This window comes from Neiella holothuriorum (assembly GCF_019457915.1).
Taxonomy (GTDB): domain Bacteria; phylum Pseudomonadota; class Gammaproteobacteria; order Enterobacterales; family Neiellaceae; genus Neiella; species Neiella holothuriorum.
The window spans coordinates 1-57,671 of record NZ_JAHZSS010000004.1 but is presented as its reverse complement, the minus strand read 5'-3'; the positions used below and the strand labels follow the sequence as shown (position 1 = coordinate 57,671).

Here is a 57,671-nt window from a genome sequence, read left to right as displayed (position 1 = left end):
GGGGCGCATGGTTGAGCAAATGGCTCAAGGCGAGCTGCTGAGTTTGGCGGAAGCCAACGTCATGGATATTGATGAAACTGCGTTTCGGCAAGGAATTGTGCGTGCTAAACGTTATGGAGAAATGACCATTCCTGATGATTTGCGCTATGTGCAAAGCGTTAAATCCGGTGGTAAAGAATCTGATGAGCTAGTGCTGCAAGATATTGCCGCTGAAGTCATCGATTTGACCGAAGACGGGCTGGCGATTATGGGCTCTGGCTCCACGGTTGCTGCGGTCATGGCGCAAATGGATCTGACTAATTCGTTACTGGGTGTTGATGTGATAGCACAGGGCGAACTGATGGCGAGTGATCAAACCGCCAATCAATTGTTAACCCACGTGCAGTTAGCGCAAGACGAGGGCACGCCATGTAAGCTCGTGATCACTGTTATTGGTGGGCAAGGGCATGTGTTTGGCCGTGGCAACCAGCAATTATCACCGGCTTTAATTCGAACCCTTGGTGTTGAAAATATCATCGTGGTGGCCACTAAAAATAAGTTGCAGTCGTTACAGGGGCGGCCGTTGATCGCAGATACTGGCGATGCCGAACTCGATCAAATGCTTAGTGGTTATATTCGCGTGGTTACCGGCTATCGCGACTACGTCATGTACCCGCTGGCTAGTCCTAGCTAGTTAGTGCTTTAACGTGCCACTGGCGGTATTAAATACCGCATTTACTGATCGAACAGAGGTTTATTTTTCTTCAGGCGGCGCCAAACAAAACGTGCTGGATTAATTGCATCAAGGATTGGTTGGGGGAGGCATTGGGCTTCACCACAAATGTAATCGGTGACAACTGCCGCGGCTAACGGAGCCGAGCAAATGCCACGGGCGCCAAGTCCCGAGATCACAAACAAGCCTTGTTGCAGCGGCATGCTTGCTAAAACGCTGGTTTGCGCCATGCCTTCGATTTGCTGCCAAGCTGGCACTGGCCCAACAACAGGAAAGTGATCGCGCAACACCGCTCTGAACCCAACGCGCCCTTCAGTAGGCGTTGTTTGCCAGTCATTCACCAACTCTGAGTCCGGCATCGCCTGCGCCAAACGCTGTAAATTGGTTTGGTGATCATCATCGTGAAGATCTTCGCTTTTGTCTTCTCGCGAGAACGTCGCCCCTAAACAATGGCTAGCAGAATCATCGGTAGTCATTGGGGTAAGGTAACCCGTATGGCAGAGCACAGTTTTTAGTTGCTGCGATGCCTCAGTCGCAGGGACATGACTGACTTGACCTCGCACCGCACTGATAGGGAGGTGACGTGTTTGTTCAAATTGACCACTGTGTATGCCGGCGGCTACCACCACTTGCGCGGCTGATAGGGTTTCTGGGCCTGTTAGTTGCCAGTTGTCATCAGCTTGGGTGAGCGCTTTGACGGTAAAATTTAGCCGCACATCGTGGCCATGTTCGGTAAGCCACTGGCCGATAAATTGGCATATATCACCGGGACAAAACCAAGCTCCATCTGGGTAGTAAAGCGCCTCATGGGGCAGCGTTACGCCGCTTAATGCAGAGGCTTGTTGGGCCGAGACTAACTCAACTAAGGTGGTTGGATAGCCAATGCTAGCGATCTCTTGATGCTTTTTAGCAAGGGCTTCGTTACTGCTTAAATGGAGCAGGCCGCACCATTGATGGCGAATTGATGGCGCGAGTTCGCTGAGTTGGCGGTAAAAGGGCAAGGCCTGACGAAACCCTTGCCAATAGAATTGTGACAATTCACTGGGTTTAGGCGTCAACAGCGGGTAAAGCGCACCTTGGCGGTTACCACTGGCCGCAGCCGCCAACTGCTCATCTGCGCAGAGCAAGGTAATTTGCTTGCCACGTTGAGCAAGTTGCCAAGCCGTCAGGCAAGCTGCAATCCCCCCTCCAATAATGGCCACGGAGCTCGCTTCGGTTGAACTGTCAGTGCGGTATTGAGTTGATTGTGGCAAGGCTGTTTTGGTGGCAATCGTCATGTCGCGTTTATTGCCATAGCCAGCCTGCTTACTGACTTCAAATCCGGCTTCTGCTAAACCGCGGCGGACTAATCCGGCGGCGGTAAAGGTCGCCACGGTGGCATGCGGGCGTGATAAACGAAACATTTGATCAAACAGCGATTGCTGCCACATCTGGGGGTTTTTACTGGGGGCAAAGCCATCTAAGAACCAAGCATCTACATTTCCCTGATTGTGATGGCTAAGCGTTGGCATGATGTCATTCACATCACCTAACCATAAATCGAGTACTACCCGCCCGCCGGCAAAGCTCATTCGATGGCAACCAGCGCTGAGTTGCTGCGGGTAGGCATTGCGAAGTTGGCTGGCGTAATGACTTAAGTTGGCAAAACGTTGATGTGCATCTTGCAAGTCATTTGTTGTGATCGGGAACTTCTCAAAGGAAATAAAATGTAGTTGTTTACTCCCGGTTGCTAAATTTTGACTAAGGTAATCATCGAATGCTTGCCAGCATGCGAGGAAGTTCAGGCCCGTACCAAAGCCTGTTTCTGCCACCGTAAATGAGTAACAGCTGTTCGCTCGCCAGCGTTTGGTTAGTTTGTTACCCGCAATAAATACATACTGGCTCTCGGCTTGGCCATCGTCGTTAGAAAAATAGACGTCGTCAAAATCGTCCGCAATAGGCGTGCCGTGGGCGTTGAAGTGCAGGTTGGCAGAGCTGATTTGATGGCTAGAACTCATATAGGCGTGGCATGCTTTCCAATGTGACGCTACTATAACCGACAAATTAGCGTACACGTGTAACTTTATTGTAAGCAAAGCAGACCAGTATAGGGGGGCGATGCGATTACAATTCGCACGTTTCGTACCGTTTAGGTTTCATACTGCAACAGGATTTATCAATGAAAAGAGCCGTTATCACCGGTTTGGGCGTTGTTTCGAGTCTAGGCAACAATGCTGAAGAAGTATTGGCCTCATTGCGTGCTGGCAAATCTGGTATTCGCGCTTCTGAGCAATTTAAAGAAATGGGCCTGCGTAGCCAAGTTTGGGGTGATTGCCAAATCAACACCAAAGAACACGTTGACCGGCGCGCCTTGCGCTTTATGGGCGACGCGGCTGCTTATGCTTATATCGCAATGAATCAAGCCATTGAAGATGCTGGCCTAAGCGATGATCAAGTGTCTAACGATCGCACCGGTCTGGTTGCGGGTTCTGGTGGCGCAAGTTCAGAGAATCAAGTTTTAGCCGCTGATATTCTTCGCGAAAAAGGCGTTAAGCGTGTTGGACCCTACATGGTGCCACGCACCATGGGCAGCACCACTTCGGCTTGTTTAGCTACGCCATTTAAGATTAAAGGCGTGAATTACTCCATGAGTTCTGCCTGTGCGACGTCTGCACACTGTATTGGCCATGCTTGGGAGCTGATCCAGTTGGGCAAACAAGACGTGGTATTTGCTGGTGGTGGTGAAGAGTGTCATTGGTCGTTGGCTATGCAGTTTGATGCCATGGGTGCACTCTCAACTAAATATAACGATACCCCAGATAAAGCTTCTCGTACCTATGATGCCGATCGCGATGGTTTTGTGATTTCTGGCGGTGGCGGCATGGTCGTGGTTGAAGAGCTTGAGCATGCTTTGGCTCGTGGCGCTAAAATTTATGCCGAAATTGTTGGCTATGGTGCGACTTCTGATGGTTACGACATGGTCGCACCATCTGGTGAAGGCGCTATTCGTTGTATGAAGCAGGCTATGAGTACCATTGAAGGTGATGTTGATTACCTCAACACTCACGGTACTTCAACGCCAGTGGGTGACGTTAAGGAACTCGAGGCCATTCAACAAGTGTTTGGTGGTAACTCACCGATGATTAGCGCAACTAAAGCCATGTCTGGTCACGCGCTGGGTGCGGCTGGTGTGCACGAAGCTATTTATTCGTTACTGATGGTTGAACACGGCTTTGTTGCGCCATCTATTAACGTTGAAAATCTCGACGAAGCAGCCGAAGGGTTGAATATTGTTACCAAGCCAACCGATGCCGAGTTGACACAAGTGATGTCAAACAGCTTTGGTTTTGGCGGCACCAACGCTACCTTGGTTTTCAAAAAATACAGTTAGCGGCTTGCCGACGCTTGATAAAAACCGGCCGAATGGCCGGTTTTTTTTACGTTGAAAACGGCCAGGCTAGCGCATATGCCAAACGGCATTGTTACGCTAGAAAAGTAATGACGATCTGCAACATGGCACAAGTGGACAGGTAAGCTAAAAAAGCATACATTCCCGCTCTGCCCGAATTCCCGAGAATGGATGGAAAACCATGCATATCTTAGCCGATGAAAATATGCCGTATGTGGAAGCGCTTTTTGGTCCTCATGGCAAGGTAACGCGCGTTGCCGGTCGTGACATTAGTGCTGATATGTTGGTTGACGTGGATGTACTGCTTGTTCGCTCTGTGACGAAAGTTGACAGCAAGTTGCTGGCAAAAGCCAACAAGCTTCACTTTGTTGGTACTGCAACGATTGGTACCGATCATGTTGATGAGCAATTGTTGGCTGAGCGTGGCATTACCTTTACCAATGCTCCAGGCTGTAACGCTTATGCGGTTTGTGATTACGTGCTCAGCTCACTCTTGCTGGTGGCCGAGCGGCGACAATTGCGCCTCAAAGGCTTGACCATGGGCGTGATTGGAATTGGCAATATTGGCAAGCGATTACTGCCGCGGCTTGAAGCGCTTGGATTAAACGTGCTCGTTTGTGATCCGCCGCGGGCCGAGGCTGAATCGAGCTTTGAATCAACGGCTTTAGCATCGCTCATTGCGCAGTCCGATATCGTAACGTTGCATGTGCCATTGCTCATGACTGGGCGTCATAAAACCCATCACCTGATTGGCGCCGCCGAATTGGCGCAACTCAAGCCAGAAGCCATTATTATTAATGCTTGCCGTGGCGAAGTGATCGATAACCAAGCCCTGAAGCAACATTTGGCAACGCACTCTGAACATTCAGTGGTGTTGGATGTGTGGGAAAATGAACCCCAGCCAGATCCTCAGCTGATGGCATTGGTAGATATCGCCACGCCTCACATTGCTGGCTATTCTCAAGAAGGCAAAGCGTTTGGCACGAGCATTGTTTATGACCACTGGGCAGCATTGCACGGTTTTGCAAAAGCTGATGTGCAAGCGTTGCTCCCAACGCCCGAGTTAGCGGCCATGACTGTTGCAGGCAAGCCGACCCAAGGATTGTTAAAACAGTTGGTCCACGCGGTGTATGACGTGCGCAATGATGATGAACGCATGCGCGCGGTGAGTCAGCAAACGGGTTATTTTGATCGGCTGCGTAAAAGCTATCCGTTGCGCCGAGAGTTGCTGAGCACCCAAATTAATATGTCTGCTGGAATGCCCGCCGATAATGCCACTACGTTGGCTCGGTTAGGTTTTCAGTGTTCCGATTTATAGCGATAGACAGAGCGGAGAAAACAAAGCATGTCAGCTAAATATAATGTGGCCGTATTAGGTGCCACGGGTGTGGTCGGTAAGACCATGCTCGAAATTCTTGCTGAGCGCGAATTTCCAATCGATCAAGTATTTGCATTAGCCAGTGCGCGCAGTGCCGGCGATACAGTGCTGTTTGGTAATAAGCAGCTCGAAGTGTTGGATGCCGACGAATTTGACTGGTCGCAAGTCCAAATCGCTTTCTTTAGCGCAGGTGGTTCGGTGTCTGCGAAGTATGCGCCGTTGGCCGCCGATGAAGGCTGTGTGGTGATCGACAATACGTCTGAATTTCGCTACGAGCCCGATATTCCGCTGGTTATTCCTGAAGTTAATCCACACGACCTGGCGAACTTCCGCAACCGTAATATCATTGCCAACCCGAATTGTTCAACCATTCAAATGTTGGTCGCTCTGGCCCCTATTCACAAAACGGTTGGTATCAGCCGAATCAACGTTTCCACCTACCAGTCGGTATCGGGTACCGGCAAAGAAGCGATTGAAGAGCTAGCAAGCCAAGCCGGACAAATGGTGAATGGGATGCCAGCCGATGCCAAGGTTTACCCCAAAACCATTGCGTTTAACGTACTGCCGCACATCGATGCGTTTCAGGACAATGGCTACACCAAAGAAGAAATGAAGATGGTGTGGGAGACACAAAAAATCCTTGGTGACGAAAGCGTGTTGGTGAACCCTACCGCGGTACGAGTGCCAGTGATGTTTGGTCATGCTGAAGCGGTTCACCTTGAAACACGTGATCAAATTGACGCAGAAGGCGTCAAGTCTCTGCTGCGAGAAGCTGAAGGCATTATTTTGTTTGAAGATGACAATGACTACCCAACGCAACTCGAAGAGGGCAGTGGCAGCGATGATGTTTATGTGGGCCGAGTGCGCAACGATATCAGTCATCCACACGGTGTGAACCTTTGGGTTGTGGCCGATAACGTTCGTAAGGGCGCAGCACTTAACAGTGTGCAAATTGCCGAAGTGCTCATTCGTGATTACCTGTAAGGCCAGTCAATAACTTGACTGATCTAAAAAAGCCAGCAATCTGCTGGCTTTTTTAGTGCTCGGCGATTTACCATTAATTCTATGGATTGTTACAACTTGCGACACTTGTAGTGGCGTTGGAATGCGAATTGCTTATTATGTTGGGATAAACCGACTCTCTCGCAATTTGTGCCCATATTCCGGCGCAGAAAAGTAAAGGAATGGAATATGTCTCGAACCCCTAGCTCTAGGCTTGCCGCAATTTGCCGTTCGCTGGCTTCAGCCTTGCTGGTCGCAATGGTAGCAATTCCTACTGCCAGTCATGCCAATGAGCCCGGGTATGTCAGTATTGTTGGCCCTGATGGTAAGCCCGTCAGGCAAGAGCAGGCAGTGCCGCAACGATACGGACCGGTAGCGAACGCCGACACCTTGTGGCGCGTTGCGAGTGAAACTCGACCCGATGGCTCCATCTCCATCTATCAAATGATGTATGCGATTTACATGAAAAATCCGCATGCATTTGAACATGGCAACATCCATCGTCTTGGCCGTGGTAGCTTCTTACTGATCCCAACGTTTGCTGAAGCAAGCCAATATACCAACCGGCAAGCCGTTGCCCAATTGCGTAGCGATGAGCAATTACTTGCCGCTAAAACGCCGGTTGAAAAGCCGCAACCTAGTCAGCAACCGCAACCTAGTCAGCAACCGCAGCCAGTAGCTGCAGAGCCTGCCCAACCGGCTTCGCAGCCTTCCGAACAAATAACGCAAAAGCCGTCTGAGCCCGAACAAACCGCAGTAGCGGCGCCTGAACAGTCTTCGCCAGCAACAACACCAGCCGCAGAGCCTGCTCAGGCCGCACCGGAAATGTCAGCGCGTGAACGTCGTTTGTATGACGTGCAAATGCGCCAGCTTAAAGAAGACTTGGCTAACTCTATCGGTAGCCTTGAAACCCTAATTGGCCAAAATCAACAGTTGTCGCAGCGCGTCGAAGACTTGTCCTCGACCATCGTTGATTTAGAGCAACAACTAGTACAAGAGCGCGCTGAGGCCGAACAATCGCGCGAACAGTTGAGCAAGCAAACTGAACTGACGAATAGCAAGGTCGACAATTTGCTTGAAAGCCCAGTGGGCGCTTCAAGTGTTTGGTTGTGGGCTCTTTCTGCAGGGCTAGCGGTTGTGTTTGGTTTAATTGGCTGGCTGTTGCTGCGCCATAGAAAACATGCTGATACCGCCGAGACCAACGATCAGCTGGTACCTATGGTGCCAGAGCAGACGGCTACCGATAACGTTGATGATGTTGATTTAGCGGGCGATATTGCCGATGCACCAACGGCAGAGCCGGAAGAAGATGTGTTACTCGATCTTGGCCTGGATGATTCCGGCGACGCCGAACAAGATCAACCGATTGAAGACATGGTCGATTTGTCGCTCGATGACAGTGATGATGACCTCATTGAATCTATTAACTTGGATGATGACGAGGACGATGCTCTCGCCATCGATGATGCGCCGGCCCAAACTCCTTCTCTTGATGATGCAGTGCCAGAAATGGCAGATATCCAAGAACTCGATCTGGACTTAGCCGGTGATAGCGGAGAGCTGACCCAAGATGCGCTTGACGCATTGGCGGCGATGGATGATCTGGCAGATACCGAATCGACCACTGAGGACGAGTCGCTAGAGCAAGCCTTTGATGCCATCGGCACACCTGAACCAGAAGAAGCGGCGGCCGATCCAGATGATATTATGGATGAGTTTGCTGCAGCCGTTGCCGAACAAACGGCCGCTGAACAAGCTGGTATGTCGCTTGCCGATGATCCAGTAAGTGACCAAGCCGATGACCAAGTCATTGATGATTTAGCGACAGAGTTTGATGCTGAACTAGCGGCGGCTGACACTCCTGCAGAGCCAGAGCCAGAGCCAGAGCCAGAGCCAGAGCCAGAGCCAGAGCCAGAGCCAGAGCCAGAGCCAGAGCCAGAGATTCCTCAACAAGTTCAAGACGAGTTAGACGAACCTGAAGCCGAAGAGCTCATCGATATTGACAGTTTGCTGGCAGAAGCAGGTGCTGAACAACCACTTGCCAATGACGACGTCGACGATGGCGATATTGATATTGAAAGCTTGATCAGCGAAACCCAAGCGCAAGTACCTGATGTTGAGCCTGAAGCCGATCCACAAGCCGTTATTGATGAGCTGGCCGCAGCGGTTGAGCAAACAACTGCTCCGGATGCAGCTGACGCACCCGATGAGATTTCATTGGATGAGCTGGAACAAGAATTCAGCCTCGATAGTGTTGCCGACGACTTGTTGGATGGTGAAACCTCTGAGGTTGGCGAGATTAGTGCCGCTGAAGAGTTAAGTGAATTACCGACCGATGAAGAAGTTGATTTTGACTCCGAGCTAGCAGCCATTGCTACGCAGCTGCCAGAAGAGCCAGCAGCACAGGCTGATTCCGGCGAAGATGATTATCTCGATATTGATCAACTGCTGGCAGAAGCCGATGGGGCACCTGCTGCCGATGATGACATCATGTTGGTTGGCGATCTAGATGATGGCGTTGAGCTGGAAGAAGAAGATAGTGTTGCCGCGAAGTTAGATTTGGCGCGAGCCTACATCGAAATTGGTGACAAAGAAGTGGCCAAGCAATTACTAGAAGAGATTGTTACATCAGGCGATACCGGCCAGCAGTCTGAAGCCAGTGAATTGCTAGAGCGGCTCAGCTAAATAAGCCATAGCCTTCAATAATTAGCCCGCTATAATAGCGGGCTTTGTTGTTTTTAGAGACGAATAGAGCTGGTACTTATGCGAATTGCATTAGGTGTTGAATATCAAGGAACTCGCTATTTTGGCTGGCAGCGGCAACGCGAGGTTGACAGCGTGCAGGCGCAGCTTGAACAAGCGCTGTCAAAAATTGCTTGCGAGGGGATTGCCGTTCAGTGTGCTGGCAGAACCGATGCTGGCGTTCACGGTACCGGCCAAGTCGTTCATTTTGACTGTGACAAACCACGCGATCTGCAAGCTTGGACCTTAGGTGTCAATGCTCAATTACCCGATGATATTGCGGTTCGATGGGCGCACCCCGTGGCGGATGACTTCCATGCTCGCTTTACCGCAACAGCTCGTCGCTACCGTTACTTAATTATTAATCAACGTGTTCGCCCTGGCATTTTGCGGTTTGGCGTCACCCATCATTATCATCCGTTGGATGCTGAAGCGATGCATCAAGCGGCTCAATGCCTGCTTGGTGAACGTGATTTTTCTAGTTTCCGAGCGGCTCAATGTCAGTCCAACTCGCCGTTTCGCAATGTGCACCATGTGGTTGTTAAGCGATTTGGCGACTACCTTGTAGTAGATATCAAAGCAAATGCATTCGTTCATCATATGGTGCGCAATATTGTTGGCTCATTGCTGAAGGTCGGCGAAGGGGAACGTGATGCAGCTTGGTTGCAACAGGTTCTTGAAGCAAAAGATCGAACAGTCGCCGCTGCAACCGCCAAGCCTGATGGCCTGTATTTAGTTGATGTGACCTATGGTGACGAGCACGGTTTACCAAAGCCGGCAATGGGGCCACTGTTTTTACCGGATGACTTAGGCTGAACAACCTATTGTCCCCATTAGAAAAAAGGTCATAGGGATAATTTGCGTTGATAGTTGAACAAAATTTACTCATTGGCGTCTAATCGGGGCAGAGGGTAAGACCAGTAAACGATGAACAATGTCGGCAGTTATGGTTTAATGTGCCGGTTTTATTGACGATTTTTAGTCGCGTTGCACTGTGCCGCAGGGCTACTCGACAACAGCTGGGCCAAAATACATGAGCTGGATTGAAAAGATTCTTCCAAAGAACAAAGTTGACGCCTCGTTGCGTCGCAACATCCCTGAAGGTGTTTGGGGAAAATGTAACGGTTGCGAGCAGGTTATTTATCGCGCCGAGCTAGAACGCAACCTTGAAGTTTGCCCAAAGTGTAGCCATCACATGCGCATTGGTGCTCGCAAACGTTTAGAGCGTTTGCTTGATGATACCGGCCGCACCGAATTAGCGACGGATCTTGAACCAAAAGATGTGCTCAAGTTTAAAGATTCGAAGCGTTATAAAGAACGTCTTGCCGCGGCGCAAAAAGCGACCGGTGAAAAAGATGCGCTGATCGTCATGAGTGGATCAATCAAAGGCGTGTCTTGTGTGGTTGCTTCATTCGAGTTTTCCTTCATGGGCGGCTCGATGGCGTCGGTGGTGGGCGCTCGTTTTGTTCAAGCTGCAGAATATTGCCTCGAACATAAATTGCCGCTCGTTTGCTTTTCCGCCAGTGGCGGTGCACGCATGCAAGAAGCCTTGTTTAGTTTGATGCAAATGGCCAAAACGTCAGCGGCGCTGGCGCGTATGTCAGAGCAGGGCTTACCATTTATCTCGGTACTGACCGATCCAACCATGGGCGGTGTATCCGCTAGTTTGGCGATGCTCGGTGACATTAATGTTGCGGAGCCAAAAGCCTTAATTGGTTTTGCCGGTCCGCGCGTTATTGAACAAACGGTACGCGAAAAACTGCCGGAAGGCTTTCAGCGCAGTGAATTCCTTGTAGAGCACGGTGCTGTTGATATGATCGTCGATCGTCGCGAAATGCGCGATACATTGGCGCGATTACTCGCCAAAATGACGAATCAACCAAGTACTGATGGTGACGCACTGGCGTTATCTGAGTAATGACACAAGCCACATCTACCAGCCGCTCGCTCAACGAGTGGCTGGCTTATCTTGAATCCATCCACCCCACAACCATAGAACTCGGCTTAGAGCGCGTTGGCGCTGTTGCCAACCAGTTATCGCTAACCGAATTGAGCAACAGTAAAGTCATTACCGTTGCCGGTACCAATGGCAAGGGTTCAACCTGCGCATATATAGAGCAGTGTCTGCTGGCCGCAGGCTATAGCGTCGGAGTGTATAGCTCGCCCCATATTACCGATTATAAAGAACGGGTTCGCATTAACAGTCAAATGTTGAGCGAACAGGCGCATTGCCAAGCGTTTGCTGCAGTGGAAGCCGCCAGGGGCACGGTTAGTCTGAGTTATTTTGAATTTGGCACCTTGGCTGCGATCTGGTTGCTTCAGCAGCAAGCACCTGATGTGGTTTTGCTAGAAGTCGGGCTCGGTGGCCGCCTCGATGCAACCAATATCGTCGAACCTGATGTGGCAGTGGTGACCACTGTGGACATCGATCATCAAGCATTTTTAGGTGATGATATTAACCAAATCGGTTTTGAAAAGGCCGGTATTTTCCGCCCCCACAAACCAGCTATCTTAGGTGATGCCAAACTTCCGCCTACCGTCTTGCAACACGCACAAACCATAGCGGCGAAACCGATACGGGCTGGATTCGAGTTTCAGTTGAACGCGGTCGATGGCAAATGGTGCTACCAGAGCGCTACTCGCTCCATTACTGCTATTGATGAGCCCCGTTTACCCGTCGAAAATATGGCGACGGCGATTGCTGTCATTGAAGCAGCGCAATTGGATTGTGATGACGAGGCCATACGAACAGGTCTGGCTCGCGCTGCGCTACCCGGCCGCTGGCAAACCCTGCAAACAAAGCCCTGGGTCGTTGCCGATGTTGCCCATAATCCGCAATCAACCCGCTTACTTTCGAAGAAGATTGCAGCGGTGGTGAATTCGGCTCGCCAAGTCCATGGTGTGGTCGCGATGCTGGGTGACAAAGACAGCCAAAACTCGCTACAGCCAATGAAAGCCGTGATTGATCATTGGTACCTGGCAGGCTTAGATGTACCGCGCGGCGCCGATGCTAATCATTTAGCTGAAGCCTTGGCCGATACAAAACTTGTTTGTTGTCAAGATGTTGCTACTGCTTTGCGGCAAGCGCTTGAATCGGCTAGTGAAGATGATATGGTTGTCGTCTTCGGCTCTTTCTATACGGTTGCAGAAGCGCAGCAGTTGTTGCAGGGAAATTCGTTCGAGTGAATTCACAACTCAAACATCGATTAGTTGGCGCATGTGTGCTGTTGGCGCTAGCGGCGATTATTTTGCCCGACGTTCTGGACGGCGAAAAAGTTAGCCGACAACAAGATTTCGCAGTGATCCCACTGCAACCCCAATTGCCAGCCCCAGAATTCAAGCTAGAGCAACCCATAGAGCAGTTGCAGGCTACATCTGCATCAGCTGAGCCTGAGCTAGCTGAAGTGCCACACAATGAGCCTGACAGCGCCACAGACTTACCGCAATCCCAAACGCCAGCGGCAACGAATCCAAGTGATCGCCAACTACCACAATTTTCTGACAGTGGTTGGGTCTTGCAGTTAGGGGTTTTTCGTAATGCGACCAACGTGAATGGTTTAATCGAGAAATTACGAGAGGCTGGTTATCCTGCTTTCAGCAAGCCTAAACAGGCGGTTCAAGGCAAGCCAACTTGGGTTTATGTTGGGCCAAATCTCGATAAGAAAAAACTCACATCAATGGAGCCTGACGTGAAGCGCCTCACCGGCCTAAACGGTCAAATCTTCCCTTACAATCCGCAGAGCCAATAAATTCACATGGTCAAGGCTGTCATAATTTTGTTAGAATTCGCGCCGATTTTGGTCGGTGAGTACTAGCATGGTCTGGATTGATTACACCATCCTCGTAGTAATTGCGGTTTCAGCTCTGGTGAGCTTGATCCGCGGCTTTACTCGGGAAGCCATTTCGTTAGTCACTTGGGTTGTAGCCTTTTTCATTGCAAGCCAGTTCTACCAAGATTTAGCAGTATTTATTACTGGTATTGATGATGCGCTGTTGCGGGATGCTGCAGCCATTGCCGCGTTGTTTGTCGTTACCCTGATTTTAGGGGCACTCGTTAATACTGTGATTGCCGGATTGGTTGATAAAACCGGATTATCTGGCACAGATCGAGTATTAGGGCTAGTGTTTGGCGGATTACGAGGTGTTTTGATCGTTTGCGCATTGCTGTTTTTCATGGACGCCTTTACCGGAGCTGCGCAAAGTCAGTGGTGGCAAGATTCCTTGTTGATCCCTGAATTTAAAATAGTTGTTCGTTGGTTTTTTGATTATATCGAGCAGTCGTCGGATTTACTTAAGGTAGCGACGACCTCCAGCTGAGGTGACCCTTATTATGTGCGGTATTGTGGGCATTGTGGCGAATTCGCCAGTGAACCAGACCATTTATGATGCGCTGACTGTATTACAGCATCGAGGCCAAGACGCGGCCGGCATCATGACCATTGATGAGCAACAACGATTCCGTTTGCGTAAAGCAAATGGTTTAGTGCGGGACGTGTTTAGCACGCTCCACATGCACCGTTTACAAGGCACCGTTGGCATTGGCCACGTGCGTTACCCTACCGCAGGTAGCTCAAGCTCGGCAGAGGCTCAGCCTTTTTATGCTAACTCTCCGTTTGGTGTTGCACTTGCTCATAACGGTAATTTGACCAACGCCGATGAGCTAAAAGACATGCTGTATCAAACAGCACGTCGCCATATTAACACCACCTCTGATTCGGAAGTTCTGTTGAACGTTTTGGCACACGAAATGTGTGTTTCACGTCAGTGGAGCTTAACGCCAGAAGATATTTTCGCAGCCATCAAGGCCACGGTGAAACAAGTTCGCGGCGGCTATGCGGCAGTATCGTTGATCATCGGCCACGGCCTCATGGCATTTCGTGATCCCCATGGTATTCGTCCGCTCGTTCTTGGAACTCGCGTTGATGAAAATGGCAAAACTGATTACATGGTGGCCTCTGAAAGTGTTGCGCTGGATGTCTGCGGATTCAATTTAGAGCGCGATATTGAACCAGGCGAAGCGATTTACATTACCGATGATGGGCAATTGTTCAGCCAGCAATGCGTTGAAAAAATTGCGCACAATCCGTGTATTTTTGAATTCGTTTATTTTGCTCGCCCTGACTCATTCATCGATAAAGTTTCGGTTTACCAAGCTCGCGTTCGTATGGGCCGTAAGCTGGGCCAGAAAATCCACCGCGAATGGGCTGACAAGAAAATCGATGTGATTATTCCGATTCCGGAAACATCCTGCGATATTGCGTTGGAAATTGCCGCCGAGCTTAAAATTCCATACCGCCAAGGCTATGTGAAGAACCGCTATATTGGCCGTACGTTTATTATGCCTGGCCAGAAAACGCGCAAAAAATCTGTTCGCCAAAAGCTCAATGCCATTGGTGCGGAGTTTAAAGGCAAAAACGTTTTATTGGTGGATGACTCGATCGTGCGCGGCACTACCTCTCAGCAAATTATTGAGATGGCTCGAGATAGCGGCGCTAATAAGGTTTACTTCGCGTCTGCTGCTCCAGAAATTCGTTATCCGAACGTTTATGGCATTGATATGCCATCGGCTGAAGAGTTGATTGCTCACCAGCGTACTGTTGATGGGATCTGTAAGGAAATTGAAGCCGACGGCCTGATTTTCCAAGACTTGTCCGATTTGGAAAGTGCGGTTAGTGAAGGCAACCCTGAACTTAAGGGCTTCGAGACCTCGGTGTTTGATGGTTGCTACGTGACCAATGATATTGACCGTGACTACCTCGATCACCTCAACAACATGCGTAACGATGATGCGCAAGCGGACAAAGCTGCTGAGTTGGCATCAAACCTAGAAATGCATAACGAAGGCCATCCATAAAACTGGCTGGGAGTGTTTCAGGCAACAAAAAGGCAGCGTAAGCTGCCTTTTTTGTTTTTGCGTTATGACTGTTTAATGGACGAATTCAGGGCCTAGTCCTAAATTCCATAAGATCACCGTTGCAGCCAATGTCGACACAAGCAACACCAAGCCACAGGTAACTACTGAGCTGGCGTAAATAAAGCCGCGTTCTTCTGGGATGTGCATGAGGATTGGGATACCGGAGTACAGCAGGTAGACTGAGTAGGCGATGCCAGCCAAACCAACTAACATGACAAACCAAACCGCTGGGTATAACGCCGCAAAACCGACCATCAGTAAAGGGGTTGCCGTATACGATGCAAGCTCTAAACATTGGGTATAGGTTGGCGCTGAACCGAACGTTTCTGCCATCCATTTCGATAAATAGGCCAGAGCAGCAACGCCGGCAAGTAAAGCGCCATACATGGCAACCGCCATCATAAACGCTGAATTGGATGATAAAAATATTGGATCACCAACACCAATTCTCCAGCCGATATGTACGGATGACGCATAAGCACAAATGGGGGGGATGAGGGCCACTAACATAATATGCATGATGCTATAAGAAGCACTCTCGTGTTCACGATCAATGGTATGCCATTCTTCTCGAGGGTGCGCATAAAGGCCCCAAAGATGGTTTAAGATCATAGTGTTTTCCTTCTCTCTCTGTGTCGCCATTTATACGGCGTTCTCACCAGCAACAGTTCAAAAATTAAACTGCTTAAAAATCACTGTTGACGAGGGAGGGGCGTTAGTCAAGCTGGGGAAATTAGCTGATCCGGCGGATTTTTGTCTCGGGAGTCAGTAGATATCGGGCTTCCAGCTCTTTTAGAGGGATAGGGCGGCTAAACACGTAACCTTGAACAACGTCACATTGAAGCTCCCGCGTTAAGGTCAATTGCTGATTGGTTTCAACGCCTTCAGCAACCACTTCATGGCCGAGTGCGGAAGCTAAGTCCTGAATCGCTTTGACGATGTACCAGTCTTGTGATCCGCGCGACAAGCTTTTTAGGAAACTACGATCAATCTTAATGATGTTAAACGGCAATTGGCGGAGCAGCGAAATGGAGGAGAAGCCGGTGCCAAAATCATCCAGCGCAATACGAATGCCTTGCTCAGTAAGTTGTTCAAGCAAGCTACGAACATTGTCCATTTCCGAAATCGCAGTTGATTCTGTGATTTCCACCACCAAGCCCCGAGGATCGACGCCACTTGCGTGAATGACGTCCGTCATGTTTTTGAGAAAGTTGGGATCGGTCAACTGACCCGCGCTGACATTCACCGACATGGTGAGCGGGCGCGACGCCGTTAATTGCCATTTACGTAGCGTTTGACAGGCCGTTTTTAGTACCCATAAACCGAGCTCGATGATTTGGCCGTTTTCTTCTGCCATGGGAATAAACTCGGCCGGTGAAACCTCGCCTAACTCGCTAGAATGCCAACGCAATAGAGCTTCAACGCCAACCAGCTCACCGTACACGCTCGATATTTGGGGCTGATAAACCAACGAGAGTTCGTTTTTAATAATGGCCTTGCGCAGCTCGTGATCAATACGGGCGCGAACATTGTGTTCTAACTGCAATGACTGTTTGAAAAGTACCGATTGGTTTTTACCTGATTTTTTGGCTTGCTGCATCGCCATATCGGCATTGCGCAATAGATTCGTTGATGCATCGGCGTGATCGGGATAAAGCGCAATACCAGCACTGGCCGTTACAAAATAATCAACGCCCAAGGTTTTTTGAAGCGGCTGTTCAATATGGCTTAACAGACGATTGGCCATCATCACTGCTTGACGTTGATTATCAACCAAACACAAACATATAAACTCATCACCGCTGAAGCGGGCGAAGAAGTCGCCGTCACGCAGACTTTTCTTAAGGACGCTGGCGATGTGTTGAAGTAGGCGATCACCCACTTCGTGACCAAATCGGTCATTCAGGTGTTTGAACCGGTCGAGACCGATTTGCAGCACTGCCAGCGGTTGTTCTGGCGCGGCTTTTAGTTGTTGCGAAATTTGGTCGCTGATCATTGAACGGTTTGGCAACCCCGTAAGGGCGTCGTAACTCGCCGCCATTTGAAAACGCTGATCGTTGCGCCGCTTGTCAGTCACATCTTTGAGGCTACCGAGCATTCTCTTGGCTTGGCCATTACGATCAACGATGGCTTCTCCGGTGGCTGAAAACCATCGTACAGAGCCATCTTGGCACAGCATCCGGAAGCTAACCGAAAAGGGCATACCATGTTGAATGTGGGCGTCAACGCGCTGCTTAACCACATCGACATCCGCTTCGGCCATGTATTGGTAAAAGTCGGTGGAGCGCGTTCGATTGCGGCGTTCATCGGGGGCAAAGCCTAATAGCTCTAATGCGCGATCATTCCAGTTCACTTCGCCAGATAACAGGTTCCATTCCCACAAACCTCCGGAGGCTTGCTGTGCAACGGACTGCAAGCGGCGCTGCAGGCGATCGGTTTGTTTAGAGTGCTTAGCGGCCAGCTGCTCCAACAAATCTCGCTCGATGCGCTGTGCTAACTGAGCTACCAGCTCAACAAATTGATGATACTGTTCAATTCGACTCGCCGGTGTAAAGCGGGCGGCAAACGTTAATGCGCCCCATAATTCGCCCCGCAGTCGAATGGGCATTGTGAGTACTTGACTGGCCGGGTTGCAGTATTTTTCGGTTAGCTGCTCTGGCGGATAGAAGTCGGGTCTGACGTTCAGCGAGCCTTTGTGTTGGTGCAGATCTAATTCAGCAAAATCACCATACATTTCGGTGATATTCAAATAACTTGCGGTACTGCTTTCGCCCTGCCAAGCGGCTAAGCAGGCAAAGCGCATAAACTCACCAAACTGGTGATTTAGGCTGATAAATTCTGCCAGACTTGTTCGCATGTTTTCATGCGTGCTGAAGTAAGCTTGGCGAGAACGAATTGCCAGCATGGGATCAACTAATTCAACCGCTGGAGCTTGGAATGTTTCTGCTAAGTCAGAGCTTTGAGCGGCCACAAATTTAGTCGGGATTTTAATTAGGCTAGTGGCTTTAGTGGGGGTTTGACTGCGAGCAATGAGTAGCTCGAACGCTGCTTCCGCCATTGAAAAATAGTCTTGGTGTACCGAACTAATCGAAGGTCGGTGGCTGTTGGCTACCGCCGATCCATCAAAGCCAACCACCGCAATATCTTGCGGCACGCGCCAGCCTCGCTTTTGCAGTTGGCCAATCAGGCCAATAGCAATTAAATCGTTGCCACACAACACGGCGGTTGGCATTTGTGGCAGTTTGGCCAATTCGAGTACTGCTTGCTCGCCACCGTGAAAAGAATCACTGGAAACAGAAATGGTGGTCATATCCTGACTGGACAAGCCATATGCGTGCTGACATTGGGCAAATGCCTCAGCTCGCTCACCCATCTCCGTCATGTTTAAATTGCCGACGTAGCTAAATTGGCGATGCCCTTGTTCATGTAAAGAGGTGAATGCTTGGGTGATGCCGTCTTCGTTATCGGTTTCTACGGCATCAATATGGTGATGGGCGTTGTAGCAACCGATGCGAACTACTGGCAGTTCGCGGCGTTGAATTTCGTCGAGTAAATGGCTTGATATGGCATTGCCGACGACAATGGCGGCGTCGATATGATTAAGACTAAGCGTGTCGGCGTAGTCGCTATCTTGGCCGGTCACAATGAGGTGAATTCGAATGTTCAACTCGCGCGCTAAAGTCAGCAGTTCACGACACAACTCGCCTTGGTAATAACCATGAGCAACTTGCGTAAACACTGCGACAGACCGGATTGTGGAGCCACCCATAAAACTACTCTACTACAAAAAACAACTACTTTAAGTCGCTCGTTCCATTGAGCTGGCGGCGGCGCAATGCCGACCTTGCGAGACACTTTAAATACAAATGCAAAAAAAAACAGCGAAATGATCAATTTCATGCTAACTGAATTGTAAAATATATTGATTCGAGTGAGTTTGTTCACATTTTGTTAACGGTGAACCGGTGATCTTAGCGCTTGGTACCGGCATTGCTTGCCCGTATAATTCGCCGCGATTGCCATCGAGGACTATTTCCATGCAGACTGACTTAATCCAGCCCATTGTTGAATTCTTGCAAGGGCGCACGCCTGAAGCATGGCTGACCAAAGCGTCCCAACCAGAACAATTGCCTGCCTTATTAATTGATCACTGTAATTGCGAGCTTAAAGCAGCCCAAACAGCGATGTTGCTGATCCGACGTTATGCGGTGTCATCTCAAAGTAGTGACGCGCTATTAGCATGGTTAAAGCCATATGAAGATTTCGTCTATCGAAAGGTGCCATTTGATGCCGCTAGCATCACGCAATCGGGCCTCAACAAAAAGCTAATGGTGCGAGAGGATGTTAGTTTCGGCCACGATTTGGTCGATAAAATGGTGCTGCTGATTAAAGAAGAGCTGCATCATTTTCAGCAAGTGTTAGAGATACTTGAACAGCGCGGCATTGCTTATGAGTCGCTCGGGGCAGGGCGCTATGCTAAAGGCATGATGCGTCGAGTACGAACGTATGAACCTCAAGCGTTGATCGACAAGTTGATTTGTGGCGCCATCATTGAAGCTCGATCTTGTGAGCGCTTTGCGGCTCTAGTGCCTTATATCGATGATGATTTGGGGCGCTTTTACACATCGCTATTGCGTTCTGAAGCTCGCCACTTTGAAGATTACTTGACGCTCGCGCAACAAGTCGCAGGCGATGAATCCATTCAGCCTCGGGTCGACTTTTTTACTCAGCTTGAAGGCGAACTAATTGCGTCGCTTGATGATGAATTTCGATTCCATAGTGGTGTGCCAGCCTAATCAATTTAATTAAGCCTCGCGCCTATAACGCAGAATTTGGCCACTAAATGTGCCCGTTTCGTAGTCGGTTTGCGGCGGCTTGTATTTTTGCAATTGATAACCAAGCAACCCCATTTTTTTACTAAATTTAGGATGAATCTTACGGCCAGGGTCAATCATTATGACTTCGCTATTGGGCTTGGCATGGCGTTGAATAAATTGTGATAACAGTTCGGCCTGTTCAATTTCGTACAGTAAATCTGAGCCAATAATGACATCGAATTGGCCTAAACCGTCACTGGTATCCGCCCAGCCGGTTCGTAGAAACGGAATGTTTGAAGTGCCATTGAGCCTGATATTCTCAACCAAAAATCGCTCTGCCTCGGGGTGAATATCGGTTGCCGTAACGTCAGCTTGTCGCGCCTTGAGCAGCAAACTAGACAAGGCTAAACCACAGCCCACTTCTAAGATTCGTTTGCCTTCGATTTCAAAGTCGACCATTTGATGAGCAAGCACTTCGCTAGAGGTCCAGAGCACACCGAACAATGGCCATTGGGCTGATGAAATACCAAATGATTCAGCTTCACCGAGCGGATCGGCAAACTGTTGATTGTCACGTAAGCTGCGGATGTGAATGTCGTGTTGGCCAACACAGATGGTTTGGTAGCAAATTCGGACGTCTGACATGATTTCACTTATTGGTTGGGTGAATACCCGCAACAAGTCAAAATCGACCTCGATTCGCTACGATGAACAACCACTATAAAAGTTGCCTTAGTGAATAGCGAACTTTCTTTCTGGATATTTAAAAAGGGAGCCGAAGCTCCCTTTGTTTAAGCGAACAAATAATCGTTGGTTTTAGAATTTAGCGCTTGTCCAAACCCAAACTTTATCGGTATCAACGCTATGATCATCCGCTGAGTAAGCTGCGAACTTCACACCACCGCTGAACACTTTGTTGAATTTGTAGGCGTACAACAAGTCAAGCTCTGAACCCAAGTCATCCATGGTGTCAGTTGATTCGTTAGCAGTGAAGTCGTGATAGGCAACAACCCACTTACCACCGAACAGTTTACCGCTAGCAGATACGTAAATATCTTCAATACCAACATCTGGCGTGCTCAGGAACTTATCCGCCCAACCTTGGAACTTGTGCAACGTTGCCAGAGGTGTTTGGAAGCCCTTCATGCCATCGTCTGACCCCAGCACTTCGTAACCGGCTTTCAATGTGATGCCGTTGATCACAACGCCACCTTCGACCAAGTAGTAGTCGGTATCAAAGTCAGCGCCGGCAGCGTTTTCAAAGGTTTGGCTAGCGTATTCTGCAGCATAAAGTACTTTCACACTTTCTAGCTGCTTGGCACCTTTAAAGCTAATGCCGTAGGTGTCGTATTGGTTTTCAGTATCGTTGTCTTCTTCTAGCAAGTAGCCATAACCGGTCACAGTACCAATCGACGTTTTGTAAGAAGCGTTGAACAAGTGATCTTCAGAGTTGATGTCGCGATCTTCTGCGAAAATACGATTACGTTGGTCGATGTAGGCGTATTTGAGCGTCAATTCTTCAAGTGGTTTGTAGTCTACGCTGATTGCATCAAACGTTTGTCGATCCTGACGCCAGCCAACGTGACCAACAAAACGTTGACCGTCCCAAGCGAGAACTTGGCGACCCACTTTAACGCCAACAGTTTTGTAGGCGTATGAGATATAGCCTTGATCAAGCTCTGTGGTTTCTGGATCTGCAATAACAGAATACTCTGGCTTACCGTTTAATCCCGCTGCATTGTAATCTTCTAAACCGGCAACCACGCGCACGTCTTCCATGCCAATGGTGGCAGAGAAACCTTTGTAAGCGCCTGTTGAATAAGTGAGACGAGTACGCAGGGTAAGCGCATCGGCATCTTTGGCATCTGAGTCATCAGAAACATTTTCGTAGCGCAGGTTCATGTCCGTTGAGACTTTACCGCCACTCAACGCGCTACCAAAATCTTCAGCCAACGTTGGTTGTGCAACCGCAGCAAGCGCTAGTGATACAGACAGTGCAAGTTTGTTCATCTGTTAGTTCCTTTTGAATTTATCGCTATTAATTGAATGTTTTGATACTTACGCCACTTCAGTGGTCTTTTTCGTAGATTCTTTTGCACTCTTTGATGCTGAAATCGGCTCTACTTTGCGTTGCTTTTCATAGAGGAATTTCAGAACTTCGGAGCGAAGGTGGTTATATTCAGGGTCTTCGGCCAGCGCTAGGCGTTCGCGCGGGCGTTCCAGGTTAACATCGAGAATTTCACCAATGGTGGCGGCTGGGCCGTTGGTCATCATGACGATACGATCCGAAAGCAGTACGGCTTCATCAACATCGTGAGTGATCATGATGACGGTGTTGTTCAGCTCAGCTTGAATTTCCATCAGTGAGTCTTGCATGTGGGCGCGGGTTAACGCATCGAGTGCACCGAAAGGTTCATCCATCAATAGCACTTCAGGTTGCATTGCGAGTGCTCGGGCAATACCAACGCGCTGCTTCATGCCGCCAGAAATCTCATCCGGACGTTTGTTCATGGCGTGATCCATGTGCACTAACTTGAGGTTGTGCTCAACCCAATCGCGGACTTCTGCTTTTGACTTGCTGCGGCCAAAGACTTGCTTCACGGCAAGTTCAACGTTTTGGTAAGCCGTTAACCAAGGTAGCAATGAATGGTTTTGGAACACCACGGCGCGCTCTGGGCCGGGTTCTGAAACCTCACGACCATTTAGGATGACGCCACCAGTAGATGCTTGATAAAGCCCCGCAACCACGTTCAATACGGTTGACTTACCACAGCCTGAGTGGCCAATCAGCGAAACGAATTCACCTTTTGAAATTTGCAGATCGACTTCTTTTAGGGCGGTAAATGGTCCCTTTGGGGTAGGGAATACCATGTCGATTTTACTGATATCTAAAATAACGCTCATGTTCTTTTCCTTTTAAATAACAGCCTTAGTGGGCACCAGCTTTATCCCAAGACACAACGCGTTGCAGTTGCAACATCACGCGGTCTAGAAGGAAGCCAATGAAGCCGATAACGATAACTGCGGTCATGATACGAGATAAGGAGTCAGAGCTGCCGTTCTGGAACTCATCCCATACGAACTTACCTAGGCCTGGGTTTTGCGCCAGCATTTCAGCGGCAATCAAAACCATCCAAGCAACACCTAGCGATAAACGCATGCCGGTAAAAATGGCTGGCACGGAGGCGGGTAACACGATTTTCTGAACGTGCTTGAGAGCAGGCAGACGAAGTACACGGCTCACGTTAACTAAATCTTTGTCGATGGAAGCAACACCGACGGAGGTGTTAATTACCATGGGCCAAATGCAGCACAAGGTCACGGTAATCATTGAGTTCAAGAATGACTTAGGTACTACGGGCTCGGGGCTGACGTAAACAGCACTCACCACCATAGTAACTAGCGGAAGCCAAGCCAACGGGGAAACAGGCTTAAACAATTGCACAATCGGGTTAACGGCAGTGTTCAGGCTTTTATTCAAGCCGATGGCGATACCGAGTGGCACAGCAATTAGAGCGGCTAATAAGAAACCAGACATAACGGTGATCAAGCTGGTGATAATCTGATCGAAGAAGGTTTCTTTACCGGTATATTTACGGATTTTAGGTTGATAATTTGGATCTTTGGCAACACGTTCGGCGTTGCGTTTTTCTTGTCGCTCGTAAAAAGCAGTCGCTTTTTCACGCTCTGCAACATGTTCGTCATACAGCGTAGAAGCTTGTGTGACGACGCTAGAAGGACCGGGGAACTTACCTAAAGAAGTATCAATGCGATCGGCTGCCATTGACCAAAGTAGCAGGAACACTACGATGCCAATTAATGGTAGGGCGACCAAATTGGTGGCCTTTTGCAAAATGGACTTGAATTGAGCATTGTTCAATTGAAGTGCATTCATTTTGGCTACCTTAGTTGTTGTCGTTGTCATGTCTAAAACCTCTATCACCTATATCAAGCGCCCGGTACTGCGTGTTTTTGCTCCGGGCGCTAGGCTATTTGTGAATTAAATTTTGTCGCCAGTTTTCAAACCGATTTTGAAGCTGTCGATGTAGGCGTTTGGCTTGGTGCCGTCGTACGATACGCCGTCGATAAACTCTTTTTGCTCTGGTTTGAAGCCGGTTTCAGTTGCAAAGTCTGGGAATCCTGCAGGGTCAACCAACTTCTCTTTAATCAGAGATTTAGCTGCCTGTGCATAGATGTCTGGGCGGTAGACTTTCTTCGCCATGTCGAAGTACCAATCGTCAGACTTGTCGTCAGCGATCTGACCCCAGCGACGCATTTGAGTCAGGTACCAGATTGCATCTGAGTAGTACGGGTAGGTTGCGTTGTAACGGAAGAACACGTTGAAGTCCGGCACGTCACGCTTATCACCTTTTTCGTACTCAAACGTACCAGTCATTGAGTTAGCGATTACGTCGTAGTCAGCACCAACATAGTTAGACTGAGACAAAATCTTCACTGCTTCTGGACGGTTGGCGTTGTTGTTTTCATCCAACCAGATAGCCGCACGGATCAGAGCGCGAGTCAGGCGAATAGTGGTGTTTGGATATTTCTCAGCAAATTCAGCTGTGATACCAAATACTTTTTCTGGGTTGTCTTTCCAGATCTCGTAATCGGTAATAACAGGAACACCAATACCTTTAAATACGGCTTGCTGGTTCCAAGGTTCGCCCACGCAGTAGCCGTAAATGGTGCCAGCTTCCAAGGTGGCAGGCATTTGTGGTGGCGGCGTTACAGAAAGTAAGGCTTCAGCGTCGATTTGGCCTGATACGTCACCTTTGTGAGGCGCATAGTAGCCAGGGTGAATGCCGCCTGCTGCTAACCAGTAGCGAAGCTCATAGTTGTGAGTCGAAACAGGGAATACCATACCCATGTTGAACGGCTTGCCTTCAGACGCGTATTTTTCAACAACAGGTTTAAGGTAATCAGCTTTGATTGGATGAACCGGACGACCGTCGGCCATTTTAGGAATGTTTGGCTTCATTTGTTTCCAGATTTCGTTGGAAACCGTGATGCCGTTACCGTTCAAATCCATGGAGAATGGCGTAATGATATGTGCCTTTGTACCAAAGCCCATGGTTGCGGCTAATGGTTGGCCCGCAAGCATGTGAGCGCCGTCTAAGCTGCCATCGATAACGCCGTTAAGAAGTACCTTCCAGTTGGCTTGTGCTTCAATGGTGACGTAAAGGCCTTCATCTTCGAAATAACCTTTTTCGTAGGCAATGGCAATTGGTGCCATGTCGGTCAGTTTGATGAATCCAAACTTCAGCTCTTCTTTTTCCGGATAGCCGAGCTCTTCAGCTGTGGCTTGCGGAACAAACATGGTTGCAATTGATAAGGCAGCTACTGATGCTAAAGCTGCGCGCTTTTTAGAGGCCTTAGTAAGGCTATTCCATGTGCGTTTAATTAAGGACACCTGCATTCTCCATCCGTTTTTATGTTGTTCTGAACATTAAAAAAGGCGCTCTCACAGCACTGCTTTTTTGACAGTGAGTGAGAGCGCCTTTGCTCTAATTCAGATTTTGGTGCAGCAGCGACTCGTGGGGATAAGTTGCTGCTGCAGGTTTGCTGTGATGGTTGCGAAGGATGTGCCAGAAATTAAATAGACTTCAAATAAAAATAAAAAATTAAATTAAAACATGAAGATACAGTTGTTGTTGTCGTGGGTTGGTAGCCGTCTGTTTTCTATTGTTGCATTTCCAACGCACTAAAATGTGTGCTCCTAGTTGGGAGATGGTGGCTATTTGTGCACTTTTTTGGTGAGCTGAATCACATTTGACCCCATCCATTGACTGCTCTTTTTTGGGGCGTTTGACGGTAAACTAGTTATCTCATCAGAGATAGTGGCACTCGTTGTGGTTAGCGAATTGCGCTTCACTATTTCACATGACTGCGCTTGCCGTAAAACACTCATCGATGCCATTAGCCCTTATGCTCATATTTGCCCCGCGACATAGCGCACTCAGAACATCGCCGCTCTTATGCATCCATGCACCCGCGGCATACCATCCATCCTTGGATATAAAAAAGCCCGGCGTATAGCCGGGCAAAAACACATCTAAATTATTTGGGGAAATCTAGAATTAGAAAATATTAGTGATCCACACGGTTTGATAGGGCGCTAGCTCCATCTCTAGTCTGGACGGTAACACTGGTTTCTGCGCGATAAGATCGAACCAATCGGTGCCTTCAATCAAATTAATATCGCCAAGGTTGAGTGTCTGAGGTTCATCCGACACGTTACTTACTGAAAAGACACTCTGCCGGCGGTCGAGGCTTTGGCGCCAAAGCCCAAATAACTGCCCTCCCAACTGCAGTGTGAACTGCGTTGCGTTGGGGTGGAATGCGGGCTGCTTGATACGAAGATCAATGAGTCGACGCATTTGTTTAATGATCTTGCTGTGTTGTGTGCGTTCATCGGCTAGTGCGTCTGCGAGAAGCTGTTCATCCCAGCGGTGACGATTGATGGAGCGGTTGTGCTGAGTATGCTTGAGCTTCTCATAGTCGTTGCCCGTTGCCAGCAAGCTATGAATATAAAGCCCTGGCACACCTTCAAGGGCAAACATAATGGTATGAGCACACAAGAAGCGTTGCTCGCCCCAACGATCCGGGCCGTTGATGGTGCCTTGCAGCGCATCGTACAGCGCAATATTAATCTCGTACGGTTTACGCTGGCCGTGTTCGGCAGCACGCCAACTGACGCAACCGCCAAACGATGCCATGGTATTCACTAACTGGTTAATTTCATCTTCATTGAGTAGGCCTTCAGCAGGGCGTAAGCCAATGCCATCATGTGAAGCGATGAAATTAAAATAAGCGGTGCCATTTTGCGCCGGCGGCATACTCATCAGCCACTGTTTGAGATAACGGCAATTACCGGTAACAAGGGTGTTCACCAACAAAGGCGGTAATGAAAAGTTATAAATCCAATGGGCTTCATTGGCGTTGCCGAAATAGCTGAGGTTTTGCTGATTAGGAATGTTCGTTTCGGTGATCACCACCGCATCGGGTACCGCATGTTCAATCAAACAGCGCAGTAAGCGAATGCACTCGTGGGTTTGCGGTAAGTTAATGCTGCTGGTACCCACGATTTTCCACAAAAACGCCACAGCATCGAGACGAAATAACTTCACTCCACTATCTAAGTATTGGCGAATAATCGAAATAAACGCCAACAGCACTTCCGGATTACGAAAATCTAAATCAACCTGGTCATGGCTGAAGGTACACCACACTTGCTTTACGCCATCACCGGTTTCAGTTTCACGCAGTAATGGTGAAATACGAGGGCGAACGACCTGCGATAGATCATCGTCAAGCTCGGCTGTCATAAAGTAATCGCTGCCGACCCCGGAACCCTTGATGAAATTTTGGAACCAAGGGCTACGACTCGAGCAGTGATTGATGACCAAATCGGTCATCAGTCGGTAGTCTGAAGAAATCGCTTCAATGTCCTGCCAGTCGCCTAAGGCGTCGTTGACACTGGAGTAATCAATAACGGCAAAACCATCATCAGAGCTATACGGGAAAAATGGCAGAATATGAACGCTGTTGATGGAGTCTTTGCAGTGCTCGTCGAGGAACTTATGCAAATACTTTAGCGGTTGCTCGTCTTTTCCTATGATGCTGTCACCATAGGTGATCAGCACCATGTCGGACTGATCCCAATGGTTATAAAAGGGCTCAGGTGCTTGCGCTACGCGTGCGAGGCGCATGGTATCGAGCACCCGCTGCATCAAAATGACAGTACTTTGATTGAGCTCTATATCACGATAAATGGTATTAAGGTGATGTAGTACTCGTTGCTGCAAATGCTCAGTTGCTGCGGTCATTCCTGCTCCTTAACTTAAAAACTCGTTGCGGTCTTCTTCAACGGCTTTATATAGACGTTCGAAGACATCTGGCATGGCACTTACAACGCGATTCCAACTTGGAATAAATGGCGTTTCCATCGGGTATTCTAAAAATTGTTGGCCTGCTGTCATGATATTTTGGGCAAACATTTCAACGGCTTTTTCTTCGTTGTGAATATCCAGCGTCAAGCCATTAATAATGGCATCGTTCCGGTACGCTTCGATGAAATCTAACGCGATACGGTAGTAGGTTGCCTTCAAGGAGCGGAATACTTCCGTGCTGAAGGTTTCACCTTGCGTGGCCAATTTGCGGAACAGCGCTTTGGTGATATCAATCGACATCTTGCTCAAGCCCGCTTCTTTATTATCAAACGATAGATCTTGGTGTTTATGATCGTAAACCCGAGCGATATCGACCTGACATAAGCGATTGTTGGAGTAGTTGCGGTGCATTTCAGACAGAACACCAATTTCTAATCCCCAGTCACTTGGAATACGAATGTCGTTGAGCACGTCGCGGCGGAACGAGAACTCACCGGCTAACGGGTAGCGGAAACTATCCATGTATTCGAGGTATTCACTGTGGCCACAAATACGTTTCAATGCCAATAAAAGTGGCGTGACTAATAGACGAGAAACGCGGCCATTGATTTTTCCGTCCGCGACGCGAGCATAAAACCCTTTACAGAACTCATAGTTGAATTGCGGATTGGCAACTGGATAGATTAAACGGGCTAACAGATCGCGCTCGTAGGTAAGAATGTCACAGTCGTGCAAGGCAACGGATTCAGATTTATTGGACGCCAAGATATAGCCCATGCAATACCAAACGTTGCGGCCTTTCCCAAGCTCTTTCGGAGCTAAACCAAGCTCAGCAAGTTCTTTGTCTAATGCTTGTAAGCGAGGCCCTTCGTTCCACAACACACGGTGATGTTGCGGCAACTCGCCAAAGAACTCTAATGCATGCTTGTATTCATCTTTATTGGCGCGGTCTAAGCCAATCACAATTTCGCTCAGGTAATTGACGTCTTTTAATTTGTTGATGATGTTTTTGAGCGCTGGCCCCTGAAGTTCTGAGTATAAAGACGGCAGGATCAGTGCCATGGGCCGGGTTTTATTAAATTCAAAAAGCTCCGCCTCGATATCTTCGAGTGGACGTTCGGCAATGTTATGTAGTGTTGAAATCACACCATTTTGATAAAAATCTGCCATATTATTTTTCTCGCTTTAAAAGGGCCTGAGCTGGAATTTCCAGCAATTGAATAAGTGCTTCTGTCCAGCCTTCCGGACCGTATGCTTTGGAATGAATTAGGTTGCTTTGACGGACTAATTCCGGGGCTGTGTGAGTGGGCGATGCAATAACCACTGCGTGATCGGCTTGTTCCAGCATGTCCACATCGTTTTGGCTATCGCCAAGGGCAATAGATTGAAATTCTGATTCTGGGTATAGCTTGCTATAAAGTTGCTTTAACCATTGCATGGCCGCGCCTTTATTGACCTTATCGCCAATGTGTAAGAAGCGTCCACCTTGCAATACATTACCGCCAAGCTCATTCACCGCTTGAATGAATATGTGTTTATCTTCTCGGTTGCCGTGCCAAAGAACGGGCTCACCAAATTCACGTTGAGCGGCACGTTCGGCTTGCTCTGATGTGAGCCCTGTAAGCTTGACGAGTTGCTCATTGGTTAAGCATGAAAAACTAGTAAACAATGAATGAAATCTAGGTTTGAGTTGCTGTAATAACTCTAACCAATGATGGCGCGGGCGACTCATTTCGTATCGCCACAGAGCGCCATCATCGACACAGCCTTCCGGGCAATCAACAAAACGCTTTTTAGGTAAATAAACCGCAGCGCCGTTTTCAACAATAAATGGGCAGGTGTTATTAATTTCCTTGCGAATGTGAATAAGCTCGGCGCTGGTTTTACTTGTGTTTGCGATGACTGGGACCTGCTTTTCGTCAAGATAATCGAGCACCGGTTGAGCGGCCTCAAACGAATACGTAAAGTGATCCAACAAAGTGCCGTCTAAGTCAGTGAAAACAAGTGGGTGGCGAATCATTAAGAAAATTCCTTTGGGCGACTCATGGCTGATATGGCACGGTTCGATTCAAGCTGCCAAACTGCATGGCTGCGTTCGAGAAGCGTATTAAACCCATGTTCGGTTAGCCGTTGAAAATAGCTGATGAAGGTTTCTATTTGTTGTTCGTTCATCAATCCGGAGCGATCATCATCCGCTGATAATCGCGCTGCTAGTTTTTGTTCTTGTTCTAAGCGCCATTGCTTCACGCAAGCAAATGACGGAGCTTTGAGCATCAGCATCATGTCTGTTTGTTGATAGAGCGGCTGGTAGTGGTTAGCGACTTGTTCATTGACATAGCGTCGCCAAACCCCTTGGCTGTCTTGTTCGCTTTCCAATGTGTTTATTGAATCCGCGAGCGCGTCGCTTGATTGAGCAGGAGTGCCCCAGCACCAACCTTCCATAATGATGATGTCGACAGGTTCAGTCACCTGCGTCCATTGGCTGGCTTCGAACGGATCGTCAATCGCTTTGTTAAAGCGTGGTATGGCGGTGTTTTGGCCAGCGCGTAACGCCGTTAACACTTGTTCCATGTGGTGGTAGTCGTGAGTGCCGGGCACGCCGCGAGTTGCGAGTAAGGGATGGACGCTGGTGGCAAGTTGCTGGCGCTTGGCTTTGGTGAGATAAAAATCGTCCATCGACATGGCGGCAACACTAAAGCCAAACGATTCAGAGAGCGTCAACTTGAGATAATCGGCCAAAGTCGACTTTCCTGATCCCTGACTGCCATTGATGCCAACGATTAGCGGTCTGTTTGCATTCTTTTGGTGCGCGCTGATTTCACCAATAATTGGCATGAACCATTTTTGTGCGTGCGCCAAGTAATCTGCTGTCAGGCCGTTTGTATCAAGGAAACACTGTTGTTGCGGTGTTGGGTTGATGACTGCCTCCAATGACGGTGATGTCTTGCAGAGGAACAATTCAACTTGTGTGCCACATCCTCATAAATAATAGGGATGTTTGACTTGCTAAGGGATTAGGTTAGACGGCTTTTGATGAGAAGGGTAACGAAATAAATTGTTGTTGACCGTCAGGGGTGCAAGCTAGCACCGAGCCTTGTTGATACCAATCGCCTAAAACGATTCGACGGGCTGGCTGTTGGTCGATCAGTAGGGAATGAATGGCTTGGCGGTGAGTATGGCCATGAATCAAGAGTTTGACCTGATGTTGAAGCATTTGGTTTTCAACTTCCTGCGGGGTCACATCCATGATCTTCATGGTTTTCATTGACTTAGCATTTTTACTTTTACTGCGATAGTTTTCGGCGATGCGAGTTCTTAAACGCAATGGCAGTCGCAACATGATCAGTGGCCACCACCAACTTCGGCTTTTACGACGAAACTTTTGGTAGTCCACGTCCAGCGTGCATAAGGTATCACCGTGCATGATCAAGGTTGATTCGCCATACAGATCAATCACGCTGTGCTCGGGCAGGAGTTTAATGCCTGTTTGTTTGCAAAAGCGACGGCCAATCAGAAAATCACGGTTGCCAGAAATCAAATAGGTGGCAACACCATGCTGCGACAATTGAGCTAGAGCAGCCTTAACAGCATCAATCGTATCGGTGCGAAAATCGTCGCCAACCCAGTAGTCAAACACATCGCCGAGCAGGTAAACCGCATCGGCGTTCATGGCTGGGCCAGCGAGAAATTTGAGCAGCGCCTCGGTGATATCGGGGCGCTCATCGGTGACATGCATGTCCGACAATAGATAAGTAATGCCGGACATCGAGATTATTCCTCGATTGTTGCGCTGGTGATCAGCACTTCTTCGTTTGGCACGTCTTGATGGAAACCAAAGCTACCGGTTTTCACGGCTTTGATTTTGTTTACCACATCCATACCTTCAACTACTTCGCCAAATGCACAGTAGCCCCAGCCTTGTGTGGTTTCGCTTTTGAAATCCAAAAAGCCGTTGTCTGCAACGTTGATGAAGAACTGTGCTGACGCCGAGTGTGGCTCCATGGTACGGGCCATGGCAATGGTGCCAACCTTGTTGCTAACGCCATTATTCGCTTCGTTTTCAATCGAGTCGCCGCTTTGTTTTTCTTCCATACCTGGAGCAAAACCGCCACCTTGAACCATAAAGTTATCGATGACGCGGTGGAAAATGGTGTTGTCGTAAAAGCCGTCTTTTACATACGACAGAAAATTGGCAACGGTCTTCGGTGCTTTATCTTCAAACAGATTGAGTTTGATATCACCAAAAGTGGTATGAAGAACAACCATGAAACATACTCTCGTCAAAATCAGGGAGCAGAATAGTACCTAAATGCTGGCCATTGGAAAAGCTCTCTATAGCCACAAAAGTCTTCTGGTAATTGGTGTAGTGCTTGTTTGGGGCATTGGCGATGATACAATGCCGCGTCATTTGCAAACAAAACTCAAGGAATCCAAGTGCTTCAACTTCACAATACTCTGTCGCGCAAAAAATCAGCGTTTCAATCCATTCATCCGAATAAGGTCGGCATGTATGTGTGTGGAGTAACCACTTACGATTTCTGTCATATCGGCCACGGCCGCACTTATGTGGTGTTTGATATCCTCGCGCGCTACCTGCGCTTTTCCGGTTATGAAGTGAACTATGTTCGCAATATTACCGATGTGGATGACAAAATTATCCGTCGTGCCAATGAAAATGGTGAAAGCTTTCAGCAAGTAACTGAGCGCTTTATTGCTGCCATGCACGAAGATTTTGACGCTCTCGGTATTGGTCGCCCGAATATCGAGCCGCGTGTCAGTACCTCCATGGTAGAAATCATTGAGCTGATCGAGCGATTAATTGAACGCGGCCATGCGTATCCCGTAGCCAACGGCGATGTGCTGTTTGATGTGTCGACCTTTGATAAATATGGCGCGTTAAGCCAGCAAGATCTCGACATGCTGCAGGCTGGCTCCCGCGTTGATGTTGATGCCAGCAAAGATGATCCACTGGACTTTGTTCTGTGGAAGAGCGCTAAACCAGATGAACCAAGCTGGGATTCGCCCTGGGGTAAAGGTCGCCCGGGTTGGCACATTGAATGTTCTGCAATGACCATGGCGCACTTAGGTGAGGAATTTGATATTCATGGCGGCGGCTCCGATCTTACTTTCCCGCACCACGAAAACGAAATCGCTCAGTCGTGCTGTGCTACCGGTAAAGACTACGCCAAGCTTTGGATGCACGGCGGTATGGTGCAAATTAACTCGGAGAAAATGTCCAAGTCATTGAACAACTTCTTCACGATTCGCGACGTCCTAAAAGAATACCCAGGTGAAGTGATTCGCTTCTTCTTGATTGGCTCGCAGTACCGTACTCAATTGAATTACAGCGAAGATAACCTCAATCAGGCCTACCAAAGCCTTGAGCGCATGTATACCGCATTGCGAAGTGTTTCAGTTGCTGAGGTTGATCTTAGCCTTAGTGATTGGAAAACTCGCTTCTGTGCGGCGATGGACGATGACTTGAATGTGCCAGAAGCCATGGCTGTGTTGTTCGATTTGGTGCGTGAATTGAACCGAGCGAAAGAGCAGGGCAGCGCTGAGGCAGAAGCCTTAGCGGGAACTCTCAAGCAACTTGGTGCCGTGCTGGGTATTTTGCAACAAGATCCAGAAGCCTTCTTACAAGGTGGCGGCGATGATGACGAAGTGGCGCAAATTGAAGCACTCATCACCAAACGTGCCGAAGCTCGAGCTAATAAAGACTGGGCTGCTGCTGATGAAGCTCGTGACGCGCTTAATGCGCTCAACGTCGAGCTAGAAGATGGTGCCAACGGAACGACGTGGCGCAGAAAGTAATCGCGCCTATAAAACTTAGGTTGTTAAAGGCGTAGCTTTTTGCTGCTTTAACAACCTGAATTGCAACTGGTTCGCCTTCTGCGGCAAATGACTTTTGTTGATAAAAAAGTTTGCGCCGCAGCATTACGTTCAACCCATTTAATCGCCGCTGTTATCAAAGCCAATGCGCCATTACTCTTCCTGCGCGGCGATCACCTCTTCAATCATTTGCCAAGCTTGCTGATACGCCTGTTTTTGCGCTTGTGGTGCGCTTTGTTTCAGCTTGTGTGTGCCGCCTTCTATTTCGATATAACGATGTTCAACTCCTGCTGACTTTAACCCCTCAACAAAGGTTCGCCCCATCGAGACCGGAACGATGTTGTCGGCATTTCCATGCACGACAAAGAATGGTGGATCGTTGGCATCGAGATAGGAGATGGGCATTGCAGCTTTCGCGATGTCTGGGCGAGAGCTCGCTTTGCCGCCAAGAAATTTGGTAATAGAGCTCCACTGATCGGCAAATTGACTATCAAACTCGGCATTGGGGCCAGAGAAGGTCACAGCTAACATCACCGATGAGTCAACATCATCCCACAAGCCGTGAGTGCTGAAACTATCGTCATTACCCGTTGCGCCAAGCATGGCCGCTAAATGACCTCCGGCTGAACTGCCAAGTGCAATGATTTGATTTGGGTTAACGCCATATTGCTCGGCGTGCGCCTTCAAAAATCGAACGCCGACTTTTACATCTTCAACGGCGGCGGGAAAAGGGTGGTCTGGCGCCAGTCGATACATCAAGCTGGCGGCCACATAACCGCGTTTAGCGAAGTTCACTATTTTGGAAGCAAACTTATTTTTATGGCCTTTGCGCCAACCGCCGCCGTGAATGGCCACAATCGCTGGTGCTGGCGTGGCTAATGCTTGTGCTGGCACGGCAATATCAATATAAAGCTGCACGTTGCCGACTTGGCCAATTGGCACATCATGAAAATACCGAACATTGGCTGGTAATTTGGGCATGGTGAAGTTGCTGTCGTTAGCGCCATGGGCTTGATAGCTCCATGACCAACAGCACAGCAGCACTAGCAAAAGGTATCGTGTCATGATGAAAGCTCGTTGAATCGTTTGTTGGCTCGATGAAGAAGCCAAATAAAGAGGCTAGTATGAAGGCTAGGCATTTGCCAAACTGTGGCAAATGCCTAATCAATTGGTTTGAAGCATAAAAAAGCCCCGGCATTTTACCAGGGCTTGTTCACTTCATTGTATTCGCGACGCTTGATAACTAGTCGTGATATTGCTCAGCGGCAATTAAGGTGTTTTCTATCAAACTGGCCACTGTCATGGGGCCTACGCCTCCAGGTACCGGCGTGATAAAGCCCGCTCGCTCTGCTGCGGTTGCGTATTCAACGTCGCCGACAAGTTTGCCGTCGGCCATGCGATTAATGCCCACATCAATGACAATGGCGCCAGGCTTGATCCATTCGCCCGGTAGAAAATTCGGTTTACCAACGGCGACGACTACCAGATCGGCATCGCGCACGTGTTTTTCCAAGTCTTTGGTAAAGCGGTGACAACATGTGGTGGTGCAACCTGCCAATAACAGCTCAAGTGTCATAGGCCGACCAACAATATTAGATGCGCCCACGATAACGGCATTTAAGCCGTGGGTTTTAACGCCCGTGGACTCAATGAGAGTCATGATGCCTTTTGGCGTGCAAGGGCGAAGCGCGGGGATCCGTTGGGCCAAACGACCAATGTTATAAGGGTGGAAACCGTCAACATCTTTGTGTGGGGCAATGCGTTCCAAAATCACTTCAGAGTTAAGGTGAGCCGGCAGCGGTAGCTGCACCAAAATGCCATCAACTTCGCCATCGTCATTTAACTGATCGATTAACGCCAATAATTCAGCTTCTTCAGTGGTATCGGGTAGATCGTAAGAGCGAGAAATAAAACCCACTTGTTCACAGGAGCGGCGTTTATTACCCACATAAACTTGCGATGCAGGATCGGCGCCCACCAAAACAACAGCGAGTCCCGGAATTCGTTTGCCGGCCTCTTTTCGGGCGGTTACGGCTTGGCCAACTTGGTTCTTTAATTGCGCAGCAACGGCTTTGCCGTCGATGATTTGTGCAGCCATTTTTAGTTGTCTGTGTAGGTGTAGAGGAAAGTGGCGCCATTGTCGCAGAAAATAATGCCACATTAAAAGCCCGTTATTTGCTTGAATGTGGCAATTTCAGCATGCAGTGAACAAAAAGCGCTCAAACCTGTGTAACGCGATGGCATGACCGAAATCACAAAGCCAAAAACCGTTTGACGCTATCGGTCGGCGCCGCTATTATCGCCGGCTGATCGGCAAGTGGAATACGGTTTGCCGCAAGTCATGACCCCATAGCTCAGCTGGATAGAGCATCTGCCTTCTAAGCAGACGGTCGCAGGTTCGAATCCTGCTGGGGTCGCCATTGTTTTGCGATTCTCTGAGAGAAGTTGGCCTTTGTCCGGCTTTTTCCCTTCATTTTATCCGTTGGGGCTCTCGACTCCCCGATAACCCGCCGCTATAATGTCGCGTCAAATTTTAACTGGGCACCATTACTTTGCTTAAGTGTGCTCGCGCGTAAGCACGACTGAGAAGCCAACTCGCCATGGGGCAGGCTCTCGCCATGGCTGCATTGGCGGCTGAACGACTGAGGTATATCGAATGCAAGTTTCTGTTGAGACGACTCAAGGTTTAGAGCGTTGTCTGACAATTACCGTACCCGCTGAAAAAGTAGATTCTGCGGTTCAAAGCCAACTCCGCCGTATGGCAAGCGACAAAAAACGTCGCGTACCGGGCTTCCGCCCAGGTAAAGTGCCAGTGAGTGTTATCAACAAAATGTATGGCGCTGGCGTTCGCCAGGACGTGATTGGTGAAGTTGCTCAGCGTAGCTACGTTGAAGCGATCATCGCTGAAAAGATTAACCCTGCTGGCAGCCCACGCTTGGAAGTAACCAAAGCAGAAGCTGGCGCAGACTTGGAATTCAAAGCAACGATCGAAGTTTACCCAGAGATTGAAGTCACTGGCGTAGATAAAGTTGAAGTTGAGAAGCCTGTTGTTGAAATTGCTGACGCCGATCTGGACGACATGATCGAAACACTGCGTAAGCAAAACGCAACTTGGGAAGTCGCCGAGCGCGCTGCTGCGGATGGCGACAAAGTGAACATCGATTTTGTTGGCAAAATTGATGGTGAAGAATTCGACGGCGGCAAATCTGAAGGTTTCGACCTAACGATCGGTAGTGGTCAAATGATTCCTGGCTTTGAAGATGCCATCGTTGGTGCCGAAGCTGGTGCCGATGTTGTTGCGAACGTCACTTTCCCAGAAAACTATCACGCTGAAAACCTGAAAGGTAAAGAAGCTGAGTTCGCTATTAAAGTGAACAAAATTGAAGCGCAAATCCTGCCAGAAATCACTGAAGAGTTCGTTCAGAAATTTGGCGTTGAGTCTGGCGATATCGCCGAGCTGCGCGCAGAAGTTAAGAAGAACATGTCGCGTGAACTTGAGCAAAACCTCAAGAGCACTGTGAAGCAGCAAGTTCTGGATGGCTTGGTTGAACAAAACGATGTGGACGTTCCACAAGCGTTAGTTGAGCAAGAAATCAACGGCCTGCGTCAGCAAGCATTGCAACGTTTTGGTGGCGACACTAAAAATGCACCAGAGCTACCAGCTGAGTTATTTGACGAACAAGCACGCAAGCGTGTGAAAGTTGGTTTGGTGCTAGGCGAATACATCAAAGCGAAAGAGCTTAAAGTTGAAGACGAGCGCGTTGAAGCGCAAATTGCTTCAATGGCTTCTGCATATGAAGATGCAGACCAAGTTGTTGCTTACTACAAGTCTAACGATGAGTTGATGGAGCAAATGCGTAACTTGGCGTTAGAAGACCAAGCTATTGATGCCTTATTGGCTGAAGCAAACGTCACTGAAGTAGAGAAATCTTTCAAAGACGTGATGCAACCTGCGCAGTAACTTCAAGCTTTAATTGACGAAACCGCAGGCGTGACGCCTATAATGGCTCGTGTGATGATCACACGGGCCATTTTTTTCGGCTTTATTTTTTCAAGACAAGGAGGCAGTACCAATGTCTGATTTGATCGATTCTCCGCTCAATGCTCTGGTTCCTATGGTTGTCGAGCAAACCAGTAAAGGTGAGCGCTCTTACGATATCTATAGCCGCTTGCTCAAAGAGCGAGTTATTTTTATGGTCGGCCCGGTAGAAGATCACATGGCTAACCTGATTGTGGCGCAAATGCTATTCCTGGAATCTGAAAACCCGGATAAAGACATTTACCTTTACATCAACTCACCAGGCGGCTCGGTTACTGCAGGTATGTCGATTTACGATACCATGCAGTTTATTAAGCCGGACGTCAGCACTGTGTGTATTGGTCAGGCTGCGAGCATGGGAGCATTTCTGTTAGCCGGTGGCGCTAAAGAGAAACGTTTCTGCTTGCCAAATTCTCGCGTGATGATTCACCAACCATTAGGTGGATTCCAAGGACAAGCATCAGATTTTGAAATTCATGCCAAAGAGATTTTGTCTATTAAAGACAAATTGAATCGCTTATTGGCTGAGCATACGGGACAAGATTTAGAGCGCGTAGCTAATGATACGGACCGTGACAACTTCATGAATGCTGCACAAGCTAAAGAATATGGTCTTATTGACGATGTTTTGAATAAGCGCGCAGAAAAGGACTAAGTCCTGCAAAGTCGGCCGGAATGAAGTACACTCAGGTCGACAAGTAGTATAAATCTATAGTTTGAGATTGAGGGTATCAGATGTCTGATTCTCGCAGAGGCGGAACAGAAGGCGACAACAAGCTGTTGTTCTGCTCATTTTGCGGTAAAAGCCAACACGAAGTTCGTAAATTGATTGCCGGTCCATCGGTGTTCATTTGTGATGAGTGTGTCGAGCTTTGTAACGATATCATTCGCGAAGAAATCAAAGAGATTGCTCCTCGCAAAGATTCGAATTCATTACCAGCGCCGCGTGAAATCCGCGAGCACTTAGACGATTACGTTATCGGCCAAGATCATGCCAAAAAGGTGTTGTCTGTTGCCGTTTATAACCACTACAAGCGCTTACGCAATGGCGATAGCGTTGATGGTGTTGAGCTAGGTAAAAGTAATATTTTGCTGATAGGTCCAACCGGTAGCGGTAAAACGCTATTGGCAGAAACGCTAGCGCGATTCTTGGATGTACCTTTTACCATGGCTGATGCGACCACATTAACCGAAGCTGGTTATGTTGGTGAAGACGTTGAGAACATCATCCAAAAACTACTGCAAAAGTGTGACTACGATGTAGAAAAAGCACAGCGCGGTATTGTTTATATTGATGAAATCGACAAAATTTCGCGTAAATCTGACAATCCATCAATTACCCGTGATGTGTCTGGCGAAGGCGTTCAGCAGGCCCTGTTGAAGTTGATTGAAGGCACCATTGCTTCTGTTCCACCGCAAGGTGGCCGTAAGCATCCGCAGCAAGAGTTTTTGCAGGTTGATACCTCTAAAATCTTGTTTGTTTGTGGCGGTGCTTTTGCTGGGCTCGATAAAGTGATTGAGCAACGGACGAACAAAAATACCGGTATTGGTTTTGGCGCTGAAGTTAAAAGCAAGGTAGAAGCAACCTCGCTGAGTGCCAATTTTGAGCACGTTGAACCTGAAGATTTGGTGAAATACGGCTTGATTCCAGAGTTCATCGGTCGTTTGCCTGTAGTGGCAACATTAACGGAGCTTGATGGCGATGCCTTGGTGCAGATCCTGAAAGAGCCTAAGAATGCGCTCACTAAACAATATGGTGCCTTGTTCTCGCTAGAAGATGTTGAGCTGGAATTCCGCGACGATGCTTTATTCGCCATTGCCAACAAAGCAATGGAACGTAAAACTGGCGCCCGTGGCTTGCGCTCGATTGTTGAGCAGATCTTGCTTCATACAATGTATGAATTACCATCAATTGACGATGTATCAAAAGTCGTCGTGGATGAGTCTGTTGTGAAAGGTGAATCGGATCCTATTCTGATTTACGAGAACAATGACAAGCAAGCCGCATCGGAATAAATCAAATTCGGTTAAACATTGAACAAAAAAGGAGCCTCGGCTCCTTTTTTTTGTTTTTACAGCAAAATACCATTTAAAAACGCTGGTCGATCCCCATATGCTTGAGTAACAGCTTATGCATTTTTTTGTGGAGACCGCCCATGGTGCAATCGCACTCTGATTTAATTGAACTCCCCGTTTTACCGCTGCGCGATGTCGTCGTGTATCCCCATATGGTCATTCCGTTGTTCGTCGGCCGTGAGAAATCAATTCAATGCCTCGAAGCAGCGATGGAACAAGACAAGCAAATTTTTCTTGTTGCCCAAAAAGATGCCTCCACTGAAGAACCATCGAAAGACGATGTGTATGAGGTGGGGACCATTGCGTCCATTTTACAATTGTTAAAGTTACCGGACGGCACGGTAAAAGTGCTGGTTGAAGGTAGTCGCCGCGCGAAACTAAATACTTTTTTACAGGAAGAGCCGTTTTTCAGCGCGACCGTTTCCGAAGTGGCCGAGCTAGAGCCCAATGAACGCGAACTGGAAGTTTTGATCCGCTCAACCATCAGCCAGTTTGAAGGCTATGTGAAGCTCAATAAAAAGATTCCGCCCGAGGTACTCACCTCGCTACAAGGAATTGAAGAAGCATCACGTATGGCCGATACCATGGCCGCTCATATGCCGCTTAAGCTTGAAGACAAGCAAAAGGTACTTGAGTTGACGGAAGCGAAAGATCGTTTGGAATACCTGATGGCGATGATGGAGTCGGAAATCGACTTGCTGCAGGTTGAAAAGCGTATTCGTTCTCGCGTTAAAAAGCAGATGGAAAAAAGCCAACGTGAGTACTATTTGAATGAGCAAATGAAAGCTATTCAAAAAGAACTTGGTGATTTGGATGATGCGCCGGACGAATTTGAAGCGTTAGCCAACAAGATCAAAGAAGCTGGCATGCCTGAAGAGGCGCGCAGTAAAGCCGAAGCTGAGCTGAATAAGCTGAAAATGATGTCGCCGATGTCTGCCGAAGCGACCGTTGTTCGTGGTTATGTTGATTGGATGATCAGCGTGCCATGGAAAAAACGCAGTAAAGTGAAGAAAAATTTGGCCTTGGCAGAAAAGATTCTGAACCAAGACCATTACGGCTTAGAAAAAGTTAAAGAACGCATATTGGAGTACTTGGCGGTTCAAAACCGTATCTCCAAGCTCAAGGGGCCAATCCTGTGCTTAGTCGGACCACCGGGCGTCGGTAAAACCTCGTTGGGTCAGTCCATCGCCAAAGCGACGGGCCGAAAATATGTGCGTATGGCCTTAGGTGGCGTTCGAGATGAAGCTGAGATTCGAGGCCATCGCCGCACTTATATTGGCTCGATGCCGGGTAAGTTGATTCAAAAAATGTGCAAGGTTGGTGTCAAAAACCCACTGTTCTTGCTCGATGAAATCGACAAAATGGGCTCGGATATGCGTGGCGATCCGTCTTCAGCATTGCTTGAGGTTCTCGATCCTGAGCAAAACAACGCCTTCAACGATCACTACATGGAAGTGGATTACGATTTGTCGGATGTCATGTTCGTCGCCACCTCGAATTCCATGAACATTCCAGCACCGTTGTTAGACCGGATGGAAGTGATCCGTCTGTCGGGTTACACCGAAGATGAAAAACTAAATATCGCCAAGCAACACTTGCTGACCAAGCAAATTAAACGCAATGGTCTCAAAGAAGTTGAAATCGATATCCAAGACTCAGCCATTACCGGCGTGATCCGCTATTACACTCGCGAAGCAGGCGTGCGTAATCTAGAGCGTGAATTATCACGGATTTGCCGCAAAGCAGTGAAACGCATTTTGCTCGAAAAAGACCTCAAGCAAGTAGTGGTCACAGCAGACAACCTGAAAGACTTTTTAGGCGTTCAGCGCTTTGACTTCGGCAAAGCTGAAGATCAAAACAGCATTGGCCAAGTAACCGGCCTGGCCTGGACTGAAGTGGGTGGAGATCTGTTGACCATTGAAACCACTAGCGTGCCGGGCAAAGGCAAATTGACCTACACTGGCTCGCTCGGTGAGGTGATGCAGGAGTCGATTCAAGCGGCGATGACGGTTGTGCGTTCACGCGCTGAACAACTGGGTATTGCCAGTGACTTCCATGAGAAGAGCGATATGCACGTGCACGTACCAGAAGGGGCAACACCCAAAGATGGTCCAAGTGCTGGTATTGCCATGTGTACAGCCTTGGTGTCGACGTTAACTGGGAATCCTGTTCGCGCTGACGTCGCCATGACTGGTGAAATTACGCTGCGTGGTGAAGTGTTACCGATTGGTGGTTTGAAAGAAAAACTATTAGCCGCTCATCGGGGAGGCACCAAACGGGTCTTAATTCCATACGAAAACGCTCGTGATTTGGAAGAGATTCCTGACAACGTGAAACAAGATTTGGAAATTCATACCGTTCGCTGGATTGATGAAGTACTAAATTTGGCGTTGCAAAACGAACCCGTCAAGTGTCAGTAAATTGTCATAAAAGCCAATGCCAGTGCAGAGTTAGTGCTGGTGTTGGCTGATTTGATGATTTGATTTGTGCAAATATGACCTGTCTCTCAAATTTATTTGCAAAAAGTTCTTTTTAAGAGCTTCCAACTGAAATTTGTTGTGATAGCCTAGATCGAATCTTGCTGACCGTACTAGAGGCCAGTATTGGCGCGGCCTAGCAAGAATTGTATTTGTAATTTTTTGAGCTTGAATCTCGAAAGCAAGCTTGATATAAAACCTGCGCCGGTCATCACTGAGGGAAGCAATTACCACGGTGACCGAATAAAAATCAAAGGGGATGTAAAACGTGAATAAATCTCAACTAATCGACAAAATCGCAGAGAATGCGGATATTTCTAAAGCGTCTGCGGGTCGTGCATTGGATGCTCTGGTTGAAGCGGTAACTGACACGCTGAAAGCAGGTGATCAAGTTGCACTGGTTGGCTTCGGTACTTTCACTGTTCGTGAACGCGCTGCTCGCTCTGGCCGCAACCCACAAACTGGCGAAACTATTGAAATTGCAGCAGCTAAAGTTCCTGCGTTCAAGCCAGGTAAAGCTCTGAAAGACGCAGTTAATTAATTTTATCCTGTCGAATTTCTAAGTAAGACAAAAGGTCGATTTTTATCGGCCTTTTTTAGTGTTATTAAAGCGTCAATTTGCTTCATTGGTGGTGGCTCTGTGTTAACATGCGCCCCACAGTAAATATTTGGCTGAAACACAGCGGAATCTTTCTGACAAGTACTATTCACATAATCTGGTACGCCAAATACTTCGGATTCAGATTACTCAGGCAAGAGAAAAATCATGCTCGAAAAAATTCGTGAAGGCTCTCAGGGCACCATCGTTAAAGTGGTACTCGGAGCGGTCATTCTATCGTTCGCACTAGCAGGCGTTGGTAGCTACCTCGGAAATCCGACTGAGCTCCTCGCAGCAAAAGTTAATGATCAAAAGATTTACAGCCAAGCACTGGAAAATGGCGTTCGTGACGAGCGCATGCGCCTTGAGCAGCAGCTCGGCGAACAGTTCGACTTAATGGCGTCAAACCCTGCTTTTGAACAACAAATTCGCGCATCTGTACTTGAAAAGCTAATTACTGAAGCGCTATTTGATCAGGCGGTTGCAAAAAACGGTTTGTCCGTTGGTGATGAACAAATCCGCCAAGCCATTGTTAACATGCCAGGCTTCCAGCAAGACGGTGTGTTCGACAACGAGTTATATCTGTCATTGATTAACCGCCAAGGTTATAGCGCTGCATCGTTTCGTGAAATGATGCGAGCCGATATGTCGCGTCGCCAATTTGTATCGGGTGTATTGGGCAGTGACTTTGTACTGCCGTCAGAAGTGGATCGAATTGATGCGCTATTGAACCAAACCCGTAGCGTGCGCTATTGGAAGATCGACACAGCCAAGCTCGCTGCCGATGTGATTCCAACCGAAGAGCAAGTTCAAACTTACTTCGATGCTCATCAGTATATGTATCAACAACCAGAAATGGTGTCCGTTGATTACCTGCATGTAGATGCCGATGCATTAGCTCGCGATATTGAAATTAGCGATGAAGAAGTCGCCGATTACTATGAAGCGAATTCAGCACTTTATCGAACCGCCGCCGAACGTCGTGCCTCTCACATCTTGTTTGAAAATTCAGATGAAGGTCGTGAAGCCGCACTTAAAGTGCAAGCCGAGCTTGCTGCTGGCAGTGACTTTGCAGAAATGGCAACCACATACTCAACCGACAGCTTCTCTGCTGAAAATGGTGGCGATCTTGATTGGTTTGCCGCTGGTGTGATGGGCGATGCGTTTGACGATGCAGTATTTGGATTGGAAAAAGAGGGCGACATTTCACAATTGGTTGAAACGCCATTCGGTTTGCATTTGATTCAAGTGACAGGCATTCGTCCTGAAGCAACGAAGCCATTAGCTGACGTTGCCGATGATATTCGCGCAGAGCAGCAACGCAACGCTGCCTTAGAGCGTTACTATGAGCTGCAAGAAGAAGTCACCAACTTAGCATTTGAAATGCCTGAGAGCTTAGACGACATCGCGAGCGAAACAGGTTTGTCAGTGCAAAGCACCGACAGCTTCTCACAAGCGAATCCGCCAGCTGCCATTGCTGATCCACAGGTGATTCGCGCGATATTCTCTGAACAAGTATTGCGTGACCGTTTGAACTCCGATCCGATTGAGCTTGCCGAAGGTCAATTGATGGTTGTTCGAGTCAAAGAGCATCAGCCTGCACGTGCGAAAACGCTAGATGAAGTGAAGCCGCAAGTCGCTAAAGTGGTTGCGATGGAAGTTGCCGCTGAACAAGCGAATGAAATTGCCGATCAATATTTGGCGCAGCTCAAGCAAGGAGAGACACCTTTAATCGAAGCTCAACAGCCAATTACGTTGCTAACTGAAAGCGGATTTGCTCGAGACAGCATGGAATTGGATCGCGCTGTACGCGACCGTGCTTTTGCCATGTCGAAGCCAGCAGAAACTGCTCAATTCGATAAAGTAACGGCGAGCAACTTTGTTGCAGTGATTGCGCTGGATGAAGTGGTTGAAGCTCAGGGTGAAGAGCGCGATGGTCGCTTGCAACAAGCACTAGAACAAAACCAAAGTCAGACTGCTTACATGGCGTTGGTGAATGCGCTTAAAGCACAGGCTGAGATTGTTTACATTGAGCAAGAAGCCGCGCAAAGCGACGAGTTCTAATGCTTAGTAAGCCGAAATAGTTACAATAAAAAGGAGCTCATAAAGAGCTCCTTTTTTTATTGCTGTTTTTACCCGCCAGGGAAAAGCCCTTAAAGCCGGCTTGCTTAGCCGTTAGAGCCTTGTGTTAGCTCGTTGTATGCATAGACCATGCGTTTTGTGTAATCGCTTGCTGGGGCCTTAAACACATTGTTGGTTTGGTCAAACTCAATCACTTCACCATGCTGCATGACCATCACGTGATCGGCGAGGTGGCGGATCATCGAAAGCTGGTGACCAATCATCACATAAGCCATACCGCGCGATTGCTGTAATTTGGTCAGCAAGTTGATCAGCTGTGCGCGCATAGTAATGTCCATCGCCGATAAGGTCTGATCAAACACCAAAACTTCAGGGTCAACGATCATGGCGCGAGCTAGCGTTACCCTGAGTCGCTGACTGGCCGATAACATGTTGGGGTAATAGTTAGCATGCTCTTCAAGCAAACCAACATCGCGCATGGTGCCATACAATTTTTGCTGACGTAGCGCGTGGGTAATCGAACGGTGTTGAACCAGTGGCGCTAAAATTTGGGTACTAACCCGCTGCCTTGGATTGAGCGACAACGATGGCATTTGTGGGATCAAACGGATGTCCATGCAACGCTGGCGTTTATTCGTGTCATTAAGGCTTTGGCCATGCAATAAAATGTCGCCGGAGGAGGGCTCCATCTCGCCAGCAAGCAAATGAGCAAGTGTTGACTTACCCGAGCCTGCTTCGCCTATCACCGCAAGCGTATGGGCGCGCTTGAGCTCAAACGATAACGATTTAATGGCGCGTACATGCTCGCGACGAAACCAGCCTTTTGGGTTCATGTAGGTCTTACTAATGTGTTTGACCTGAAGCAGCGGCGTTTGCATGCTTTTCCTCCAGGTTAAATGGTGCATGGCAGCGGTAGCTGCGGTTTCGTAAGTAGCGAGAACGCGGCATCTCAATACAATCCTTGTGCGCACGAGGGCAGCGAGGGCCCAAACGACAGCCTGTGGGCAAATGCTGCAGTGTTGGCATTGTACCGGGCATCACATTCAGCATTTGTCGCTCAGGGTCGCGTTTAACTAAGGTTGCTAAAGCATGCGTGTAAGGGTGCAAGGGTTGATTGACCACTTGCTCGGTTGGGCCGGCTTCAACCGCTTGGCCACAATACATAATGGTGACGCGATCGGTCCAATTGGCGGCGGTTTCTAATTCATTGGAAATATGAACCACTGACAACTTACGCAGCTGGTTCATTTTTGCCATGAGTTTGTAAATTTGAATTTTCGTAGTGGCTTCCATGGTCGAGGTAGGTTCATCGGCAATCAAAAGTCTTGGCTCGTTGGCAATCGCCATGGCAATCATGATTTTCTGGCACAGGCCTTCGGATAATTCATGAGGGTATGAATTCATAATGCGGGTATGGTCGCGTATACCCACTTTATGCAGCAGTGCGGAAACCTTTTCGACGCGTTCGCGCGAGCGGCGCCAGAACGACAGGCTAAAACTGCGTTGCTCTGGCAAGGCTTCAATAAGTTGCTCACCAATTTTCGCGATGGGATCGAGATAGCTCGATGGCTGCTGAAAAATCATTGCCGCCTCTTGCCCCATAAATCGACGATGCTCATCAACCCCCATTTGCTGTAGATCTTGGCCAGCAAAAAAGAAACGATCGGCCCGTACCCGCCACTTGCTGGATAACAAGCCCATAATGGCTCGCCCCACCAACGACTTGCCGGAGCCTGACTCGCCAACAATGCCTCGAACTTCACCGTCTTGCACCACGAGGCTGAAACGTTCTACCGCAGTAATTAGGCCCTGCGGCGTTTCGAGTTCAATAGTGAGGTTACGTATGTCTAGCAGATTCATGATGACTCCAGCTTTTTAAAGCTTCGTTGCAGGCCTTCACCCACAAGGTTGATGCTCAACACGCTGATAAAAATGGCGATTCCGGGCAGGGTGATGACCCAAGGCGCGGAGGTTAGCAGTTCAATGCCGCTTGCCATCATCGAACCCCACTCGGGGGCTGGAGCTTGTGCGCCTAAATTTAAAAAGCCTAGGGCTGCCAAATCCATCACTGCACTGGATAATGCAGCGGTAAAACGAATAATGAGGGGTTCGGCGATGTTGGGCAGAACCACGCGATAAAACAGCTGAAAATTGGTATAGCCGTCTAGTCGCGCCATTCGCACGTATTCAGTTTCGAGAACGGCAAGCACAGCCTGGTGGCTGACGCGAATAAATTGTGGAATCAATCCGATGGTTACGGCAAGCAATACGGTGTCCCAGCCGCGACCTAAAATGGCAATGACCAGAATGGCTAACAGTAACGACGGAATGGCCAAGATGGTATCGAGTAAATGGTGCAAGATACTCGACCGTAAACCGCGCAGCATGGCGGCAACGGCCCCAATAGCAACCCCAATGATGCCGGAAATGACAACCGTTAAAATCGCGCCGCCTAAGGTATAGCGTGTGCCGCTAATTACTCGAGAAAGAATGTCTCGACCGAGGCCGTCGGTGCCAAAAAAGAACTCAACAGTGCCTTGATCATACCAACTCGGCGGTAACAGCAGTAAGTCGATGTGTTGGTGTTGCGGGTGATAGGGAGCTAATACATAGCTCAGCATCATCACCACTAGCATTAAGATCAGCGTCCAGAATGCCACCATAAAGATACCGCGCGAGCTGAAGGCTGTGATGACTTGCTTGGTAATCGAAGGCACCGCATCATCTTGGTAGATGGTATTTCTATCCATGAGATTGATTCCGCTCTTTAGGGTTGCTCCAGGCCGCGAGCAAGTCGGTAATAATGGAAATGCAAATAACGAACACGGAAATCGTTAGCATACAGGCTTGAATTGCAGGCACATCCTGCGCCACTAAACTATGAATCAACCAACGCCCTGCGCCGGGCCAATCGAAAATGTATTCCACTACCATAGTGGTGGTGAGCAATGGGTTGGTAAGGGCGCCGACATGGCGAATAAAGCTACTAAAGTAATTGGGTAAAGCATGGCGCCACAATACTTGATAGCGGCTTAACCCTTTAGCGCGCGCGGCTTGGATATAATTTTTTTCACTAATATCAATCAAGCTTGCACGCGTGATTTGAATCAGTGCCGTCATCGGGATAACGCTAATCGCCAGGGTTGGCAAAATGATATGACGAACGGCACTCCATAAGGCTGCACGCTGATATTCATCATCGGCCAAGGCAATATCAATTAATAAAATATGAGAGACTTCGGGGATGTCGTATAGCAACCCAATACGGCCAGATAATGGAAACCACTGTAGGCCGAGCGCTAACAGCAAGATCAGCATCAGCGCCCACCAAAACACGGGGATAGACTGGCCAATCAAACTCATGGATGTGACGGTACGGTCAAACCATGAACCATGGTAATAAGCGCTGATGATCCCTAGCGGCACTCCAATAAACATGGCTAGAGCCATGGCTGACACGGCGAGCTGTAGGGTCGACATAAAGCTGCTCACCATCTGATCAAAAATAGGAATTTGATCAATGCGCGAGGTGCCCCAATTACCATTAAAAATATTGCTGATGTATTGGGCATACTGCTGCCAGAAGCCTTGTTCTAGCGCGTAATGTTCCACTAAGCGACGTTGCTCCGCCAGCGACAAAGAGCCGTCGGGATTAAGCGCATCGAGCGGCAAGCCAGGCATCAAGTGCAATAAGCTGAACGACAGCAAGCTCAGCAAGAAAATGGTGATAACGAGTAAGTTAAATTTACGTATGAAATAGCGCCACATAATCTTACTCGATCGTCACGGATGAAAAATCAATGCCACCAAACGGTTCAACCGTAAGCCCTTTGACGTGCTCGCCAGATGCTTGTGTTCGCATACCATGAGCGATTGGCACAACAGGCATTTGCTCAACTAAGTAATGTTGTGCCTGACTGTAGAGCGCTTGGCGTTTTTCAAATGAAGTGGCTAAGCGCGCTTCATCAATAAGTTGATCGTAATGCTTGTCGCACCACATGGCGCGATTGGTGCCGGCTAACTTAGCCTGGCAGCTTAACAATGGCCGGAAAAAGTTATCCGGATCGGCATTATCAGCGGTCCAGCCAATCAACACACTGTCATGGTCGCCACGGCTTAACCCGCTGCGAAAAGCGTTCCAGTCATGATTAACTAAGTGGGCATGAACACCGATTTGCTTCAGGTTATCTTGCAGCAATAACGCCATTTTACGACTGTTCGGGTTATAGGCTCGCTGAACGGGCAACAGCCAAATGTCTAAATCAAATCCGTCGGGGTGACCTGCTTCGGCCAATAATTCGCGCGCCCGCTGAGGATCATAAGCTTCCGCACTGGCGGTGGCATCATAGCCCCAAGATGCCGGTGGCAGCAGGCTGCTGGCAATAGACGCGGTGCCATAAAATACCGCTTCCATAATGGGGTCACGATTGATCGCAAGTGCTAACGCCTTGCGCACGCGGGCATCATTTAGCGGTGGCGTGTCGGTGTTAAACGCCCAATAGCCCACATTAAAGCCATTTTGATATTGCACTTGGAATTCAGGTTTCTCACGCAACATCTTAAGTTCGTTTGCCAGCGGGAATGCCATGGCATCGCATTCGCCGGTAAGCAATTTGGCAAGCCGCATGGTGCCATTCGGGGTGATATCTAACACCACTTCATTAAGCTTGGGCGCGACTCCCCAATAGGCTTCATGGGAGCGATATTTAATAAAGTGTTCTTCTTTATAACGATAAAAATGGAAGGGACCCGTGCCGATTGGCAGTTTATCGATCAGGTGGCGCTCACCGCGGGCCGATAACTGTTGGCCATAATCAGCCGACAAGATGACGGCAAAGTTGGTTGCGAGGTTACTTAAGAAGGTGCTGTCAGGCGCAAATAACTCAAATTCTACCGTCGACGGATCAATTGCCTCGACAGATTTGACCAACCAAGGAAAACCAACACTCACAAAAAACGAATAATCGCTGCGGCCGACATAATGGTACGGGTGAGTTTTATCGATGATCCGGCGGAAACTAAAGACAACATCGTCGGCATTAAAAGGCCGTGATGGGGTGAAATATTCGGTGCTGTGAAATTGCACGTTTTGACGCAGTTTGAAGCGATAGCGAGTACCCGAGTCATCCACTTGCCAACTGGTAGCAAGCGCGGGTTTAAAACTACGCCCATCTAAATCAATGCGCAGTAAACGGTCGTAAAGCTGCAAGCTGGTCGCTTCAACCACATTTGCAGAGGTGCTGAGCTGCGGGTTAAAACTAGACGGAGTGCCGAGCGAGCAATAGACCAAGCCATCTTTTGGCTTAGGCATATCCATCGGTTCGCAGCCGAGCAAACCCAATAAAGCCAAGAGCGACCCACTCAAGACATTTATTGCTGATCGGAAAAGGGGCTTATTCACCAGGATTAATGCCATCTAACAGATTGTATTTTTTAAGTATACCGCGCAACTGATGATAGGTCAGTGACAATGCTGAAGCAGTTTTCTTTTGATTGAACTGGTGATGCTCAAGTGCCTTGTTCAAAATAGCCACTTCGTGCTGCTGTAAATGTGCTTTTAAATCAAACGGAAAGTTTGGAATAGAGAGAGCATCATCCGGCGCATCATCCGGCGCATCATCGGAGGAATCTCGGCGATCTTTGGTACGCATCGTTTGACCCGGCCGGTACTCCGACTCGAATGGATCGAGAATAATGCGATCAATGGCCATTTCCGGATCGTTATGGCGATAAACGCTCCGTTCAACCACGTTTTTGAGTTCCCGCACATTGCCCGGCCAATGGTAATCCAAGATCAATTCGCGTGACTCAGGAGTGAAGCCCGAAAACACTGAATGGCCTAATTGGCGCGCCATTTTGATGGCAAACGATTCGGCCAGCAGCATGATGTCGCCGCGGCGCGCCCGCAACGGCGGCAGGGTAATTACGTCGAACGCCAGCCTATCGAGCAGGTCTGAGCGAAATTCATTGCGCTCGGCTAATGCAGGTAAATCTTCGTTAGTGGCTGCGACGAGCCTTACGTCCACCTTAATGGACTGACTACCACCAACGCGCTCGAATTCACCGTATTCAATGACGCGCAGCAGCTTTTCTTGAATCAAGCCCGACGTATTCGCCAACTCATCAAGAAATAAGGTGCCGCGATCAGCAAGTTCAAAACGACCCGCTCTGCGCTTCCCCGCACCGGTAAATGAACCCGCTTCGTGGCCAAATAGCTCACTTTCAAGCAAACTTTCATTTAACGCGGCACAGTTAAGTTTGACGTATTGTTGATCCCATCGGGATGACAGGAAATGCAGTCGCTCTGCAATTAACTCTTTACCCGTGCCTCGTTCACCGATGATTAGAACAGGCTTATTGAGCGGCGCAATCTGAGAAATCCGCTCCAGAACTTCAACAAATGAGTTGGATTCACCGAGCAAATTATCGTGTTGTGGCTGCATTGAACGCCTTTGGTAGTTATTTTTACTAACTGTTAGTTTATTTCACTAACGATGTTTTTTATAGGTTCTTTGCAAAAAAATAAAAATGTTATTAAAACAACGTGTTAATCTGTATTTTCAAGGTTGGCCCGAATCCTGTATTGAGTACAAGCAAGTAGCTCGAAGTGAGCTGTAATTTGTCGAGGAGAGAATCAAATGGGTATTTTTTCACGTTTTGCTGACATCGTGAACTCAAACATTAACTCGTTACTTGAGCGGGCTGAAGATCCAGAGAAAATGCTACGCCTGATCATTCAGGAAATGGAAGACACGCTAGTCGAAGTTCGTTCATCAGCAGCACGTACGCTGGCTGACAAAAAAGAACTTGAGCGTCGCATCGAACGTTTGCGCAATGAATCTGCTGATTGGCAGAGTAAAGCTGAACTGGCTTTGGAAAAAGAACGTGAAGATCTAGCACGTTCAGCATTGGGCGAGCGTAAGAAACTAAATGACGCAGCCGACACCATGGGCGAAGAAATGGCTGTGGTTGATGCCAACCTAGATAAACTGAAACAAGAGTTGGAGCAACTGCAGGGTAAGTTGAAAGATGCGAAATCTCGTCAACAAGCCATGGTCATGCGTTCGAACACAGCGACCTCACGCTTACAAGTGAAGCAGCAGCTCGATAGCACCAAAGTAACGGATACGCTGTCGCGATTTGACTCTTACGAGCGGCGCATTGATGATTTAGAAGCGCAGGTTGATGCCCACGACTTAGGTCAGCCAAAAACATTGGCAGATGAGTTTGAAGCTCTAGAATGTGAAGAGCGCATTAACGATGAGCTGGCGCAATTGAAAGCCAAAATCAAAGCTAAATCTGACGAAAAATAATCATAGAAAAGTAAACGGGAGTGACGTATGGAAATTGCCGCAATGATTGTTGGGCCACTTTGTTTATTCTTGCTGGTTGTGGCGCCAATATGGCTGGTGATGCACTATCGTTCCAAGCGTCAAGTCTCGCAAGGGCTGACCGAAGAAGAGTATCGTCAACTTCGCCAGCTCGCTGAGCAGTCAGAGCATATGACTAAACGTATACAAACCCTTGAAGCGATTCTCGATGCAGAATCGCCAGATTGGAGAAAACAAGCATGAGTGATCAAAAAAGAACACTCTACCGGAATAGTAAACTTGGCAAGGTCGGCGGTGTGTGTGCCGGTATTGCCAACTACTTCGGCTTAGAAACTTGGCTCGTTAGAGTGTTAATGGCATCGGCCATTATCCTTACCGGTTTCTTCGGTTTACCCTTGTTATGTTATGTCGTGGCTTGGTTTGTACTTGATAATGAGCCGGAAGTGACACCCGATGTGCAAGAGCAGCCCATCTCGGTCAAGTCAACAGTTTGGCAAAGTGGCGAATTACCGCGGCAAGCCTTGCATGACATCAAACATCGCTTTGGTGATTTAGAAGGTCGGCTGCAGCACTTAGAACAACACGTCACTTCAAGTGCTTTCAACCTCAGACGAGAAATTGACCAGTTGTAACTGACACATGGAATTGAAGCGTACCGTAAAACAAGCCATTCATTCAGCGAACACACTTATTGAACGAGCTCGCAGCCAGCATTTAACGTTGGCTGTGACCGGTTTAAGCCGCAGCGGCAAAACCGCGTTTATTACGTCGTTAGTCAACCAACTCCAACAGGGCAATACGCCAGAACACTTGCCATTGTTTGATGTCGTGCGCGAGCGCCGACTTAAGCACGTGCGACAGGTGGCGCAACCTCATCTCAATGTCGCGTCATTTCGTTATTTAGCTGGCATGAGAAACCTCACAGCGACGCCACCTAAATGGCCCGAGCCGACCAAAACAATTTCGGAAATTCGCCTTGAATTAACCTTCAAAGCCAAATCTAATCGTTGGCTCAGTGGCAGCGAGCCCAGCAAATTATTACTCGATATCATTGATTATCCAGGCGAGTGGCTACTGGACTTGCCCATGCTGAACCTAGACTTCCAACAGTGGAGTGAGCAGCAATGGCATTTGTTAGAGCAGCCGCCGCGCAAAGACGCGAGTGCCGATTGGCGGCAGCAAGCGCTAGCATTGCTCGGCCGAGAGCCGTGCGATGATGCCATTCACGAATGTGCCGATCACTATGCCAAGCTACTGAAGGAATTTAAGCAAACATTGGGCTTGAGCCTGCTACAACCTGGCCGGATGTTAATGCCGGGAGACATGGAGGGTACGCCTGCATTAGCGTTCTTCCCGTTACCTGAGCAATGTTTGTTGGATGATGCGGCCAGCAAAGCACTTTGGCACATCTTGAAAGCGCGTTATGACTACTATGTAAAACATGTCGTGAAAGCTTTTTTTAAGCGCTATTTCAGTCACTTTGATCGGCAAGTCGTATTAGTCGATTGTTTGCAGCCGCTGAATGAAGGTGAAGCTCACTTTCGTGAAATGCAGCAGGCAATTGGCCAAGTCATGAACAGCTTTCAGTACGGCGAACAAAGCTGGTGGCAACAACTATTTGATCCGAAAATTGACCGCTTGCTCATTGCAGCGACCAAAGCTGATCATGTCACCATTGAACAATTTGAACCGCTCACCAATTTGGTTGAACAGATCACCGAAGACGCGCGTCGCTATGCTTCCTTTAGCGACATCAAAATTCAAAGTCAGGCCCTTGCGTCGATACGCGCGACTAAATTCGGTCATGTTCAGCAGGGCAAAAAAACGGTACCCGCACTGAAAGGGAATCGTATTTCCGATGGTCAGTCGATCACACTGTTTCCCGGTGATGTGCCACCGGGCTTGCCAAGCCCAGCCTTTTTCGAGCAGCATAGCTTTAACTTTGTCGCATTTGCGCCACAACCTCGTCAAAGTGATTATGCGCCACTACCGCATATCGGCATGGACAAGGCCATTGAATTTTTGCTTGGAGATGTATTGAAATGAAGTCGAACGGTGATAGCCACCAGCAACGGGCCCTGTTTGATGAGCAGCCGGAATTTTTAGAGCCCGAGCAAACTGCCACAGCAAGTGCAAACGACGGCAACGATGCCGGCACATCAAGTAAACCGAACGATGATGCTGAATCTCATATTGAGCTCGCTGATATAAAACCACAGCAAGTGATCGATGAAGAAGATGAACAGTGGCAAGAACAAACCATTGATGATGAACTCGATGACACAGAGGCTGAATCCGTAAATACGGTATTGCGACCAGCGGCTAAAAATCGCTGGTGGCTAAAGTTTGTGGCGGCCTTAGCGTTACTGATCATAACCATTGAAGGTGTCACCCTTATCAATGCCGTATGGCAGCAGCAAAGCTGGCTGTCTGGCCTCTATGCTGCGCTGTTTGTTCTGGTGTTCGGTGCAGTGCTGGTGGTGGTGTTTAATGAATGGCGCAAGCTCGCGCAGCTCGCAGAAACTGAGCAGCGACAAACATCGGCACAGAAAATCCTAGATGGTGAACCGTGTGATGACATTGTTCGGTTCTGTAATGTACTGCTGCCAGAACGGCTCAATCTTGAACTGGCAGAACCTCATGAGCAATGGCGTAAGCTGATCAATGACGGCCAAAGCGACATTGATGTGCTGCAGCTATTTGATGCCACTGTGGTTGCCGAGTGCGATCAAAAAGCGCTGGCCGTTGTATCTAAATCGTCTTCTCAAGCTGCTGCGTTGGTTGCTCTTAGCCCGCTTGCGGCACTTGATATGTTCGTCATCGGTTGGCGAAACATTCGCATGATTGATGACGTTGCGGCTTGTTACGGTGTGGAGCTTGGTTTGGTGAGTCGTCTGCGATTGATTCGTCTGGTGATTTACAACCTGATTTACGCTGGCGCTTCTGAACTCACTCTCGATATTGGCTTGCAATCGGTTGGAGCTGATTTAATGGGGAAAGTCTCGGCACGAGGCGCGCAAGGCTTGGGCGCCGGTTTGTTGAGTGCGCGGCTCGGCATCAAAGCCATTCAATTATGCCGGCCTCTGCCGTTTACTCAGCCAGATAACCAACCGACGGTGTCAGATGTTATGAAGCACATCAAAACGGTGTTGACGAGTAAGTTAAAGCAATTAGCGGTCAAAGCGACAGCAAAAGAGTAACGGCTAGATTGTGTTGTAAGCGTTGAATGAATTGAAAGCCCCTGTAGCGTCATGTTGCAGGGGCTTTTTCATGAAGGTAATCGACTCACCCCAAATCAGAGTTGCGGTTCAACCACCACAAACTTGCTTGTGCCAGCAATCGGCGCATACCAATCTTCACCATCAACATAAAACGTCACGCCGCTAATGGTGACCGTGATGGCATTGGCCGGTAATAGTTCAACCAAATCACCTTTATTAACCTGTGAAGCAGTAGTTGAGACGACAGGCGTTGCTGGCTGAGATACCACAACGGGCTCGGCAACCGGCGGTTGCTCAACAAACACATAGCGCTCTTGCTCGCGACGATAATAAATGTTGTCGATCACTGCATAAGTGATGCCCGCAATAATGATAATTTCGGCACCGCGGGGCATTTTGGAATGGTGGTAAACGCGGTGAGTGGGGGCTTTGTGGCTAGGGCGAAAACCTGGCTTTAACACGACGACCAAATTACTTTTCTTGCTTGGCGAATGGGGTTTTGCAATAGCGGGTGAAATGCTTAGCGTCATGGCAATAAGTGCGACACAACAATGTTTAACGGTTAGCTGCGGCATATCAAGTACTCCTCAAAACAGCGAATGGAGAGTTTACAAACACTTAATGAGCTAGCTTAGATGGATTAGTTCATGGCTTCTGTAAAGAAATGTTGGCCTGAGCGGGAAAGCACCTCAGACCATATCAAAGGGACGTAATTTGAGATTTGTTGAAGCCAAACTTTTAGGCGATTTGGCTCATTTCGCTGATGGTTACGTTGTCGATTTTTCCCTCAACGGCAGCTCTGTAGCTAGCGATATGAGGGCTGTCGATATGATTGCGCCATAGCTCACGAGATTGCCAATTTTCATAAAACACAAAATGAGCCGGATTTTCATTGTTCTGATGCAAATCGTAGTTAATGCAACCTGCCTCGGAACGAGTTGGTTCAATCAGTTTTAAAATCTCAGGCTTCACCGCTTCGAGGTGTTCGGCCTTGACAAAAATGTTGGCGATAATTGTTAACTGCGACATGGTTTCTCCCTAATGGTTGGCTTTCGCCGGTGCGCTGAATTTAGCAATTAAGTTTTACGATAGCTGCTTATGGCATGTTTAGCATAGGCATTGAGCTAGCCAACCTTGAATGCTGTTCAAGCCCCCAGCGGATTACACGTCATCGAAACCAATTCGAATCGCGTTAAACTACTCGCTCCATTGTTGGATTAGCTGGCGGAATCAATGATGCATAGAGTTACCTGAATCAAGGTCAGCCACCTCATTGATGCGGCCTAAGCAGGAGGACTATTCATAGTCATGTTCTTGAGCTTGCTTCGGTTTTAACTTGTGTTGCTTACTGTATGATTGGGCGATAGTTTTTTAATATGTTTGTGTGCGGCAATAAGTAGGGATTGCTTACCTTGCAAGGTAGGTGAACCTTGTAAGGTCGCGATAATAAGCGTTAGGCACCTAAGGTAGGACTCGAACATGTTCCATAAAAACAGAATGTTAATAGTCGTCTTGTCAATTTTGGTATTACTAATTCTGTTTCAGTCGTTCACTACATACCAAGCAATTTCGCTATTTGGTGAGCCCGAAGCCGTTGTATTTAATCGCGCTATTCATGTGCTATCAGCAAACTTTTTTATTCTATCGCTAGCCGTTGTTCTCTTTAAATTCAATCGGATTGCAGCTCTAATCTTGTCATGCTCATGTTACTTATGTGCGGTGTCATACGTGTATGTATTAAAAGGTGAAATGGAGCTAATACAAGGTTGGTTTACTTTGGTTCCTGTTGTGGGCGTGGTTTGGTATTTAAAAGAAAAGTGGAGTTCTTCAAATGCCTAATAAGGCAATTAAAAATCGCCCACAAAGAGCGTGGGCTGGACTCGCTATCGCTCGCCCGTTAACGAGGCGCTGGGGGATCCCCTCATAATTTAGGCATTCCCGTTTGATGAACCAGGCTGATGTAATGCCCAATTGCCCAGCGTATATCTGCGCTGCTGATTGGGTAATCCCGCCATCGTTTTCTTACCTCCCGCCCTAGCCGAATCAAAGATAAAACTCGCCTGTGGCGTATCGTGTTGGCTTGAAATTGAGCAGTCCAATTGCGCTTAATTGCGACCATGCCGAGTAGCCGCAATGCCCATTCGGCCAACATGGCGATAAGTAATAAAAT

At 48.4% G+C, this 57,671-nt stretch carries 48 protein-coding genes, 1 tRNA gene and 1 pseudogene (1 of these 50 running past the window's edge); 25 read left to right on the top strand and 25 right to left on the bottom strand.

Annotation, left to right across the window (positions count from 1 at the left end; genetic code table 11):
* Positions 1 to 673 carry the 3' portion of an ATP-NAD kinase family protein gene (locus K0504_RS05135; RefSeq protein ID WP_220103102.1) on the top strand. Its footprint begins 479 nt before the window's first position, so the window shows 673 of its 1,152 coding nt (coding positions 480–1,152); its start codon lies off the left edge, out of view; its stop codon occupies positions 671 to 673.
* A gap of 41 nt (positions 674 to 714) precedes the next feature.
* Here K0504_RS05135 and mnmC read toward each other — a convergent pair whose 3' ends face one another.
* Positions 715 to 2,709, bottom strand: a complete 1,995-nt coding sequence (gene mnmC, locus K0504_RS05130; protein ID WP_220103101.1) for a bifunctional tRNA (5-methylaminomethyl-2-thiouridine)(34)-methyltransferase MnmD/FAD-dependent 5-carboxymethylaminomethyl-2-thiouridine(34) oxidoreductase MnmC — start codon at positions 2,707 to 2,709, stop codon at positions 715 to 717.
* Positions 2,710 to 2,870: 161 nt separating this feature from the next.
* On the opposite strand from mnmC, the gene fabB reads away from it, so the two are divergent.
* The 10 genes from fabB to purF all read left to right on the top strand — a co-directional run bounded on the left by fabB (position 2,871) and on the right by purF (position 15,076).
* Complete coding sequence (gene fabB / locus K0504_RS05125; protein WP_220103100.1) at positions 2,871 to 4,082, top strand: beta-ketoacyl-ACP synthase I; 1,212 nt, start codon at positions 2,871 to 2,873, stop codon at positions 4,080 to 4,082.
* 199 nt (positions 4,083 to 4,281) lie between these two features.
* Positions 4,282 to 5,418: a 4-phosphoerythronate dehydrogenase gene (locus K0504_RS05120; protein ID WP_220103099.1), complete on the top strand. Its 1,137-nt coding sequence runs from the start codon at positions 4,282 to 4,284 to the stop codon at positions 5,416 to 5,418.
* Between the two features lie 27 nt (positions 5,419 to 5,445).
* Positions 5,446 to 6,462, top strand: a complete 1,017-nt coding sequence (locus K0504_RS05115) for an aspartate-semialdehyde dehydrogenase (RefSeq protein WP_220103098.1) — start codon at positions 5,446 to 5,448, stop codon at positions 6,460 to 6,462.
* Positions 6,463 to 6,669: 207 nt separating this feature from the next.
* Positions 6,670 to 9,165 (top strand): FimV/HubP family polar landmark protein, encoded by a 2,496-nt coding sequence (locus K0504_RS05110; protein ID WP_220103097.1) that lies wholly within the window; start codon positions 6,670 to 6,672, stop codon positions 9,163 to 9,165.
* 78 nt (positions 9,166 to 9,243) lie between these two features.
* Positions 9,244 to 10,038 (top strand): tRNA pseudouridine(38-40) synthase TruA, encoded by a 795-nt coding sequence (truA, locus tag K0504_RS05105; RefSeq protein WP_220103096.1) that lies wholly within the window; start codon positions 9,244 to 9,246, stop codon positions 10,036 to 10,038.
* A 217-nt stretch (positions 10,039 to 10,255) separates the two neighbouring features.
* Positions 10,256 to 11,140 carry an acetyl-CoA carboxylase, carboxyltransferase subunit beta gene (gene accD / locus K0504_RS05100; RefSeq protein ID WP_220103095.1) on the top strand — a complete coding sequence of 295 codons (885 nt, stop codon included), beginning with the start codon at positions 10,256 to 10,258 and terminating at the stop codon, positions 11,138 to 11,140.
* Complete coding sequence (gene folC, locus K0504_RS05095; protein ID WP_220103094.1) at positions 11,140 to 12,408, top strand: bifunctional tetrahydrofolate synthase/dihydrofolate synthase; 1,269 nt, start codon at positions 11,140 to 11,142, stop codon at positions 12,406 to 12,408. Before accD ends, folC begins: the two co-directional genes overlap by 1 nt.
* Entirely contained in the window at positions 12,405 to 12,971 is a 567-nt protein-coding gene (locus K0504_RS05090) for an SPOR domain-containing protein (protein ID WP_220103093.1), read from the top strand. The genes folC and K0504_RS05090 overlap by 4 nt, the downstream gene beginning before the upstream one ends.
* A 67-nt stretch (positions 12,972 to 13,038) precedes the next feature.
* Positions 13,039 to 13,539, top strand: a complete 501-nt coding sequence (locus K0504_RS05085) for a CvpA family protein (protein WP_220103092.1) — start codon at positions 13,039 to 13,041, stop codon at positions 13,537 to 13,539.
* Positions 13,540 to 13,552: 13 nt separating this feature from the next.
* Positions 13,553 to 15,076, top strand: a complete 1,524-nt coding sequence (gene purF, locus K0504_RS05080) for an amidophosphoribosyltransferase (protein ID WP_220103091.1) — start codon at positions 13,553 to 13,555, stop codon at positions 15,074 to 15,076.
* Positions 15,077 to 15,148: 72 nt separating this feature from the next.
* Here purF and K0504_RS05075 read toward each other — a convergent pair whose 3' ends face one another.
* Positions 15,149 to 15,748 carry a Yip1 family protein gene (locus K0504_RS05075; RefSeq protein ID WP_220103090.1) on the bottom strand — a complete coding sequence of 200 codons (600 nt, stop codon included), beginning with the start codon at positions 15,746 to 15,748 and terminating at the stop codon, positions 15,149 to 15,151.
* A 121-nt stretch (positions 15,749 to 15,869) separates the two neighbouring features.
* Positions 15,870 to 18,905, bottom strand: a complete 3,036-nt coding sequence (locus K0504_RS05070) for an EAL domain-containing protein (RefSeq protein WP_220103089.1) — start codon at positions 18,903 to 18,905, stop codon at positions 15,870 to 15,872.
* Between the two features lie 268 nt (positions 18,906 to 19,173).
* Between K0504_RS05070 and miaE the strand changes: the two genes are divergently transcribed.
* Entirely contained in the window at positions 19,174 to 19,932 is a 759-nt protein-coding gene (gene miaE, locus K0504_RS05065; RefSeq protein WP_220103088.1) for a tRNA isopentenyl-2-thiomethyl-A-37 hydroxylase MiaE, read from the top strand.
* A 9-nt stretch (positions 19,933 to 19,941) separates the two neighbouring features.
* On the opposite strand, the gene K0504_RS05060 is transcribed toward miaE, so the two are convergent.
* The 11 genes from K0504_RS05060 to K0504_RS05010 all read right to left on the bottom strand — a co-directional run bounded on the left by K0504_RS05060 (position 19,942) and on the right by K0504_RS05010 (position 32,111).
* Complete coding sequence (locus K0504_RS05060; RefSeq protein ID WP_220103087.1) at positions 19,942 to 20,598, bottom strand: class I SAM-dependent methyltransferase; 657 nt, start codon at positions 20,596 to 20,598, stop codon at positions 19,942 to 19,944.
* Positions 20,599 to 20,769: 171 nt separating this feature from the next.
* On the bottom strand, positions 20,770 to 21,963 hold the full coding sequence (locus tag K0504_RS05055; protein ID WP_220103086.1) for an alginate export family protein: 1,194 nt from the start codon (positions 21,961 to 21,963) through the stop codon (positions 20,770 to 20,772).
* Between the two features lie 48 nt (positions 21,964 to 22,011).
* Entirely contained in the window at positions 22,012 to 22,857 is an 846-nt protein-coding gene (locus K0504_RS05050) for an ABC transporter ATP-binding protein (protein WP_220103085.1), read from the bottom strand.
* Between the two features lie 25 nt (positions 22,858 to 22,882).
* On the bottom strand, positions 22,883 to 23,848 hold the full coding sequence (locus tag K0504_RS05045) for an ABC transporter permease (protein ID WP_220103084.1): 966 nt from the start codon (positions 23,846 to 23,848) through the stop codon (positions 22,883 to 22,885).
* Positions 23,849 to 23,953: 105 nt separating this feature from the next.
* On the bottom strand, positions 23,954 to 25,282 hold the full coding sequence (locus K0504_RS05040; protein WP_404822991.1) for a CmpA/NrtA family ABC transporter substrate-binding protein: 1,329 nt from the start codon (positions 25,280 to 25,282) through the stop codon (positions 23,954 to 23,956).
* A 751-nt stretch (positions 25,283 to 26,033) separates the two neighbouring features.
* Entirely contained in the window at positions 26,034 to 27,782 is a 1,749-nt protein-coding gene (locus tag K0504_RS05035) for a sugar phosphorylase (RefSeq protein WP_220103082.1), read from the bottom strand.
* Positions 27,783 to 27,791: 9 nt separating this feature from the next.
* Positions 27,792 to 29,015 carry a glycosyltransferase family protein gene (locus K0504_RS05030; protein ID WP_220103081.1) on the bottom strand — a complete coding sequence of 408 codons (1,224 nt, stop codon included), beginning with the start codon at positions 29,013 to 29,015 and terminating at the stop codon, positions 27,792 to 27,794.
* A gap of 1 nt (position 29,016) precedes the next feature.
* Positions 29,017 to 29,865 carry an HAD-IIB family hydrolase gene (locus K0504_RS05025; protein ID WP_220103080.1) on the bottom strand — a complete coding sequence of 283 codons (849 nt, stop codon included), beginning with the start codon at positions 29,863 to 29,865 and terminating at the stop codon, positions 29,017 to 29,019.
* Positions 29,865 to 30,776 (bottom strand): kinase, encoded by a 912-nt coding sequence (locus tag K0504_RS05020; RefSeq protein ID WP_225917980.1) that lies wholly within the window; start codon positions 30,774 to 30,776, stop codon positions 29,865 to 29,867. Before K0504_RS05020 ends, K0504_RS05025 begins: the two co-directional genes overlap by 1 nt.
* 88 nt (positions 30,777 to 30,864) lie before the next feature.
* Complete coding sequence (gene lpxH / locus K0504_RS05015) at positions 30,865 to 31,611, bottom strand: UDP-2,3-diacylglucosamine diphosphatase (protein WP_220103079.1); 747 nt, start codon at positions 31,609 to 31,611, stop codon at positions 30,865 to 30,867.
* A gap of 5 nt (positions 31,612 to 31,616) precedes the next feature.
* Positions 31,617 to 32,111, bottom strand: a complete 495-nt coding sequence (locus K0504_RS05010; protein WP_220103078.1) for a peptidylprolyl isomerase — start codon at positions 32,109 to 32,111, stop codon at positions 31,617 to 31,619.
* A gap of 168 nt (positions 32,112 to 32,279) precedes the next feature.
* Between K0504_RS05010 and cysS the strand changes: the two genes are divergently transcribed.
* Complete coding sequence (gene cysS / locus K0504_RS05005) at positions 32,280 to 33,659, top strand: cysteine--tRNA ligase (RefSeq protein WP_220103077.1); 1,380 nt, start codon at positions 32,280 to 32,282, stop codon at positions 33,657 to 33,659.
* 171 nt (positions 33,660 to 33,830) lie between these two features.
* On the opposite strand, the gene K0504_RS05000 is transcribed toward cysS, so the two are convergent.
* Together K0504_RS05000 and folD are read right to left on the bottom strand one after the other, a co-directional pair.
* Positions 33,831 to 34,742 (bottom strand): alpha/beta hydrolase, encoded by a 912-nt coding sequence (locus tag K0504_RS05000; RefSeq protein WP_220103076.1) that lies wholly within the window; start codon positions 34,740 to 34,742, stop codon positions 33,831 to 33,833.
* A gap of 178 nt (positions 34,743 to 34,920) precedes the next feature.
* Positions 34,921 to 35,775 (bottom strand): bifunctional methylenetetrahydrofolate dehydrogenase/methenyltetrahydrofolate cyclohydrolase FolD, encoded by an 855-nt coding sequence (folD, locus tag K0504_RS04995; protein WP_220103075.1) that lies wholly within the window; start codon positions 35,773 to 35,775, stop codon positions 34,921 to 34,923.
* A gap of 245 nt (positions 35,776 to 36,020) precedes the next feature.
* On the opposite strand from folD, the gene K0504_RS04990 reads away from it, so the two are divergent.
* The 7 genes from K0504_RS04990 to K0504_RS04960 all read left to right on the top strand — a co-directional run bounded on the left by K0504_RS04990 (position 36,021) and on the right by K0504_RS04960 (position 44,931).
* A tRNA-Arg gene (locus K0504_RS04990) sits at positions 36,021 to 36,097 on the top strand.
* Between the two features lie 236 nt (positions 36,098 to 36,333).
* The gene (gene tig / locus K0504_RS04985; protein WP_220103074.1) at positions 36,334 to 37,638 is read left to right on the top strand and encodes a trigger factor; all 1,305 of its coding nucleotides are present in this window, start codon (positions 36,334 to 36,336) and stop codon (positions 37,636 to 37,638) included.
* Between the two features lie 112 nt (positions 37,639 to 37,750).
* A complete protein-coding gene (gene clpP / locus K0504_RS04980) occupies positions 37,751 to 38,371 on the top strand; it encodes an ATP-dependent Clp endopeptidase proteolytic subunit ClpP (protein WP_220103073.1) in 621 nt (206 codons plus the stop codon).
* Positions 38,372 to 38,451: 80 nt separating this feature from the next.
* A complete protein-coding gene (gene clpX / locus K0504_RS04975; protein WP_220103072.1) occupies positions 38,452 to 39,732 on the top strand; it encodes an ATP-dependent protease ATP-binding subunit ClpX in 1,281 nt (426 codons plus the stop codon).
* 140 nt (positions 39,733 to 39,872) lie between these two features.
* Entirely contained in the window at positions 39,873 to 42,212 is a 2,340-nt protein-coding gene (lon, locus tag K0504_RS04970) for an endopeptidase La (protein WP_220103071.1), read from the top strand.
* A 325-nt stretch (positions 42,213 to 42,537) separates the two neighbouring features.
* Positions 42,538 to 42,810 (top strand): nucleoid-associated protein HU-beta, encoded by a 273-nt coding sequence (gene hupB, locus K0504_RS04965; RefSeq protein WP_087506004.1) that lies wholly within the window; start codon positions 42,538 to 42,540, stop codon positions 42,808 to 42,810.
* A 225-nt stretch (positions 42,811 to 43,035) separates the two neighbouring features.
* A complete protein-coding gene (locus tag K0504_RS04960) occupies positions 43,036 to 44,931 on the top strand; it encodes a SurA N-terminal domain-containing protein (protein WP_220103070.1) in 1,896 nt (631 codons plus the stop codon).
* Between the two features lie 104 nt (positions 44,932 to 45,035).
* On the opposite strand, the gene K0504_RS04955 is transcribed toward K0504_RS04960, so the two are convergent.
* The 6 genes from K0504_RS04955 to pspF all read right to left on the bottom strand — a co-directional run bounded on the left by K0504_RS04955 (position 45,036) and on the right by pspF (position 51,392).
* Positions 45,036 to 45,827, bottom strand: a complete 792-nt coding sequence (locus K0504_RS04955) for an ATP-binding cassette domain-containing protein (RefSeq protein ID WP_220103069.1) — start codon at positions 45,825 to 45,827, stop codon at positions 45,036 to 45,038.
* A complete protein-coding gene (locus K0504_RS04950) occupies positions 45,793 to 46,809 on the bottom strand; it encodes an oligopeptide/dipeptide ABC transporter ATP-binding protein (RefSeq protein ID WP_220103068.1) in 1,017 nt (338 codons plus the stop codon). Before K0504_RS04950 ends, K0504_RS04955 begins: the two co-directional genes overlap by 35 nt.
* On the bottom strand, positions 46,806 to 47,699 hold the full coding sequence (locus K0504_RS04945) for an ABC transporter permease subunit (protein WP_220103067.1): 894 nt from the start codon (positions 47,697 to 47,699) through the stop codon (positions 46,806 to 46,808). Before K0504_RS04945 ends, K0504_RS04950 begins: the two co-directional genes overlap by 4 nt.
* Positions 47,692 to 48,717 (bottom strand): ABC transporter permease, encoded by a 1,026-nt coding sequence (locus K0504_RS04940; protein WP_220103066.1) that lies wholly within the window; start codon positions 48,715 to 48,717, stop codon positions 47,692 to 47,694. The genes K0504_RS04945 and K0504_RS04940 overlap by 8 nt, the downstream gene beginning before the upstream one ends.
* 4 nt (positions 48,718 to 48,721) lie before the next feature.
* Positions 48,722 to 50,260, bottom strand: coding sequence for an ABC transporter substrate-binding protein (locus K0504_RS04935; RefSeq protein ID WP_225917979.1), 1,539 nt, complete (start codon positions 50,258 to 50,260; stop codon positions 48,722 to 48,724).
* A gap of 82 nt (positions 50,261 to 50,342) precedes the next feature.
* Entirely contained in the window at positions 50,343 to 51,392 is a 1,050-nt protein-coding gene (gene pspF, locus K0504_RS04930; RefSeq protein ID WP_220103064.1) for a phage shock protein operon transcriptional activator, read from the bottom strand.
* 195 nt (positions 51,393 to 51,587) lie between these two features.
* Here pspF and pspA point away from each other — a divergent pair, with 195 nt between their 5' ends.
* From pspA to K0504_RS04905, 5 genes are read left to right on the top strand one after another with little or no spacing between them, the layout of a single operon-like run.
* Entirely contained in the window at positions 51,588 to 52,262 is a 675-nt protein-coding gene (gene pspA, locus K0504_RS04925) for a phage shock protein PspA (protein WP_220103063.1), read from the top strand.
* Positions 52,263 to 52,289: 27 nt separating this feature from the next.
* Positions 52,290 to 52,523 carry an envelope stress response membrane protein PspB gene (gene pspB / locus K0504_RS04920; protein WP_220103062.1) on the top strand — a complete coding sequence of 78 codons (234 nt, stop codon included), beginning with the start codon at positions 52,290 to 52,292 and terminating at the stop codon, positions 52,521 to 52,523.
* Positions 52,520 to 52,912 (top strand): envelope stress response membrane protein PspC, encoded by a 393-nt coding sequence (gene pspC / locus K0504_RS04915; RefSeq protein WP_220103061.1) that lies wholly within the window; start codon positions 52,520 to 52,522, stop codon positions 52,910 to 52,912. Before pspB ends, pspC begins: the two co-directional genes overlap by 4 nt.
* A gap of 7 nt (positions 52,913 to 52,919) precedes the next feature.
* Positions 52,920 to 54,326: a YcjX family GTP-binding protein gene (locus K0504_RS04910; RefSeq protein WP_220103060.1), complete on the top strand. Its 1,407-nt coding sequence runs from the start codon at positions 52,920 to 52,922 to the stop codon at positions 54,324 to 54,326.
* The gene (locus tag K0504_RS04905; protein ID WP_220103059.1) at positions 54,323 to 55,480 is read left to right on the top strand and encodes a YcjF family protein; all 1,158 of its coding nucleotides are present in this window, start codon (positions 54,323 to 54,325) and stop codon (positions 55,478 to 55,480) included. The genes K0504_RS04910 and K0504_RS04905 overlap by 4 nt, the downstream gene beginning before the upstream one ends.
* Before the next feature lie 95 nt (positions 55,481 to 55,575).
* Here K0504_RS04905 and K0504_RS04900 read toward each other — a convergent pair whose 3' ends face one another.
* The 3 genes and pseudogenes from K0504_RS04900 to K0504_RS04890 form a co-directional block, all read right to left on the bottom strand.
* Positions 55,576 to 56,076: a hypothetical protein gene (locus tag K0504_RS04900; RefSeq protein ID WP_220103058.1), complete on the bottom strand. Its 501-nt coding sequence runs from the start codon at positions 56,074 to 56,076 to the stop codon at positions 55,576 to 55,578.
* Positions 56,077 to 56,239: 163 nt separating this feature from the next.
* Complete coding sequence (locus K0504_RS04895) at positions 56,240 to 56,530, bottom strand: putative quinol monooxygenase (RefSeq protein ID WP_220103057.1); 291 nt, start codon at positions 56,528 to 56,530, stop codon at positions 56,240 to 56,242.
* Between the two features lie 892 nt (positions 56,531 to 57,422).
* Positions 57,423 to 57,671, bottom strand: a pseudogene (locus K0504_RS04890) (IS4 family transposase); the annotation flags it as partial.

Excerpts from the sequence above, each read along its gene's own strand:
- accD (WP_220103095.1), top strand. The coding sequence starts at position 10,256 with ATGAGCTGGATTGAAAAGATTCTTCCAAAGAACAAAGTTGACGCCTCG.
- K0504_RS05030 (WP_220103081.1), bottom strand. The coding sequence starts at position 29,015 with ATGGCAGATTTTTATCAAAATGGTGTGATTTCAACACTACATAACATT.
- K0504_RS04945 (WP_220103067.1), bottom strand. The coding sequence starts at position 47,699 with ATGGATAGAAATACCATCTACCAAGATGATGCGGTGCCTTCGATTACC.
- K0504_RS05035 (WP_220103082.1), bottom strand. The coding sequence starts at position 27,782 with ATGACCGCAGCAACTGAGCATTTGCAGCAACGAGTACTACATCACCTT.
- K0504_RS05085 (WP_220103092.1), top strand. The coding sequence starts at position 13,039 with ATGGTCTGGATTGATTACACCATCCTCGTAGTAATTGCGGTTTCAGCT.
- K0504_RS05010 (WP_220103078.1), bottom strand. The coding sequence starts at position 32,111 with ATGGTTGTTCTTCATACCACTTTTGGTGATATCAAACTCAATCTGTTT.
- clpP (WP_220103073.1), top strand. The coding sequence starts at position 37,751 with ATGTCTGATTTGATCGATTCTCCGCTCAATGCTCTGGTTCCTATGGTT.
- K0504_RS04935 (WP_225917979.1), bottom strand. The coding sequence starts at position 50,260 with ATGCCTAAGCCAAAAGATGGCTTGGTCTATTGCTCGCTCGGCACTCCG.
- K0504_RS04940 (WP_220103066.1), bottom strand. The coding sequence starts at position 48,717 with ATGTGGCGCTATTTCATACGTAAATTTAACTTACTCGTTATCACCATT.
- K0504_RS05050 (WP_220103085.1), bottom strand. The coding sequence starts at position 22,857 with ATGAGCGTTATTTTAGATATCAGTAAAATCGACATGGTATTCCCTACC.
- truA (WP_220103096.1), top strand. The coding sequence starts at position 9,244 with ATGCGAATTGCATTAGGTGTTGAATATCAAGGAACTCGCTATTTTGGC.
- K0504_RS04895 (WP_220103057.1), bottom strand. The coding sequence starts at position 56,530 with ATGTCGCAGTTAACAATTATCGCCAACATTTTTGTCAAGGCCGAACAC.
- pspF (WP_220103064.1), bottom strand. The coding sequence starts at position 51,392 with ATGCAGCCACAACACGATAATTTGCTCGGTGAATCCAACTCATTTGTT.
- K0504_RS04905 (WP_220103059.1), top strand. The coding sequence starts at position 54,323 with ATGAAGTCGAACGGTGATAGCCACCAGCAACGGGCCCTGTTTGATGAG.
- K0504_RS05110 (WP_220103097.1), top strand. The coding sequence starts at position 6,670 with ATGTCTCGAACCCCTAGCTCTAGGCTTGCCGCAATTTGCCGTTCGCTG.
- folC (WP_220103094.1), top strand. The coding sequence starts at position 11,140 with ATGACACAAGCCACATCTACCAGCCGCTCGCTCAACGAGTGGCTGGCT.
- fabB (WP_220103100.1), top strand. The coding sequence starts at position 2,871 with ATGAAAAGAGCCGTTATCACCGGTTTGGGCGTTGTTTCGAGTCTAGGC.
- K0504_RS05025 (WP_220103080.1), bottom strand. The coding sequence starts at position 29,865 with ATGATTCGCCACCCACTTGTTTTCACTGACTTAGACGGCACTTTGTTG.
- clpX (WP_220103072.1), top strand. The coding sequence starts at position 38,452 with ATGTCTGATTCTCGCAGAGGCGGAACAGAAGGCGACAACAAGCTGTTG.
- K0504_RS04960 (WP_220103070.1), top strand. The coding sequence starts at position 43,036 with ATGCTCGAAAAAATTCGTGAAGGCTCTCAGGGCACCATCGTTAAAGTG.
- pspA (WP_220103063.1), top strand. The coding sequence starts at position 51,588 with ATGGGTATTTTTTCACGTTTTGCTGACATCGTGAACTCAAACATTAAC.
- folD (WP_220103075.1), bottom strand. The coding sequence starts at position 35,775 with ATGGCTGCACAAATCATCGACGGCAAAGCCGTTGCTGCGCAATTAAAG.
- K0504_RS04950 (WP_220103068.1), bottom strand. The coding sequence starts at position 46,809 with ATGAATCTGCTAGACATACGTAACCTCACTATTGAACTCGAAACGCCG.
- tig (WP_220103074.1), top strand. The coding sequence starts at position 36,334 with ATGCAAGTTTCTGTTGAGACGACTCAAGGTTTAGAGCGTTGTCTGACA.
- pspC (WP_220103061.1), top strand. The coding sequence starts at position 52,520 with ATGAGTGATCAAAAAAGAACACTCTACCGGAATAGTAAACTTGGCAAG.
- K0504_RS05060 (WP_220103087.1), bottom strand. The coding sequence starts at position 20,598 with ATGTCAGACGTCCGAATTTGCTACCAAACCATCTGTGTTGGCCAACAC.
- lpxH (WP_220103079.1), bottom strand. The coding sequence starts at position 31,611 with ATGTCCGGCATTACTTATCTATTGTCGGACATGCATGTCACCGATGAG.
- pspB (WP_220103062.1), top strand. The coding sequence starts at position 52,290 with ATGGAAATTGCCGCAATGATTGTTGGGCCACTTTGTTTATTCTTGCTG.
- K0504_RS04955 (WP_220103069.1), bottom strand. The coding sequence starts at position 45,827 with ATGCAAACGCCGCTGCTTCAGGTCAAACACATTAGTAAGACCTACATG.
- mnmC (WP_220103101.1), bottom strand. The coding sequence starts at position 2,709 with ATGAGTTCTAGCCATCAAATCAGCTCTGCCAACCTGCACTTCAACGCC.
- lon (WP_220103071.1), top strand. The coding sequence starts at position 39,873 with ATGGTGCAATCGCACTCTGATTTAATTGAACTCCCCGTTTTACCGCTG.
- K0504_RS04900 (WP_220103058.1), bottom strand. The coding sequence starts at position 56,076 with ATGCCGCAGCTAACCGTTAAACATTGTTGTGTCGCACTTATTGCCATG.
- K0504_RS05055 (WP_220103086.1), bottom strand. The coding sequence starts at position 21,963 with ATGAACAAACTTGCACTGTCTGTATCACTAGCGCTTGCTGCGGTTGCA.
- K0504_RS05045 (WP_220103084.1), bottom strand. The coding sequence starts at position 23,848 with ATGAATGCACTTCAATTGAACAATGCTCAATTCAAGTCCATTTTGCAA.
- K0504_RS05115 (WP_220103098.1), top strand. The coding sequence starts at position 5,446 with ATGTCAGCTAAATATAATGTGGCCGTATTAGGTGCCACGGGTGTGGTC.
- K0504_RS04910 (WP_220103060.1), top strand. The coding sequence starts at position 52,920 with ATGGAATTGAAGCGTACCGTAAAACAAGCCATTCATTCAGCGAACACA.
- K0504_RS05120 (WP_220103099.1), top strand. The coding sequence starts at position 4,282 with ATGCATATCTTAGCCGATGAAAATATGCCGTATGTGGAAGCGCTTTTT.
- K0504_RS05000 (WP_220103076.1), bottom strand. The coding sequence starts at position 34,742 with ATGACACGATACCTTTTGCTAGTGCTGCTGTGCTGTTGGTCATGGAGC.
- K0504_RS05075 (WP_220103090.1), bottom strand. The coding sequence starts at position 15,748 with ATGATCTTAAACCATCTTTGGGGCCTTTATGCGCACCCTCGAGAAGAA.
- purF (WP_220103091.1), top strand. The coding sequence starts at position 13,553 with ATGTGCGGTATTGTGGGCATTGTGGCGAATTCGCCAGTGAACCAGACC.
- miaE (WP_220103088.1), top strand. The coding sequence starts at position 19,174 with ATGCAGACTGACTTAATCCAGCCCATTGTTGAATTCTTGCAAGGGCGC.
- K0504_RS05070 (WP_220103089.1), bottom strand. The coding sequence starts at position 18,905 with ATGGGTGGCTCCACAATCCGGTCTGTCGCAGTGTTTACGCAAGTTGCT.